Source organism: Halomonas sp. 18071143, from assembly GCF_019211725.1.
Lineage (GTDB): Bacteria > Pseudomonadota > Gammaproteobacteria > Pseudomonadales > Halomonadaceae > Vreelandella > Vreelandella stevensii.
The window spans coordinates 682,387-739,149 of the sequence record NZ_CP078120.1; the positions used below are offsets into that span (position 1 = coordinate 682,387).

Sequence of the window (56,763 nt, forward strand, 5' to 3'; positions counted from 1 at the left end):
GACGATGGGTTTGTATTGGGTCGCGCCTGCGAGTCTTGTAGAATAGCCGCTGCTCCTTCACCCATCGGCAGTACAACGACCATGTTATCACCTGACTTTTTCGACCCCTCCTCGGCGACGCGTGCCACCAATGCGGCGTCTGAACAGCAGCCTGAACTTCAGGATGCCAAACAGAAGCGCGAATTCAACAAGTTGCAGAAGCGTCTTCGTCGTGAAGTGGGCAACGCCATCATCGATTACAACATGATCGATGAGGGTGATCGGGTCATGGTATGCCTGTCGGGTGGCAAGGACAGCTACACCATGCTGGAAATCCTGCGCAATCTGCAGCGCAATGCGCCGGTCAACTTTTCCCTGGTGGCGGTCAACCTCGACCAGAAACAGCCGGGCTTTCCCGAGCACGTGCTGCCCCGTTACCTGGATCAGCTGGGTGTGGAGTACCACATTCTGGAGCGGGATACCTATTCGGTGGTGAAGGAGAAAACCCCGGAAGGCAAGACCACCTGCGCGCTCTGCTCGCGACTGCGTCGCGGGTCGCTCTACGGGTTTGCCGAGGAGATCGGCGCCAACAAGATTGCCCTGGGCCACCACCGGGAAGATATCCTCGAGACGCTGTTTCTCAACATGTTCTTTGGCGGAACCCTGAAGGCCATGCCGCCCAAGCTGCTGTCCGACGACGGCAAGAACATCGTGATCCGCCCCTTGGCCTACTGCAAGGAGGCGGACATTGCCGAATTCTCACGGCTGATGGAGTTTCCGATCATTCCCTGCAACCTGTGCGGGTCGCAGCCCAATATGCAGCGTCAGATCGTCAAGGACATGCTGGCCGAATGGGACAAGAAGCACCCGGGGCGGCTGGAGAGCATGTTCAAGGCCGTCACCAATGTAGCGCCTTCCCAGTTGGCCGACCGGGCGCTGTTCGACTTCGTCGGGCTGGAAGCCAAACAGGCGGCGCTGATGGAAGGGCGCATTCAGGCGTTCAACGTGAGCTGATCGCCTGCTCCTCTTCTTCGGCCAGGGTGATGAGCCGCTGCAGGTCGAGAATATTGACCTCTCGGCCCGAGACGGCCACCACGTTCTGTTGCTGAAAGCGGCTCAGGATACGGCTGACGGTTTCGACGGCCAGCCCCAGGTAGTTCCCCATGTCGGCGCGAGACATGGAGAGCCGGAAGCTGTAGGGCGAGTAGCCGCGTCGCCGGAAGCGATCAGAGAGGGTAATCAGGAAGCTGGCCAGCCGCTGGTCGGCGGTCTTGCGCGATAGCAGGCGCATCATGCGCCGATCATCACGCAGCTCTTTGCTCATGCTGCGGTAAAGCTGGCCGCGCAGCTCCGGGAGCTCTTCCGATAGTGTGTCCAGGCGGTCGAAAGGAATCTCGCACACCGTGGTGGTTTCCAGGGCGATCACGCTGCCGGGATACTGCTCTTCATCGATACCATCCAACCCCACCAGCTCGCTGGGCAGATAGAAGTTGGTCAACTGATCGTTGCCGTTGCCTTCGCTGGTCACCTGTTTCAGGCTGCCGGAACGTACCGCATAGACGCTGGTGAACGCATCGCCCTGGCGAAACAGCGGTTCGCCCTTCTTGAGCGGTGCGCGGCGGCGGATGATGGCGTCGAACTGGCTCATATCCTCCAGCTCCAGGGCGAGCGGTAGGCACAGCGAGCTGAGGCTGCAGGTCTGGCAGCGCGCCTCTTGCAGCAGTGAACGTCGTTGGCTGGCAGGATATGGCATGTTGTTCTCCCTTTTCATTAGCCATCATAGGGTCAGGGGGTGGATGTCTCAAGGTGCCGTTTATACGATCTTCGAGTAACGCTGGGAGGGTTGCCCCGGCAGGCGCGCATCGAACGCCATGGCCAAGTGGCGAATCAGCAGCCGCCCGGTCGGCGTCGCCCGCAGGCGGTTCCCTTCGCGCTGCAGCAGGCCATCCCGCTCGGCGGGCTGCAGGCGCTCCAGCGTGCTGGCGAAGTAGGCAGGCGCGTCGATGTGCCAACGTTGGCCAACGCTGGCCAGGTCAATTTCCATATCGCACATCAGGCGCTCGATGACGTCTCTCCGCATTAGGTCGTCCTTATTTAAACGTACTCCTTTGACGGTTGCCAGCCGACCTTCATCCAATGCCGCTTCATACGCGGCCAGCTGGGTGGGGTTCTGGGCATACAGATCATCGATACGGGAAATGGCCGAAACGCCCAAGCCAATCAGGTCGCACTGGGCGTGGCTGGAGTAGCCCTGGAAGTTACGCTGCAGAGTGCCTTGGCGCTGGGCCTGGGCGAGGCTGTCGTCCGGGCGGGCAAAGTGGTCCATGCCGATATGCACATAGCCTGCCTGAGTGAGCATCTCGATGGTGGTGCGCAGGATCGCCAGCTTCTCGTCGGCGCTGGGCAGGTCTGTCTCGCTGATGCGCCGCTGGGGGGCAAAGCGGCTGGGCATGTGGGCGTAATTGAACACCGACAAGCGGGCCGGGTTGAGGTCGATGACCTGGCCAAGCGTGTCGGCAAAGCTCTGCTCGGTCTGAAACGGTAGCCCGTAAATCAGATCCAGATTGAGGGAGCGAAAGCCCAGCCGATGTGCTTCGTCCATCAGGGTTTCGGTCATGACCTTGGGCTGCACGCGGTTGATGGCCGCCTGTACCCTAGGGTTCAGGTCCTGGACGCCCAGGCTGAGGCGATTGAAACCCAGCGACTGCAGGTGGCGCAGGGTAAAGACATCTGCTTCACGGGGGTCGATCTCGATGGCGTAATCGCGGTCAGGAGCGTTGGAGAGCCCAAACCTCGCGTCCAACCTGTCTACCAGGTCGCTCATTTGCGCCAGGGTCAGGAACGTTGGGGTGCCACCGCCCCAGTGCAGCTGCTGCACGGGCCGCCGAGTATCCAGATGGCGCGAGGTCAGCACCATTTCACGATCGAGGCGCGATAGGTAGGGTTCGGCCAGCTGGGTGTTCTTGGTGGCGATCTTGTTGCAGGCGCAGTAAAAGCAGATCTTGCGGCAAAAGGGCACGTGCACGTACAGGGAGAGCGGCCGTTGGCTGGCATTGCTGCGCGCCAGGGCTTCAGTGACGTCGTCGGCACCGATGTCTGCGTCAAAGGAGAGTGCCGTAGGGTAGGACGTATAGCGTGGGCCGCTGGTGTCGTAACGGCGCAGCAGGGCCTCGTCCCAGGCAGGGGTCTCGGCCGCTGCGAGGTGAGGAGGTACGGTGGCAGCAGAGGCAAGGGGCATGAAGAGACGCTCCGTGGTAACAGGGCAAAGTAGCCAGGTGGTGGGCCACCGGCCGACATATGCCTGCATGCTAAGGCATCGAAGCGGGCAAAGCGTTGAGCTATATCAAGCTATGGGTGGAGGGCCGTCGGCAGCAGCGACCACAGTTGCCACAGGGCAAAGCCGATGATGGTCAAGGCGGCCACGGTACGCGTGGCGGGGTGGCGAATGAGCTGGCCCATCTGGCGAGCCGCCAGGCCGGTGGCCAGCAGGGCTGGCAGGGTGCCCAGTCCGAAGGCACCCATCAGCAACGCGCCCTGCTGCGGGTCGGCCGTGGCCAGACTCCAGGCCAGCATGGAGTACACCAGCCCACAGGGTAGCCAGCCCCAGATTGCACCCAGGGCAAAAGCCTGGGGCAGGTGCACGACAGGCATCAACCGTCGGCCCAGGGGTTCGAGATAGCGCCACAGGTAGCGTCCGGCGGCCTCGACCCGGAGCAGACCTTTCCACCAGTTGGCGATGTACAGCGCCATCAGAATCAGCATGACCGCCGCCACCACCTGCAGGCTCACTCCGGCGGCCGGGGAGAGCGAGACCAGTGTGCCCAGCGCAGCCACTAGCGCTCCGGCCACCATGTAGCTGAGAATACGCCCCAGGTTGTAGCTCATCAGCAGCCCGCCCAGGCGAGCAGGGTGGCGCATGCTGGGCGGCACGGCGAAGGTGAGGGCGCTCATGATGCCACCGCACATGCCGATGCAGTGCGCCCCGCCCATGAGGCCAAATACCCAGGCCGCCAGCAGCGGCGGCAGGTCCAGCCCGGTCGGGTTCATGGCGGGGGCTCTTGGTCGCGAGGCGGCCTGGCCCTGTTTTTTCGCTCGGCGCGCTGTTCAGGCGTCAGGTCGTTTTCGTCGTCATCGAACAGGATGCGGTGGGCAGGGCCTTCCAGGTCTTCGAACTGGTCGTGCTTCACCGCCCAGAAGAAGGCCCAGACCGCGAGGCCGAGCAGGATCAGCGATAGCGGAATCAACAGGTACAGAATGCTCATGCAGTCACCGGTTTGGTGGGGGCGATGCTGGGGGTTGGAGCACTGCGCCAACGCGATAGACGCAAGGCGTTGCCCACCACCACCAGCGAGCTCAGCGACATGCCGATGGCGGCCAGCCAGGGCGGAATGAGCCCCATGGCGGCCAGCGGCAAGGCCGAGAAGTTGTAGCACACCGACCAGATCATGTTTTGCCGCATGATGCGGCGGGTGGCCTGGGCAATATCCACGGCATCGTGGATGCGCATCAGGCGTGGGCTCATCAGTACCGCATCGGCGCGGGTACGCGCCAGGTCGGTGGCACTGTTCATGGCAATCGCGACATCGGCCCCCGCCAGCACGGGCACATCGTTGATGCCATCGCCAATCATTACCACCCGTTCGCCCTGGGCCTGCAGCTCGCGCAGCCGGTTCAGCTTGTCCTCGGGGGACTGGCCCGCGTGCCAGGTCTCGATATTGAGCTGATCGGCCAGGCTTTCCACGGCTTCCCGGGTATCCCCGGAGAGCAGCTCCACCGCCAGACCGCGTGCTTGCAGGGCCGCCACGGTTTGCGCGGCGTCTTCCCGAATGCCGTCATGCAGCTTGAACCAGGCGCGCGGCTGGTGATCTTCGCTCAGCAGCAGCCACTGCCCGCTGCCCGGCACCGCGATGCTTTGCTGGCTGGCGAAGTCGGGCTTGCCCAACCGCCAGACGGCTCCATCGAGGGTGCCCTCCAGGCCGCTACCGGTATGGCTCTTGACATGGCGTGCCTGAAGCGTGGCATCGCGGAAGGGGCGGAAGGCGCGGGCGATAGGATGCTCGGAGTGGGCCTCCAGCGCGGCGGCAATGGCGCGTAGATGCTCGCTATCGTGATGCCCCAGCGGTTGGGTCTGGGTGAGCTGCATTTCACCGCGGGTCAGCGTGCCGGTCTTGTCGAAGATGACGCGGGTAACGTTGGACAGCGACTCGATGGCATCGGCGCGGGTAATCAGCACGCCCCGCTGGCGCAGCTGGCCGTGGCCGGCGGTCAGCGCCGTGGGCGTGGCCAGAGCCAGTGCACAGGGGCAGGTGACCACCAGTACCGATATCATGATCCAGAGCACTCTCGACGGGTCGATGATCCACCAGGTGATGGTGACACAGGCCGTCACCAGCAGTAGCCGAAGGACGAACAGGTGGGCCATGCGGGCGGCCATTTGCGCCAGGCGGGGGCGGCTGGCAAAGGCGCGATCGGTCAGGTCGACGATGCCTGCTACCCGAGCCGTATTGCCAGGGTGGGTGACGCGCATGGTCAGCGGGTTTTCCATGTTCTGGCTGCCGCCCACCACGCTATCGCCGATGCGCCGGGTCACCGGCAAGTACTCGCCGGTCAGCATGGATTCGTCGAGGCTGGATTCGCCCTCTTCGATCACGCCATCGGCAGGGACGCCGTGGCCTGGCTTGATCAATACGCGGTCGCCAATCGCCAGTTCGCTGGCAGGCAGAATACGCTCACTGCCATCCGCCTCCAGACGAATGGCCGAGACCGGCAGTACGCCGCTCAGCGCATTGCCGCTGTGGCCGCTACGGCGCCGCGCGCGGCCTTCCACGTAGCGGCCAAACAGCAGAAAGAAGGTGAACATGGCCACGGAGTCGAAATACACCTCGCCGACATCGAACAGTACCGCGTAGCTGCTGGCCAGGTAAGCGCCGCCAATGGCCAACGAGACCGGCACGTCCATGCCCAGCACGCCGCTTTTCAGGTCGCGCAGGGCATTGCGGAAAAAGGGCTGTGCCGAAAACAGCACCACTGGCGTTGCCAGCGCAAACGAAAGCCAGTGGAACAGGGCATAGAAGTCGGCGCTCAGCTCCCCTGGGTCCGACACATAGATCGGTATCGAGAACATCATCACCTGCATCATGCCCACGGCGGCTACGATCAGACGGCGCACGTTCATGCGCTCTTCGTGTTGCAGGCGTGCCTGGGCCTGATCGGGCTCGTAGGGTTGGGCGTCGTAGCCAATGCTGGCCAGCTCGGCAAACAGCTGGGAGAGCTTGATACGTGTCGGGTCCCAGCATACGCGCAGGCGGTGGTGCGACAGGTTGACTGCGCTGGAGCTGACGCCCTCCAGGGCGTTCAGGCGGTGTTCGATGAGCCAGGCGCAGGCGGCGCAGGTAATCCCCTCTACGGCCAGGGTTGCCCGCAGGTGGCCTTCATCCCCTTCCGGGTGGGTGAACTGGGCCTGCAGCGCGGGGTCGTCGAACACCGACCAGGTGTCTGATTTGCTGGCCTGACGCTCGTCGGGGCGCTCCGGTAGCTCGGTGCGGTAGCGGTAGTAGCTCTCCAGGCCGCCTTCCACAATGGCGTGGGCGACCGCTTCGCAGCCGGGGCAGCAAAGCGGCTGGGGCGCTTCGTCAATGATGATCTTCCATGGTGCCCCATCAGGCACCGCGCTGCCGCAGTGGTAACAGCTGGCTAGAGATGCATTACTCATTCGCTCTGCGTGCGGCCTCCGGGTAGAAGGGCGACACTCTCTTCATTGGGGAAGCGCGCCTCACCGATCAGCCGCCAGTCGGCTTCGGTTTGCTGGGGCTGCAGCTGAATGTACCAGCGGTAGCGCAGGTTGTCGGGGCCCTGGGTGATGTAGCGGCCTTCGCGCACGTGCTGCAGCACGAACTCCTGATCACGGTCATCCTGGGTCGGGAAGATCAGCGTCAGGTAGAGGGTCTCCGGGCGGTCGTCGCCGGTCAGGTCCAGCACGATATCGCTGGTGAGCGGATCGATGCGCAGCTCGGCGGAAAGCCCCAGCTCGTTGGCACGCTCCTGCTTGGCCAAAATCATGTTGATGGCCTTGCCGTGTTCGTAGTAATCCTCCTGGACCACCATGCCGTCGGCAGTCTTGACCGACAGTACGGCAAAGGTAGTGCTGACCACGATGGACGAGGAGAGCAGTGCCAGCAGGAACCATGGCCAGAACTGCTTGTACCAGGGCTGAATCGGGGTGTCGGACATGGGGGCTTATCTCCTAACGTCGCCCAGGAAACGTGTCTCACGCTCCGAGCGAATGGTGTTGTCTTGCTGAGACTGCAAGATAAAGGTAATCGATTGGCTGGGCTCTCGCAGCTCAGCGGGGTCGGCCAGGACGGTCACGATCTGGGTGCGTGTCTCACCGGCAGGCACTTCGATCGATGTGCGGTCCAGGGAGAGCGTCTCGAGCCCGGTCACGCTCAGCTGATAGGTGTGGGCCCTATTGTCCAGATTGCGAATCGTCAGGTTGTAGACGTTGCTGACCTGACCTTCTCGCGTGATCTGGTAAAGCTGGGTGCGCTCCCGCTCGGCCTCGAAGCCCAGCGGCATGCGGTCGTTCACCGCCCAGGCAAACGTGGCGATCATGACCAGCAGCGCGGCCAGATAGCCCAGCAGGCGGGGGCGCAGCACATGGCTCTTCTTGCCTTCCAGCGCATTTTCCGTGGTATAGCGAACCAGCCCGCGCGGGTAGCCCATGCGATCCATGACGCTGTCGCAGGCATCGATACAGGCGGCGCAGGTGATGCATTCGTACTGAAGGCCGTCGCGAATATCGATCCCCGTGGGGCACACCTGCACGCACAGCTCGCAGTCGATACAGTCACCGTATCCTGCCGCCTGAGCCTGGGAATGGGTGAGGGTTTTCTTGCGGCTGCCGCGCGGTTCTCCCCGGGTGGCGTCGTAAGAAACGATCAGCGTATCACGGTCGAACATGACCGACTGAAAGCGGGCGTAGGGACACATGTAGATACACACCTGCTCACGCAACCAGCCCGCATTCAGGTAAGTGAACACCAGGAAGAAGCCGACCCAGAAGTAGGACCAGCCGTGGGCCTCCAGTGTGGGCAGTTCGACCACCAGTGAACGAATGGGCGTGAAATAGCCCACGAAGGTCACGCCGGTGGCCAGAGCGATCAGCAGCCAGGCGCTGTGCTTGGCGGTCTTGCGCCACGCCTTGCTGGCGTCCATGGCCTGTTGGTCCAGCTTGATGCGCTGATGGCGGCTGCCTTCGATACGGTGTTCCAGCCAGATGTACAGGAAGGTCCAGACGCTCTGTGGGCAGGTATAGCCGCACCAGACACGACCGGCAAACACCGTGATGAAAAACAGCCCAAAGGCACAGATGATCAATAGCCACGAGAGCAGCACGAACTCTTGCGGGTAGAAAGTGGCCGCAAAGATATGAAACTCACGCCCGGGCAGGTCGAACCATATGGCCGGTCGCTCTCCCCAGTTCAACCAGGGAAGTAGAAAAAAGGCCATCATCAGCGCCCAGTTGGCGCTGCGCCGAACCTTTTGAAACAGACCTTTGATTTCACGCACGTAGATATGCCGCCGCTTGGCGTACAGCTCTTGGGTCTCGTTCTGGCCAGGCGTGTGGTGCCCAACGGTGGGCGGCGTAATATCGTGGCTAGGTATTTTTTCCATGGCGGTGATCGCAGCTCAGTGAGGCAGACGTGGGCGGCAGCCGAGTGGTGGTTGCGGGCGTTGTAGCGTTATGCCGTGTCGCTAAACCTGTTTCGATAAATCTGTGTCGATAAACAATAGTGTAACGGATCGCCGAACGGCTGAGCGGTTGCTGGATGTAGAAAGGGTGCGGTATGAAACCGCACCCTTCGTGCACGCTGGCGTCAAACGCCTGATAACGGGATCAGTCGCGGAAGCGCAGGCTGTACACGTACGCGGCCACCAGGTGGACGCGCTCTTCACCAATGTACGCCGCTTGAGCAGGCATGTGGCCGTTACGACCATTGCGCAGCGTTTGGCGAATGGAGTCGGCAACGCTCTGACCCGGTGCCTGATACAGCCAGATATCGTTGGTCAGGTTGGGCGCGCCGAGTGCCGTGTTGCCGGTGCCGCTAGGTGCGTGACAGGCAGCACAGGCGGCCAGATACGTGCTTTCACCGCTGGCGGCGCGCTCTTCGTCGTGCTCCAGGTTGGAGAGCGACAGCACGTACTGGGTCAGGTTCTCGATGTTGTTTTCACCAAGCTGCTGCCAGGAGGGCATCAGGCCGTTACGACCATTGTTCAGGGTCGCGAGAATGTTCTCGGGCTCGCCGCCATACAGCCAGTCGTCGTTGGTCAGGTTCGGGAAGCCGTAGCCGCCCTGGGCGTTGGAGCCGTGACACACCGCGCAGTTGTTCAGGTAAATGCGCTCGGCTACCTGCATGGCCTCGGCATCCTGTGCCAGCTCGGGGATCGGCACTTCCTGGTACTGAGCAAAGATCGGTGTGAAGCGCTCGTTGGCCTGCGCCACTTCCTCTTCCCACTGACCTTCCTGGGTCCAGCCCAGCACGCCCGCATAGTTGCCCAGGCCTGGATAGAGCACCAGATAGCCCAGCGCAAAGACCACGGTCAGGATGAAGAGCTTGAACCACCACTGGGGCAGGGGATTGTCGTACTCTTCGATGCCGTCAGCCGCGTGGCCAGTGGTCTCTACATTGCCATCAGCATCCGGGGTCTTGTCGGTGCGGCGGTTGGTCATGAGGATCCAAACGCTCAGCGCAATCGTGCCCAGAGTGATGACGATGATCCAGGCGCTCCAGAAGCTGGATAGGGAGTCACCCCATAAGTTATTCATCTATTCTTATCTCCCCTGTCGTGGCGGGAATCCGCTTCGCCCTCTGGCGAAGCATGCTTGTCACGGGTCGGTTGCTTATCGTTTTCATCGTCGGCAAAGGGCAGGTTGGCCGCTTCATCGAAGTCGGGTTTACGCCGCTTGGAGTAGGCCCAGAAGAAGATGCCTACGAAAGCGACAATGAGAATGAACGTGATAAGTCCGCGGAAAGTTCCCGTATCCATAACTTAACGAGTGCCCTCGAGCACGGTTCCTAGCTGTTGTAGATAGGCCACCAGTGCAGTGATTTCCTGCTGGCCGCGTACTTCGGCGGTAGCGTTGGCGATATCTTCATCGGTGTAGGGAACGCCCAGCTGACGCAGCACGCGCATCTTGCGCGGCGTTGCTTCGCCATCCAGGGTGCGCTCGAACAGCCAGGGGTAAGCCGGCATGATGGACTCGGGCACGACATCGCGTGGGTTGTACATATGGGCGCGGTGCCAGTCATCGCTGTAGCGGCCGCCTACGCGCGCCAGGTCTGGCCCCGTACGCTTGGACCCCCACAAGAAGTTGTGCTCGTACACCTGCTCACCGGCCACGTTGTAGTGACCGTAGCGCTCGGTTTCGGCGCGGAACGGGCGAATCATCTGTGAGTGGCAGCCCACGCAGCCTTCGCGGCGGTAGATGTCTCGACCTTCCAGCTCCAGAGCGCTAAGCGGGCGCAGCCCTTCCACGGGCTCCGTCGTATCCTTTTGAAAGAACAGTGGCACGACTTCGGCCAGGCCGCCAAAGCTGATCGCAACCAGGATCAAGACGGCGAGTAGGCCAACGTTCTTTTCGACAATCTCATGTTTCATTGGTCTGAACTTCCCCGATTTAAGCGGCTTGTGGTGCCGAGTAGCTGATGGCTTCACGACGCTTGACGGTCATGTACACGTTGAATGCCATGATCAGCATGCCGACGATCCAGAACAGGCCGCCTATCAGGCGAACGAAGTAGCCTGGCCCGCTGGCCTCGACAGACTCAACGAAGGTGTACATCAGCGTGCCGTCGGCGTTGATGGCGCGCCACATCAAGCCCTGCATGATGCCGTTGACCCACATGGCGGCGATGTACAGTACGGTACCGATGGTGGCCAGCCAGAAGTGCACGGCGATCAGGCTGGTGGAGTACATTTCGGTGCGACCGAAGACCCGCGGGATCAGGTGGTACATGGAGCCAATGGTGATCATCGCTACCCAGCCCAGCGCCCCGGAGTGCACGTGGCCGATGGTCCAGTCGGTGTAGTGAGACAGCGCGTTGACGGTCTTGATGGCCATCATCGGGCCTTCGAAGGTCGACATGCCGTAGAACGACAGGGCCACGACCAGAAAGCGCAGGGTCGGGTCGGTGCGCAGCTTATGCCAGGCGCCCGATAGGGTCATCATGCCGTTGATCATGCCGCCCCAGGAGGGAGCCAGCAGGATGATCGACATGATCATGCCCAGCGACTGCGCCCAGTTGGGCAGGGCCGTATAGTGAAGGTGGTGTGGCCCTGCCCACATGTAGATCATGATCAGCGACCAGAAGTGAACGATGGACAGACGGTAGGAGTAGATTGGACGCTCGGCCTGTTTCGGCACGAAGTAGTACATCATGCCCAAAAAGCCTGCCGTCAGGAAGAAGCCCACCGCGTTGTGGCCGTACCACCACTGCACCATGGCGTCCACGGCGCCCGCATAGATCGAGGTGGAGTACATCATGGTGACGGGAATGGCGGCGTTATTGACGATGTGCAGCACGGCAACGGTCAGGATGAACGCAGCAAAGAACCAGTTGGCCACATAGATGTGAGACGTGGCGCGCTTCTTGATCGTCATTAGGAACACGATGGCATAGCTGATCCAGACAACGGCAATCAGAATATTGATCGGCCATTCCAGCTCTGCGTACTCTTTCGTGGTGGTGTAACCCAGTGGCAGAGTCACCACGGCGGAAAGAATCACCGCCTGCCAGCCCCAGAAGGTGAACGCGGCGAGCTTGTCAGAGAACAGTCGCGTCTGACAGGTACGCTGAACGACGTAATAGGACGTCGCGAACAGCGCCGAGCCACCGAAGGCAAAGATGACGGCGTTAGTGTGTAACGGACGAAGACGCCCGAAGCTAGTCCAAGGTAAGCCGAGGTTCAGTTGCGGCCAAACCAGCTGTGCGGCGAGGATGACGCCAATCGTCATGCCTACGATGCCCCACACAACGGTCATGATCGCGAACTGCCGAACTACCTTGTAATTGTAGGTCGGGTGTTCCAGTGCTGTGCTCATTTCATGTTCCCATCGAACGCGGTTAGGGGGTAACCCGTAGCAGTGTGCATGCGCATTTTGCCCGGGTGCGGCCACTCGCTTGATGATGCAGGTCAAGATCCGGCCTAGATTCTAGCGCAGCCGAGGCATAAGCTGAACACGCCAATGGATGTAACGCTGAATTAACAGGAGTTGCCGTTGTCTCACTACGCTGGTTTGGGGTTCGAATGCCTGACTCCAGAGGCATTATCGGAAAAGGTTGCCAGCCCCGCTGTTCAGCGCTTTAACGTGGAAGGTTATGGGCCGGTGAGCGTTTATGGCCTGCCCATGCAGGGCCGTGTGCTGCTGATGCACGGCGCTGGCGCCGGGCACTTATCCGACTTCATGCGTCAATTTGCCGCGACGCTGTCGCAGAATGAGGTGCAGGTATGGGCCATCGATCTGCCCTACATGCAGCAAATGAACGAGCAGGGCAAGCGCCGCCCGCCACCGCCCGTGCTGAAAAGCGTGGCCTGTGTCACTCGTTGGTATTCTCTAATCGCGCCGCTGAATCCGCTTCCTTTGTGGGTGGGCGGCAAGTCCATGGGCGGACGCCTGGCGTCGTTGTTTGCCAGTGAGCAGCCGTGCCCGGGCGTGATTGCCGTGGGGTACCCGTTTCATCCGCCGAAAAAACCGGACATGCTGCGTACAGAGCACTTTGCGTCGTTGAGCTGTCCAATGCTGGTCATTCAGGGGGAGCGAGATCCTTTTGGCACCCGTACGGAGGTGGAAAGCTACTCTCTGCCCGCTAGTGTACGGGTCGAATGGCTGGCCGAGGGGGACCATGATTTCACACCACGCAAATTATCCGGCCTCGAACAAAAGGTTTTGATTGACGAGGCGGCCCGGATTGCGGCATCCTTCGTCCGCGCTCAGGGAGTGGAAGTCGGTGATACGTGCAGCACACTGGTTTAAATGCAAAATTTAAACGTCTTGTGTTGACATTTGAACAGGCTTCTGTAGAATGCAGCGCCACGTGACCAGCGGGTGGTTAGCTCAGTTGGGAGAGCACCAGCCTTACAAGCTGGGGGTCACTGGTTCGAACCCAGTACCACCCACCATTGACATGGTGCCCTGGAAACGTAAGCAGCAAGTGATGCATTTGTGGACCGGTAGTTCAGTCGGTTAGAATGCCGGCCTGTCACGCCGGAGGTCGCGAGTTCGAGTCTCGTCCGGTCCGCCATCATCGCTCAATGCTGCAAACCTGTTATCGTAATTCGGACCGGTAGTTCAGTCGGTTAGAATGCCGGCCTGTCACGCCGGAGGTCGCGAGTTCGAGTCTCGTCCGGTCCGCCACGATAACTTGAAGTAGTCGATTGATCAGCCAACGGCTATCAATGATCGGGTGGTTAGCTCAGTTGGGAGAGCACCAGCCTTACAAGCTGGGGGTCACTGGTTCGAACCCAGTACCACCCACCATTCAAGCAGCGTGCATAGCGACTGAACCGCTTTGACAACGCCCTTGCACTGGCCTTGAAGTGCCTTAACGTGGACCGGTAGTTCAGTCGGTTAGAATGCCGGCCTGTCACGCCGGAGGTCGCGAGTTCGAGTCTCGTCCGGTCCGCCATTAAGCACTTATCGGTTATTCATGTGCATGCAAGCACGTCGATAAAACCGAACACATTCCAAAAGCCCGGATCCTTGATCCGGGCTTTTTTGTCGTTTCTATTTCCAGATGCCTATGTTCAGGCGCGCATGACGCCGTTTGTCACGGCGTCATGCGGTGCTCAGTGGTCAGGCGATAGCGCTGACACCGGCTTTGGCGATCTGGACGTCCTGGTCCGGCTTGACGCCAGAAATCCCCACGGCACCCACGACCTGGCCATCCACGATGATCGGTACGCCGCCGGACAGCAGCCCCTGCAGCGGTGCCGAGACAAACGCCGTACGGCCACCGTTAATCATCTCCTCGAAGATTTGCGTCTCTTTGCGGCCGAGCGCTGCGCTGCGCGCTTTTTGGGTCGCTACTTCGGCGCTGAACGGGGCAGCGCCATCCAGACGGCGCAGGGCCAGCAGGTGGCCGCCATCGTCGGTGACGGCAATGGTCACGGGCCAGCTGTTGTTGTCGGCTTCTTGCTGTGCGGCGTCCAGTACTTGAATAACGTCGGCTTGGCCCAGAACGGCTTTGGTTTGCATCAAAGTATCCTTCTTATCATGGGGGGTGAGGCGCGGCGCCTGACGGGCAAGGCGTGATGCCAGGGGCCGCGAGTATCGAGGTTATACCAGGGCAGCGTCGACGACTTCTACCCAGTGGCGGACTGGCGTGCGATTGGCACTGGCCAGATGCGTCTGACAGCCGATATTGGCGGTCACGATCACTTCGGGGTTGCCTGCTTCCAGAGCATTGAGTTTGTTGTCGCGCAGCTGGGTGGCGAGCTCCGGCTGCGTCACCGAGTAGGTGCCTGCCGAACCGCAGCACAGGTGGGCATCCTTGACCGGGGCCAGCGTAAAGCCGAGTTTGCCCAGCACGCTTTCCACCGCGCCGTTGAGCTTCTGGGCATGCTGCAACGTACAGGGGCAGTGGAATGCCAGACGCTGATGCTCCTTGAGCTGCAGGGCCTCCAAAGGCTCGTCGCGCAGAATCTCGACGATATCCCTGGCCAGTGCGCTGACGCGCTGGGCCTTTGCCGCGTAGGCAGGGTCGTCCTTGAGCATGTCGGCATACTCTTTGACGAAGGCGCCGCAGCCGCTGGCGGTTTGCACGATGGCTTCGGCCCCTTGCTCGATGTGAGGCCACCAAGCGTCGATATTGGCGCGCATGCGCTGGCGACCGGCTTCCTGTGCATTGAGGTGGAAATCGATGGCACCGCAGCAGCCCGCTTCGCTGATCGGTGTGACGCTGATGCCCAGGCGGTCGAGCAAGCGAGCCGTCGCCGCATTGGTGTTGGGCGAGAGACCAGGCTGCACACAGCCTTCCAGGATCAATACCTTGCGCGTATGGCGCTGGCTGTCGGGGCGTTGACCTGCATCCACCGGAGCGGGCGGCATTTTGCTGCGCAGCTTGCCAGGCACCAGCGGTTTGAAGGTTTGCCCCAGACTCAGCAGCGCCTTGAAGCGCTTGGGGTCCACCAGCATTTTACGCAGGGCGTAGCGTTGGGCGCGTTCGGCGGCTGAGCGGGGCACGCGGCGCTCGATCTCGGCACGTCCTATATCCAGCAGCTTGTGATACTCGACGCCCGAGGGGCAGGTGGTTTCACAGTTGCGGCAGGTCAGGCAGCGGTCGAGGTGCAGGCGAGTCTCTTCGGTGACTTGGTCATCGTCATCGCGGCTCTCCAGCAGCTCTTTCATCAGGTAGATACGCCCGCGTGGCCCGTCTCGCTCATCGCCCAGCAGCTGGTAAGTGGGGCAGGTGGCGTTACAAAAGCCGCAGTGTACGCAGGTGCGCAGAATGCGCTCGGCTTCCTGAATATGCGGTTTCTGGCGGTCGGCATCGGTAAAGTGCGTCTGCATGTCAGCTCTCCTGATTAAAATGCCGCATAAAGACGACCAGGATTGAAAATGCCGTGGGCATCCAGTTCGGCCTTCAGGTTGCGATGATACTTTTCCACGACTGAATTCAGTGGCGTGAACGGTGACTCCGCACCGCCCTGATGATGCGGGGTGTAGCAGGTGGCGTGGCCGCCTGCCTGCTGGCAGGCATCGCGCAGGGTTTGCGCGGGCAGTGGGGTTTTCACCCAGCGCTGGCTGCCGCCCCAGTCGTAGAAGATATCGCTTTCATCGACGGCCAGTGCCAACGGCGGTGTATGGGGGGGTAGCGACAGGCGCCACAGAGCTTGGCCCTCGGCCAGGTTGAAAAAGGCGTGCTGCAGGTCGCGTAGCTGCTGCCAGAAGTCTGCCGAGAGGGCGTCGCCGCCCAGCCGCTCCCTGGTCGCCTTGACCGAGCTTTCGCCGCCTTCCAGGCGGATGAACAGCTCGCCCGCGTGCCAGGCTGCGGCGGTGATCGGCAGCGGCTGGCGGCCCAGCTCGGAGAGCTTCGCCAGGGCGTCTTCCAGACCCATGGAAAGGCGCAAGCTATGGCTGGCGGTGGGAATCGGCAGCACCTTGAAAGAGATATCGGCCAGTACGCCCAGCGTGCCCTGGGCGCCGGTCATCATGCGGGAGAGATCGTAGCCCGCCACGTTCTTCATGACTTCGCCGCCAAAGCGCAGCAGTTTGCCTTCCTGAGTGATCACCCGCGTGCCCAGCACGAAATCCCTGGCAGCCCCGGCCCAGGGGCGACGGGGGCCGGACATGCCAGTGGCGACCGCACCGCCAATGGTGCTGGCTTCGCCAAAGATCGGTGGCTCGAAAGGCAGCATCTGATGCTTCTCGGCAAGTGCTGCGTTCAGCGCGTCAAGCCGTGTGCCGGCCCGCACGGTCACCACCAGCTCCAGGGGGTCGTAGGAGACGATGCCGCGATGGGCCGCGACATTGAGCTCCACGCCTTCTACCGGGCGGCCATAGAAAGCCCGAGTGTTTCCCGCCACGATGCGTAGCGGGGTGCGCTCGGCGTAGGCGCTGCGCACCTGTTCGCACAGTTCAGCGGCGATATCCTGGTCAGCGTGTATCGCTAGTTCGGTCATGGTCGGTCCTTGTGGCATCAGAAGCGTGGCAGCTCCGGATGCGGTAACTCGTTGTTATGTACATGCATGGCGCCAAATTCAGCGCAGCGCGCCAGGGTCGGAATGTTCTTCCCCGGGTTGAGTAGCCGTTGCGGGTCGAAGGCCGCTTTCAGAGCGTGAAAGACCGTCAGTTCGTCGGGCTGAAACTGGCTGCACATCTGATTGATCTTCTCGCGCCCTACGCCGTGCTCGCCGGTAATCGAGCCTCCTGCGGCAACGCACAGCTCCAGGATCTTGCCACCAACGTCTTCCGCCAGGGACAGCTCACCCTCTTTGTTGGCATCGAACAGAATCAGCGGGTGCATATTGCCATCGCCCGCGTGAAACACGTTGGCCACGGCCAGGCCACTCTCCTCGGAAAGCGCGGCAATGCCCTTGAGTACCCGGGGCAGCTCGCGGCGGGGAATGGTGCCATCCATGCAGTAGTAGTCCGGTGACATGCGGCCTACCGCCGGGAAGGCGTTCTTGCGCCCGGCCCAGAATTTGGCGCGCTCGGCTTCGTCCCGGGCCTGTTGAATATGGGTGGCTCCGGCCGCTTCCAGTACGCGGCGCACGGTCTCACAGTCGTCGTCCACGTCTGCTTCGACGCCGTCCAACTCGCAGAGCAGAATGGCTTCGGCATCCACTGGATAGCCCGCCTTGATGAAGTCTTCTGCGGCCTGAATGGCGAGCTTGTCCATCATTTCCAGGCCACCGGGAATGATCCCTGCGGCAATGATGTCACCCACTGCGCGGCCTGCCTTTTCGATATCGTCGAAGCTGGCCATGAGGACCTTGGCGGTTTCCGGTTTGGGCAACAGCTTGACGGTAATCTCCGTGACCACCCCCAGCATGCCTTCGGAGCCATTCATCAGCGCGAGCAGATCAAAGCCTGGCGCATCCAGCGCTTCGGAGCCCAGCGTCATGTGCTCGCCTTCGATGGTCAGTACGTCCACGCGCAGTACGTTGTGCACGGTCAGGCCATACTTGAGGCAGTGCACACCACCGGCATTTTCGGCGACGTTACCGCCAATGGAGCAGGCAATCTGGGAAGACGGGTCGGGCGCGTAATACAGGCCATAGGGCGCCGCCGCCTCGGAAATCGCCAGGTTGCGAACGCCGGGTTGTACCCTGGCCAGACGGGCATCGGGGTCGACGCTGATGATCTGATTGAAGCGCGACATGACCAGCAGCACGCCTTGCTCCAGGGGCAGGGCGCCGCCGGAAAGCCCGGTGCCCGCGCCGCGGGTCACCACCGGCACGCCCAGGGCGTGACAGCGCTTGAGCAGGCCTTCCACCTGGGCCAGCGTTTCCGGCAGGGCGACCAGCATGGGCAGCACCCGATAAGCCGCCAGGCCATCGCATTCGAATGGGCGCAGGTCTTCTTCGCGGTGCAGCAGGGTCAAGGTAGGCACAGCGCTTTGCAGGTCGCTGAGCACCTCGGCTTTATCACGGTGGACGAGCTCGCCATCGAGGCGCTCGTCGAACAGGATATTCATCGCGACATCCTTCATTTTTATCGTTGAACAGAGCAGCAGGTTGCCGCCGCTTGACGCCAATCTGAGCTTTTTTCAGGCGCCTGTCCAGCCTGTGGTGCAGTGGTCTGACCAGTAATTGGTCGATAGTCGCAAGGTTCATGGCATACTCACCCCAAACAGCTACTTGGTCTTACCGCCAGGAGGCGTTATGGCTCAAGCAGAGAGGAGGGCAAGTGGTACTCAACAACGACGACATCGCCGCGGGCAAACGCACGCCCGAGCACGTGGCGGCCAGGCTGGAAGAGCTGATTCTCGAGGGAGTCTTTCGACCGGGGCAACTGCTGCCTTCCGAGCGGCGGCTATGTGAGCGTCTGGGCGTTTCTCGTGCCTCCCTGCGTGAGGGGCTGAGGATCTTGCGCAGCAAGGGCATCATCAACACTCGCCAGGGCCATGGTTCCACCGTGGCGTCCCTGTTGCCGAGCCAACACCAGAGCCCGCTGATGCATCTGTTTCGTGACCATCCGCGGACGCTGTTCGACTTGCTGGAAGTGCGCGCGCTGCTGGAAGGCGAGTCGGCCTATCTGGCGGCTCGGCGTGGCACGTCCATGGACCGCGTGCTGATCACACGCCGCTATCGTGACATGGCCGAATACGCTGCCCAGACGGATACCCTGGAAGTCGAGCAGTTGGCGCGACTGGACCACGCGTTTCATCTGGCCATCTCCCAGGCCTCCCACAACCCCGTACTGGTGCATACGCTGCAGGGGCTGACCGATCTGCTGCTCAGCTCGGTCTTTGCATCGGTCAAGCACCTCTACCACCGGCCCGGCCCCAGAGAGATGATCAATCAACAGCACGCACGCCTGCATGACTCGGTAGTCAGCGGCCACGCCGAGCAGGCGCGGCAGATTGCGCTGGAGCACCTCACCAGCATCAGTGAATTGCTGAGAGAGCTGGAGGCGGAGCACGATCGCCTGGAGCGCTCCGCCATGCGCCTGGAACAGTGGCAGTAATCGTGACACTCTTCATGAGCGAATAACCAACAAAAGGAGCGTTACGTGGCCATCTATCAATTTGGCGAGCATCGGCCCGCTATTCATGAAGACGTATACATTGCCGACACGGCGGACGTCATCGGTCAGGTTACCCTGAAGGCACGCGCCAGCGTGTGGTATCAGGCGGTACTGCGCGGCGACAGCGATCATCTGGAAATCGGTGAAGAGAGCAACATTCAGGATGGCGCCGTACTGCACGCGGACCCCGGCTACCCGCTGAAGGTGGGAAAGGGGGTGACCGTCGGGCACCAGGCGATGCTGCATGGCTGTACCGTGGGGGATGGCTGCTTGATCGGCATTCAGGCGGTCGTGCTCAACGGCGCCGTGATTGGCGAGAACAGCCTGGTAGGCGCAGGGGCCTTCATCAAGGAAGGGGCGGTCTTTCCGCCAAACTCGCTGATTGTCGGCTCACCTGCCAAAGTGGTCAGGGAGCTGTCGGCAGAGGCGGTGGAAGCGCTGAAGCTGAATGCACAAAGCTATGTGATACGAGGCCAGCAACACGCTGACTCGCTCAAGCGCATCGATTGAGTCTGACTGAAACTGAAAACGCCCGCCCCCAGGCATGGCCTGAGGGTGGGCGAGGTGGTCTGATCCGAACTGAGGTTACATCAGCGGGTCAGTGATACCCAGCACGTAGAACGCGATCAGCGCGATGATGCCGGTGAATACCAGGTAGTAGATGGTCGGAATGATCGTTTTACGAATCGTGGTGCCTTCGCGACCCAGCAGGCCAACGGTTGCCGAGGCGGCGACCACGTTGTGAATCGCGATCATGTTACCCGCTGCAGCACCCACCGCTTGAAGGGCGACCATGACGGCGGTTGAGAGTCCCAGGGTTTGCGCAATGCTGAACTGGAACTCGGCCAGCATCAGGTTGGAAACCGTATTGGAACCGGCGATGAAAGCGCCCATGGCGCCCACGGCGGGAGCAAAGAAGGGATAGACACCACCCACGCCGTTGGCGACAGCCTGGGCCATCATGACGGGCATGGAGACCAGGTCTGCGCCATTGACGCCCGAGTTGATCAGGATGCGCACCATCGGCACGGTGAAGATGAGTACGAAACCCGCACCAAAAATGGTTTTGGTGGACTCTGAAACCGCAGCGCTCATCTGACGCGGGTTCATCTTGTGCAGGAAGTAGGTGATGAACACCACGGCCAGAATGATGCCGCCCGGCAGATAGAGCGGCTGGAGGCCGCCGCTGACGCCTGCTTCACCGAAGATGTTGGCCCAGTTCAGGTTCACGGAAGTCAGTGCCACACGCAGGGGCTCGACGGTACGGGAGGCCACCAGGAAGATCGCCAGCAGTACATAGGGGATCCAGCCTTTGAGCGTCGAAATCGGCGTCTTGCCTACCACGTCATCCAGCTTGATCTGCAGATTGCCGATCCACTCGTCCGGCCAGGAGGTGGCTTCCGGGAAATCCCAGGTGTCTTTCGGCAGCAGGAACCCTTTACGCGCGGCGGGTACGACAATGGCCAGACCGACCATGGCACCGATCATCGAGGGGAACTCTGGCCCCAGGAAGACGCCTACCAGCATGTAAGGTACGACGAACGCGATGCCCGTGAAAATGGCGAACGGAGCAATGGACAGTCCCTCTTTCCAGGAGCGGTTGGCGCCAAAGAAGCGCACCATGATCAGCACTAGAATCAACGGCATGAGGATACCCACGATGCCGTGAGTGATCGCCGTGGTGCTGGTGACCTGTTGGAAGAAGGCTTCCCAGGTGGAGCCGTTGGCTTCCAGCTGCGCCGTGATACCGGCACGGTCCAGGCCGCTGCCTACGCCCACTACAATCGGGGTGCCCACTGCGCCAAACGATACCGGGGTCGACTGAATCATCATGCCTACCACGACGGCTGCCAGCGCCGGGAAGCCCAGGGCGACCATCAGCGGTGCAGCCACGGCGGCAGGAGTACCAAAGCCTGAAGCACCTTCGATAAAGCAGCCAAACAGCCACGCGACGATCAGCGCCTGCACACGACGGTCCGGGCTGATGCCTGAAAAGCCGTTACGAATGGCCGTGATGCCACCGGAGTGCTTGAGGGTGTTCAGCAGCAGGATGGCGCCAAAGATGATCCACAGCAGGCCAGCGGTCTGGATCAACCCTTGAACGGTGGATGCCGCGACACGGCTGAACGACATGTCCCATGCGGTCAGGCCGATAATGGCGGCGGTGAAGAAAACGATCGGCATCGCTATCTTGGCGGGGATTTTAAAGCCTATGAGCAATATCCCTGCCAGCAACAGCGGCAGAAATGCCAGAAGAGCTAATATATTTTCATTCATGGGAGGAACGGCCCCTTGTTATTGATTTGGTATGCTCCGCGAAAGCCAACGCATCATTTTCAATGATAGTTGGGACAGCGTGAAAGATACGGTCAGGCGCCCGGAATGACTATGTTGGAAAATTGGTCTTACCAGTGAAGAGGGCTTTTTTTATCCTGGTTCATGGCATTTTTTTAGTATCAAGTAGTTGTTATTCATTGCTTTTTTAATGCTTTTAGAAAGCCCCGTGACGATATTGTTATTAGACTAATAGACAGTTCAGTGACAGCGGAAAAAGGCAGTACACAGAGAAGGGCACTCTATGCCTATCGCAGGGACTGTGACAACGTAGCGCGTAGGCGCAATCTTTACTTCTTTTCAGGAGTCGTTCGACCATGGCCATCACGCTTTATGATTTGTGCGGTCGCGATGATCGCTTGAGATTTTCTCCCTACTGCTGGCGCGTGCGCATGGCGCTGGCCCACAAAGGGCTGGCATACACTACGGTGGCCTGGCGGTTTCAGCAGAAAGAGGCGCTGGCATTTGCCCACTACGACAAGGTGCCGGTGTTGACCGATGGCGACACGGTGGTCACCGACAGCTTCGATATCCTGCGCTACCTGGATACCACTTACCCTGAGGCGCCGGTGCTGGGCGATGGGCTGGGCTTGCAGCGTGTCACGCTATTCAAGCAACTGGTGGACCGCAGCATTACGCCCGCGCTGTTTCGTATCGTGGTGCTGGATCTGCTGGAAGCCATCCACCCGGAGGATCGGGAGTACTTCCGCACCACCCGTGAAGCGCGCTTTGGGGCCAGCCTCGAGGCGGTTCACGACCCTGAGAAAGGCCGCCAGCAACTGCATCAGGCGCTGGTGCCCGTCAGTGCACAACTCAAGGAAACCCCTTTCCTCGATGGTGACTCCCCCGCTGGGGCAGATTACCTGCTGTTCGGCAGCATGATGTGGGCCTATAGCGTCTCGACCGAAACGCTGGTGGAGGAGCGTGACCCCGTGGCCGGCTGGTTCCAGCGCATGCTGGCGGTGCACGATGGCGTGGCGGGCAAGGCCATGACCATTCGTGATCTATACTAGGCTAAGCGGTACTCGCCGCTGACACTCACAGGCAACATGAAGGGCCACACCCCTGTATGGGCACGCCCTTCATGGACAAGGAGATGGCAATGATTGACCTGTATTACTGGACAACGCCCAACGGCCACAAAATCTCCATCATGCTTGAAGAAGCGAAGCTCGCCTATCGTGTAAAGCCCATCAATATCGGGCGGGGCGATCAGTTCGACCCCGAATTCCTGGCCATTGCCCCCAATAATCGCATTCCTGCCATCGTCGACCATGCCCCGCGCGACGGGGGGCAGCCCATGGCGCTGTTCGAATCAGGGGCGATTCTGGAGTACCTGGCAGACAAGAGCGGTCAGTTCCTGCCAGCAGAAGGGCGCGAGCGCTATGTGGTACTGCAGTGGCTGCACTGGCAGATGGGTGGGCTAGGCCCCATGGCCGGGCAAAATCACCACTTCTGCCACTATGCGCCCCACAAGATCGACTACGCCATCGAGCGCTACGTGCGTGAAACCAATCGGCTTTATAGCGTACTGGATCAGCGTCTTTCCCAGCAACACTATGTGGGCGGCGACCGTTACTCGATTGCCGACATGGCTATCTACCCGTGGATCGTGCCCTGGGAAAAACAGCGCCAGACGCTGGAGGAGTTTCCCGACCTGGAGCGCTGGTTCGAAGAGCTTTCCCAGCGTCCCGCCATTCGCAAAGCCTATGCATTGGTCGAGGATGTGAACCCCCAGGCAGGTGCGCCCATGGATGACCTGGCGCGTAAGCACTTGTTCGGTAACCGCTAGTAATGATTAACCGCGAGTGAGCTATTGGCCGTGCGAGTGAGGCGTGGGTGATGGTGAAAAAAATCATGTTGCGATGCACAAAAAGCGCTGCTAGCTTTGATATTAGCAACGGCAACCGCCCATCAAGATGCGCCGTTGAGCGCATCGTACCGCTAGCTCACTCAAGGAGATTTAGTGATGAACAAGACAGCAGAAAAAACCAGCCAGCAGTTTGAGTCCGTGTTTGTTTCCCCCATGCGCTCTTACACACTGGCAGCGCTGGACTACTACGAGCAGCTGGTCGGCGCTCAAATGGATGCTGCACGCGCCTATTCCGACATGACCATCGCCCAGGCGCGCACCTGGCTCGACGTCAAGGACGCCGATAGCTTCAAGAAAGCCATGGAAAGCCAGCAGAAAGCGGCCAGCGACATGATGGAGCGCATGAAAGGTGACTCCGAAAAAGTGACCTCTATCAGCCAGGGCTTCCTGCAGGAAAGTCAGAAAATGGCGGAAGAGACCACCAAGAAAGCAGCCGATACTGCCAAATCGTAACGGTTGCTCCATGAAAATGCCGCGCCCTGAAGCGCGGCATTTTTTTATCCGAAGAGCGGGCATTAGGTGGCGTCGCCTGCACGCGCTCTCAGCCGAAACCGTGCAATCCTGATGATTTGCTCGATGGCCGTTTTTCTTTCTTGTACCGGATCGTTGTTCAACCGCTTTTCAAAGGCCTCCAGAATGGCATAGCGGTCCAGGCCCTTGACGGCAATCACGAAGGGAAAGCCAAATTTTTCCTGATAGGCGGCGTTCAACTGCTCGAAGCGGGCAAACTCTTCCGGTGAACACTGATCGAGCCCAGCACCGGCCTGTTCGCTGGTAGAGTCGTGGGTCAGCTCCCCGGCCAGCGCGGCTTTGCCGGCCAGATCAGGGTGTGCCTGAATGACGGCCGTCTGCTGCTCGGGAGATGCCTGTTGAAGCATCTTGCCCATCAGTTCGGCCAGCGCATCCGGGGCGTCGTGAGTCTCTTCCAGGCCGTGTTGCCAGGCGGCCTTGGCCACCCAGGGAGAGTGTTCATAGACATCGCCATAGTGTGCCACGAAGGTTTCCAGGCTGCTTTGGCTCGGGACAGGGGACAGTCGCAAAGGCGTTTCAGTCGGCACAAGGGTTCTCCAAGCGTGCGAAAAGGGAATTGCTGTATACAATAAATAGCATCAACGGTACTCTTTGACCAATAGGTCAAACCTGCCAACAACACCAATAACCCTGCCAATATGAGGAGTGACGATGGGACGCTTGACTACCCACGTGCTGGATACCGCCAAAGGGCAGCCCGGTCAGGGCATCATCATCGAGGTCTTTCGGTTGACCGGTGGCCAGCGCGAGCCGTTAGCGACCACCGTCACCAACAGCGACGGCCGCTGTGATGCGCCGCTGTTGGAAGGCGAGGCGCTGACCGCTGGCGAATATGAGCTAGTGTTCCATGCGGGAGACTATTTACGCCAGCAGGGGGTCGAGGCTGCCGAGCCCCGCTTCCTGGACGTCATCCCGCTGCGCTTTGGCGTGGCCGATGCCAGCCAGCACTACCACGTACCGCTGCTGCTCTCGCCGTATGGCTACTCGACCTATCGCGGTAGCTGAGGGGGCTTCACATGCAAGCGTACACTATCGAATTTGCCAACCTGCTGCTGCGCTGGCTCCACGTGATTGCCGCCATTGCCTGGATCGGAGAGTCGATCTATTTCGTCATGCTGGATAACAGCCTGCGCACGCCCAAGGCTCAGGAAGATCGTGACAAGGGCGTGTTTGGTGAGATGTGGGCGGTGCATGGCGGTGGTTTCTATCATAACCAGAAATACGCCACGGCCCCTGCCAAGCTCCCCAACGACCTGCACTGGTCGTTCTGGAAAGCCTACACCACATGGCTCTCTGGCTTTGCGCTGTTCGTCATTCTTTATATGGTCAATCCGGGCTTCTACCTGGTCAACTCCAACAGCAACTGGGCCTGGGCGGCCAACCTCACCGGTTGGCAAGCCAACCTGCTGGCATTGGGCTTCCTGCTGGGCGGCTGGGTGGTCTATAACGAGCTTTGCAAGCGTATCAGCCCGGATATGCAGCGTGACGGCCTGCTGAGCATTGCCGTGGCGGTGATGATGGTGGTCGTGGCGTATTTGAGCACCCAGATGTTCACCGGGCGGGCCGCCTTTCTGCTCACCGGGGCCGTCATGGCCACGGCCATGTCGGCCAACGTCTTCTTCTGGATCATTCCCGGCCAGCGCCGCATGGTCAAGGCCATGAAAGCCGGAGAGGCCCCCAACCCGCTAGATGGCAAGCGCGGCAAGCAGCGCTCGGTGCACAACACCTACTTCACGCTGCCGGTGGTGCTGCTGATGGTGAGTAATCACTACTCTTTTCTTTACTCCCATGAGCAGGCCTGGATCGTCATGGCCTTGTTCATCTTTGCTGGCGCGCTGATTCGTCAGTTCTTCGTGCTGATGCATGCGGGCAAGGTCCAGCCTGCCTATCCTGCGATAGGCGTAGGGCTCATTCTGCTGGCGTTCTGGGTAGCGGCCCCCAGCCCACGCGCCGCCGTGGAAAGTACCGGCGCGGCCCCCGATCAGGCTCAGGTCACCGCTCTGGTGGAGCAGCACTGCACCCTGTGTCATGCGCGTAACCCTGAGCACGCCGGGTTCTCCGCGCCACCTGCGGGCTACGCCTTCGATCACTGGGAAGAGATACTGGGCCACAAGGCGCAGATTCAGCGGGTCGTCGACACTCGCTACATGCCGCTGGGCAATATCACCAACATGAGTGACGAAGAGCGCGATATCATAGCGGCCTGGGAGGAGTAAATCGGTTCGCAGAGAGGAGACCCCATGAGCGAAGCGCAGACGGCGTTGAAACGGCGGCCCACGGAAAAAGAGGGTGACGAGCGCCACGAAGCCATTTACCGGGCAGTGAGCGATGCCATCGTGGAGCAACGCCTCAAGCCGGGTGCCCGGCTGCGCGAAGATGCCCTGGCAGAGGTGTTTGGCATCAGCCGCACGGGGATCCGTAAAATCCTGCAGCGGCTGGCGCTGGAGCAACTGGTGACCCTGACGCCGCGCCGTGGGGCCAGCGTGACGCGCCCTACCGCCGATGAAGCCAAGGACGTGTTCGATGCACGCCAGCTCATCGAGTGCGGCCTGATGCCCGACGTGGCAAGGCGCATGGATGCCAAGGCGGCTGCCGAGCTGCGAGACATGGCCAGGCAGGAGCGACAGGCCCTGCGCAGCGGCCAGCAAAGCGTGGCCATCCGTCTCTCGGCCGATTTCCACGTGCGCCTGGCGCAGCTCTCCGGCAACGCCACCCTGGCGGAATTCGTCGAGCGCCTCTGCTCGCGCTCTTCACTGATCCTCGCCGTATATGGGCATCGCGGCCACCTGGGCTGCGAGTCCCACGATCATGACGACCTGATCGGCTACCTGGAAGCAGGCAATGGCGAACGTGCCAAGGCCTTCATGAGCCGTCACCTCAAGGCCATCGAAGCGTCGCTGTCCATGGTCGAGGAGGAAGAAAATGTGCCGGACTTGCAGCAGATTTTTGGCGCATAGCGACGATAGTGCACAGCTCGATTGCCGCCAGCAGAAAAAACGCCACCGGAGACGATCCGGTGGCGTTGCTGAGACAGGCGCTCCTGCCGCGCTGGCGGACCGGCTTAATGAGCCCGCTGCTCAGCCAGCGTCGGCGCTGCCTTGAACTGCTTCATTAGCCCGTAGTAGAACACTCCCCCCAGGCCTGCACCAATCAACCACCCGAAGCCGTCGAGGCCGCTCAGGGCGGGGACGATGACGGTGGAGAGCGAGAATAGCGCGGCACCGCCAAAGGCCAGAAGGGCCCGGGTGTTCCAGCCGAACAGCGTCGCCGACACCATGCTGAGGGCACCGGCCCCAATCCAGCTCTGAAAGCCATACCACACGATGGCAGGCACGGCGCGCCCCAGCCCGGGGATACGCGTTCCGGTGAACCCAAAGGCGCTGCGCGCCTGCACCATGAACGGAATGCCGTGCTTGTATCCGGCGGCGCCATTGATGGCCAGCGCCACGCCGATCACAAAGCAGCCGATGGCGATGGCCAGCGTGGCTTGCAGCAAGTTGAGCGTGCCCACCACGCTGGAGCCCATGGCGAAGGTGTCAATCGACACGCAGCCACCAAACCAGACAAGAAGTTTCCGTCATGGCCGCCGTGGTATTGGGGTTGATCAGACGTATATGCACGTTTGGATGCTCTTGTGTGAACAATATTTTCTATCTTGTATACAAAAATAGGGCGGTTGTTAGCCAAGTGCAAGGGGCTAATGCACTTGATGCTCTCGATATGGGTTGACCAATCGTTCAGGTTTCAATAGCCTGGCTCAGCAGGGGCCGTCAAAGCGTCGAGAACTCAAATGATTAGCCCTGCGCTGCATTGCAGGCGCTGGTTAAAATGACTATTTTGTATACAAACTAAAATGCGCTGCCTCGCTAAAGGAGCCCGACCATGTCTTCCCATTACCCGCGTGACCTGATTGGCTACGGCCAAACGCCCCCTCATGCCCAGTGGCCCAACGGCGCCAAAATAGCCGTGCAGTTCGTACTCAACTACGAAGAGGGCGCGGAGAATTGCGTGCTTCACGGGGATGCGGGGTCCGAGCAGTTCCTTTCCGAGATCATCGGGGCAGCCAGCTATCCCGACCGCCACCTGAGCATGGAGTCCATCTACGAGTACGGCTCGCGAGCTGGCGTGTGGCGCATTCTGCGCGAATTTGAGCGTCGTGGGCTGCCGCTCACCGTGTTTGGGGTGGCCATGGCGCTGGAGCGCCACCCGGAGGTGGCGCAGGCGTTCAAGGAGCTGGGCCATGAAGTGGCCTGTCACGGCTACCGCTGGATTCACTATCAGGAAACGCCCGAGCACGTAGAGCGCGAGCACCTGCAAAAAGCCATGGAGATTTTCCAGCGTCTGTACGGTGAGAAGCCACAAGGCTGGTACACCGGCCGCGATAGTCCCAATACGCGGCGCCTGATATTGGATGAAGGCGGGTTTCTCTACGACAGCGATTACTACGGCGACGACCTGCCCTTCTGGACCCGCGTGAGCGACAGCCAGGGCGCCGAGCACCAGCATCTGGTGGTGCCCTACACCCTGGATACCAATGACATGCGTTTTGCGGCGCCGCAGGGGTTCAATACCGCCGACCACTTCTTTACCTACCTGCGCGACGCCTTTGATGTACTGTATGCCGAAGGGGAGGAGGCGCCGAAAATGCTTTCGATTGGCATGCACTGCCGGTTGCTGGGCCGCCCGGGCCGTTTCCGTGCGCTTCAGCGCTTTCTGGACCATATCGAAGCGCATGATCGAGTATGGGTCGCCCGCCGGGTCGATATCGCTCGTCACTGGGCCGAACACCACCCCGCACCGACTCAGTAACCCAAGGATGCGATAGGACACCATGACGCCCCACATAGGACAACGGATTGCCGCCCAATTCGATGCGCTGACGGCTGCCCAGCAGATCGTGGTCATGGGGTTTCGCAACAGCTATCCGCTGGCGTTACATCTGCGCCAGCAGTTGATTCAGGCGCGTGGGCGAGTACGCCTGGCGCCTCAGCTTCTGGGATATTTTGCGCAACCTGCTGCTGGCGGCCCGCTGGACCGTGGTGCTGTCGTTGATCGCCTTTATCGGAGGGGCCACGGCGGCGCTGGGGTACCCCGTGTCTGCCTGGCTCGGTATAAGCTTCCGGTCAGTGCCCTATTCTCGTATACAAAAAATGTCAGGGAGGCCCCCATGCCAGCCAATTACTATGCGCCCACCGGCGGACACCCGCCGCAAACTCAGTTGACCGCCGACCGTGCCGTTTTCACGGAAGCCTATGCGCTGATCCCCAAAGGGGTGATGCGCGATATCGTGACCAGCAACCTGCCTTTCTGGGAAGGCACGCGGCTGTGGGTATTGGCGCGTCCGCTGTCCGGGTTTGCAGAGACGTTCTCTCAATACATCATGGAAGTGCAGCCCGAGGGCGGCAGCGACAAGCCTGAGCTGGACCTTCAGGCAGAAGGGGTGCTGTTCATCGTGGAAGGAGAGCTGACGCTGACATTGGCTGGCGAGCGTCATCTCATGGGCCCTGGCGGCTACGCCTTCATTCCCCCCGGCAGCCACTGGCAGGTTCGAAACGAGTCCCGCGAGCCGGTGCGCTTCCATTGGGTGCGCAAGGCCTATGAGTTCGTCGAGGGGCTGGACGTACCGCCGGCCTTCGTCACCAACGAGCAGGAGATCGCACCGATCGAGATGCCGGGCACGGAAGGGCGCTGGGCAACGACGCGCTTTGTCGAACCTGGCGATGTGCGCCACGACATGCACGTCAACATCGTGACGTTCCAGCCCGGTGGCGTGATTCCGTTCGACGAAACCCACGTGATGGAGCACGGGCTCTACGTGCTGGAAGGCAAGGCGGTCTATCACCTCAACCAGCAGTGGGTAGAAGTGGAAGCGGGGGACTTCATGTGGCTACGGGCGTTCTGCCCTCAAGCCTGTTATGCGGGTGGGCCTGGCCCGTTCCGTTATCTGCTGTACAAGGATGTGAATCGTCACGCGGCGTTGCGCCTTGGCGCTCGCTAACGCTGGCGCACAAGCACACTGAACTCCAGGAGCCATCATGCTGACACTCGAAGCAACACCCCTGACACAAGCCGCATTTGAACCATTTGGCGAGGTGCTCGATGCGCGTACCTCGCCATCGTTTCCGATCAACGCAGGGCGTACCCAGCGGCATCACGATCTGGCGCGGGTCGAGACGCTGGGCGACAACCCGCGCACCCTGGTGAGCATCTTTGTCAGCCAGCCGGTGTCGCTGCCGTTGACGCTGACGTTTCTGGAACGCCACCCGCTGGGCAGCCAGGCTTTCATGCCGCTGCACGAAGAGCGTTTCATCGTGGTGGTCGCCCCGCCCGGCGACACCATCGCGCCCCAGGACGTTCGGGCCTTCGTGACGGATGGCCGCCAGGGGGTGAACTACCGAGCAGGCACCTGGCACGCCATTCAGTCGGTGCTGGAGCGTGAAGGCGAGTTTCTCGTGGTGGACCGCGGTGGAGATGGCAACAACTGTGACGAGTACCCGCTGTCCTTGTGCGTGCACGTGGCGCCGTAATCGCCGACATTGGCCGTTGCAACAAGTACATGCGAGTGTCATCTTGCTTGGGGTATGCTGATACGCGAACATTTCCTCTTTTACTGGTCAGGACTTTTATGAGCACAAACACCCATATCCCCCTTCGTCGTACCAAGATCGTCGCTACCCTTGGCCCTGCCAGTGACCGCGAGGGTGTACTGGAGGCCATGCTGAAGGCAGGGGTGGATGTGGTGCGCTTGAACTTTTCGCACGGCACGGCCGACGACCATCGACGTCGCTTGGCCCGGGTGCGTGAGATTGCTGCCCAGCTGGGCCGCAGCGTGGCGGCGCTGGGCGACCTGCAAGGCCCCAAGATCCGCGTTGCCCGTTTCAAGGAGGGCGCCGTGTATCTGGAAGAGGGCCAGGACTTCGTGCTCGACATGGCCATGGACAGCGATGCCGGTACTCAGCAGGGCGTCGGTTGCGACTACAAGACCCTGGCCGATGACGTCACGACCGGCGACCGCCTGCTGCTGGACGATGGCCGCGTGGTGCTGGACGTGACCCGTGTCGAAGGCAAGCAGGTACACACCCAGGTGGTCGTGGGGGGCAAGCTCTCCAACCACAAGGGGATCAACAAGCAGGGGGGAGGCCTCTCCGCGCCGGCCTTGACCGAAAAAGACAAGGCCGACCTGAAAACGGCGGTGGAGATCGGCGTCGATTACCTGGCGATTTCGTTTCCGCGCTCGGCAGAAGACATGCGCGAAGCACGCCGACTGCTGGGCGAGGAAGGCAAGGCGATTGGCCTGGTGGCCAAGGTCGAGCGTGCCGAGGCCGTGGCCGACGAAGCGACGCTGGATGGCATCATTGAAGCCTCCGAAGCCGTCATGGTGGCGCGGGGTGACCTGGGCGTGGAAATTGGCGATGCCAAGCTGGTCGGCGTGCAGAAACGCATGATCAAGCGCGCCCGTTCGCTCAACCGGGCCGTGATCACGGCGACCCAAATGATGGAAAGCATGATTTCTGCGCCGCTGCCCACCCGAGCAGAAGTGTTCGACGTGGCCAACGCCGTGCTGGATGGCAGCGATGCCGTGATGCTGTCGGCAGAAACGGCGGCGGGCGACTACCCGCTGGAAACCGTCGAGGCCATGGCGCGCGTGTGCCTGGGAGCCGAGCGGGAGCGGGTGGCGCAAGAGTCCGGGCACCGTATTCATGAAGGCTTTACCCGGCCGGATGAAACCATTGCCCTGTCGGCCATGTACGCCGCCAACCACATGAAAGGGGTAGCGGCGATTGCCTGCATGACGGCGTCTGGCTATACGCCGCTCATCGCATCGCGGATTCGCTCCGGTCTGCCCATCGTGGGCCTGGCACACAACCCCATCGCTCAGCGTCGCATGGCACTTTATCGCGGCGTGGTATCGCTGCCTTTCGATACCTCCGAGATGAGCGCCACCGAGCTGAATGACCAGGCGTTGACCCTGCTGGTCAAGCAAGGGGTCGCCAAGCTGGGTGACCACGTCATCCTCACCCGTGGCGACCACATGAATGCTCACGGCGGCACCAACACCATGAAGGTGATGGTGATTAACGAGCAGCATGTGGAAAGTGCCCAGGCCTAAGCGCGTGCGTTGGCTGCTGTGCCTCGGTTGCCTGCTGCTGGGTGCGCCTGCCATGGCAGGCGCACCCATCGTAGCGGCGGCCTCCAGTCTGCACTTCTTTTTGGAAGAGGCTTCTGAGCGGTTTACCCAGCAAACCGGGCATCGGCTGCGCCTCAACCTGGGCTCTTCCGGTAACTTCCGCCGTCAGATCGCCCAGGGGGCGCCCTTCGAGCTGTTTCTTTCCGCCGATGAGGGCTTCGTGCAAGCGCTCTACCGGGAAGGGCACGTCGTGGATGAAGGCGTGATCTATGCACGTGGGCGGCTGGCCTGGGTACAGCCTGCCGGCCGCTATCCTCCGCCCGATGAACAGGCGCCCTTGGCCGGCGTGGAAGACGCCGTGGCCGCGTTGCAGAATGGCCAGCGCCTGCGGATTGCCATGGCCAGCCCCGAGCATGCACCGTATGGCGTGGCCGCTCAGCAAGTGCTGGAAAGGGCAGGGCTCTGGGAGGCCAGTCGCCCGCTGCGCATACAGGGGGAAAACGTTTCCCAGGCGATGCAGTTTGCGCTGTCCGACGACGCAAGGGGCGGGCTGGTGGCCTATTCGCTGGTGCTGGCGCCTGGGCTGGCGGCCCGTAGCGAGAGCGTGCTGGTCCCCGAAGCGTGGCACACGCCGCTGACTCAGCGCATGGTGCTGACCCCTCACGCCGGAGAAGCCGCCCAGGCCTTCTATGGCTGGCTGCAACAGCCCGAGGCCCAGGCACTCTTTCGCGCCTACGGCTTCAGTACCGAGTGATGGACTGGACGGCGCTGGGAGTCTCGCTGCGGCTGGCGGCGTTGACGAGCCTGCTGCTGGTGCCACTGGGCATCTGGTGCGGGCGGTGGCTGGCCACGGCTCGGTTTCGTGGCAAGGGCGTCTGCGAAGCGCTGATTGCCCTACCTCTGGTGCTGCCGCCCACGGTGCTGGGCTTCTATCTACTGCAGCAGTTTGGACGCGATGCGCCGCTGGGCAGCGCCTGGGCGGCGCTCACTGGCAGCGGCCTCAACTTTACCTTCACCGGGATTCTGCTGGCCTCTTTGATTGCCAACCTGCCGTTTGCCATTCAGCCCATTCAGCGGGCCTTCGAGCATGTGCCCGTGCATTTGCGCGAAGCGGCCTGGTGTAGCGGGCTCAGTCCATGGCAGACCCTGTGGCGTATCGAACTGCCGCTGGTGTGGCCAGGCATCCTGTCGGCGACCGCGCTGACCTTTGCCCATACGCTGGGGGAGTTTGGCGTGATTCTGCTGGTGGGCGGCGCCATCGATGGCGAAACCCGAACGCTCTCCATTGCCATTTATGACCGAGTACAGGCCTTCGACGAGCAGGGCGCGGCCACCATGTCGGCGCTGCTGCTGGCCATCTCGCTGGCGACGTTGGGGCTGGTCTATGGGTTGGCGGGTAGACGCAGGTGGGCACGTGGCTGAGTTGACGGTGTCCTTGCATCAGGCGGGCCCCATCCCCTTGAACGCCACCTTCCACTGCGCGCCGGGGGAGCTGCTGGCGCTGGTGGGGCCATCGGGCAGCGGCAAGACCACCCTGCTACGCGCCATTGCCGGGCTCTACCATCCTGCCCAGGGCCACATCAGCTGTGCCGGTGAGCGGTGGCTTTCGGCCGGGCAGGGGCCGCGCCAGGCACTGACACCCCAGCAGCGCAAGGTGGGCATGGTCTTTCAGGACTATGCGCTGTTCCCGCACCTGACCGCGCAGCAGAACGTCCAGATTGCCATGGGTCACCTCCCCTCAGTGGCAAGACCCGCACGTGCCGCGCAATGGCTGGCCCAGGTGCGCCTGGAAGGGCTGGAGAACCGCTACCCCAGCCAGCTTTCGGGAGGGCAGCGTCAGCGGGTTGCCCTGGCGCGGGCACTGGCACGAGAGCCCCGCGTGCTGCTGCTGGACGAACCCTTTTCTGCGGTCGATCAGGTCACTCGGCGCCGCTTGCAGCGGGAGCTTGCGCTGTTGCGTCAGCAAATTGCCATCCCCATCGTGCTGGTCACCCACGACCTCGAAGAAGCGACGGCCTTGGCCGACCAGATCTGTGTGCTGCACAACGGCACCAGCTTGCAGCAGGGCGGCCCGGAGCGGTTGTTTCGCCAGCCTGACACGCCCCTGGTGGCGCGTTTGCTCGACCGCCACAATGTTTTTCAGGGGCAGGTGGTCAACACGGCCAGCGGGCCACGGCTGCAGTGGGGCGAGTGGTGGCTGGAAGTCGCTCGCGGCCTCGAACACTGCTCGGCGGGGGAGACCGTGACCTGGTATCTGCCGCCGTCGGATATCGTCTTGCACCGACGCGGGCGGCCCTCCCAGGGGGAGCGCGAAAACCCGGTGACGGCCACGGTGAGTGAAATGGTGATGCTGGGCAGCATGACTTCGGTTTCGCTGCGCGTTTCGCATGGGGATATGCTACGTTTCGATATCGCTACCCACGCGGCCAAACGCAACCAGCTGGCGTTGGGGGAGCCTGTGACCGTCTCGCTGCTGGCCGAGGGAATCCATCTCATGACCTCGCCGCAGGCCACTGTATAGGAAGAAGGAATCTGTCATGACCCTGTCCCGCCGCCAACTGCTGAAAACCACCCTGGGGGTCTCCCTGGCGAGCTGCCTGCCGCTGTCGCTCGTGACCGCCATGGCCGCCGAGTCGGCCATGGTCGATACCCTGCCGCTGGCGATTCACAGCGAGGGCGGGCCGCATCGTCTGGAAGTGGAAGTGGCCGAAACGGTCGCCCAGCGTCAGCGTGGGCTGATGGGACGTGAGCACTTGCCAACCTCACGCGGCATGCTGTTCCGCTTCGAGAGCGAACAGCCTGCAGGCAATGCGTTCTGGATGTATCGCACGCTGATCCCGCTGGATATCGCTTACATCGATGACGAAGGCCGCATCGTGGCGATCAATACCATGCAGCCCTGTGAGTCCAGCACCCCGCGTGAGTGCCCCTCCTATCCTGCAGGCGTGGCCTACCATGCCGCCCTTGAGGTAAACGCGGGATACTTTGCCGAGCGTGGCATCCAAGTGGGCGACTGCGTGTCCGTGCCTGCGCTGGCCGGCTTCTGCCGCCCGGAGTAACTCCGCATACCAGTCAGCAGTGAGTGAAGACGCTGCGGCGAAAGTCGATGGCCAAAAGCAGCGGCCAGCGCTTCCCTTCACTCGGTGAGCGCCTACAATGGGGTGTCGCTGACGGGGCTTTCCCGTATGGCGCGGAGCGCCCGCCAGATCACGGCGTTCTTCACGACTCATAAAAATGAAAAAAGGATCGATAACAATGACGCTGACACGCTCCATGGCTCGTTTGACCGCTGGCTTGGCCGGTGCTGCACTCCTTTCGGCTGCTTTTTCTGCACAGGCGCGTGAACTCTCTGTCTCCACGGTGTTGTCCGATGCCTTCCCCTGGGGCCAGGCCGCCGAAAAATGGGCAGAACTGGTGGAAGAGCGCAGTGACGGCGAACTGACGCTGCGGGTATACCCCAACTCCCAGCTGGTCTCCGGTGACCAGACCCGCGAGTTTTCCGCCATGCGCTCCGGGCTGATCGATGCGGCCGTCGGTTCGACCATCAACTGGTCGCCGCAAGTGCCGGAGCTCAATCTGTTCTCCTTGCCGTTCCTGATTCCTGACGAAGCCGCCGTGGACGCGGTGACCGGCGGCGAAGCGGGTGACATGGTCTTCGAGGCCATCGAGTCGCGTGGCGTCATGCCGTTGGCCTGGGGGGAAAACGGCTTTCGCCAGGTGTCCAACTCCCGCGGCCCCATCAGCCAGCCGGAAGATCTGGACGGCCTGAAAATTCGCGTGGTGGGCTCGCCCCTGTTCCAGGACACGTTCTCGGCACTGGGCGCAGACCCGACCCAAATGAGCTGGACCGACGCTCAGCCCGCCCTGACCACCGGCGCGGTCGATGGCCAGGAAAATCCGCTGTCGGTGTTCGACGTGGCGCGCATCGACCAGGTGGGCCAAGCGCATTTGACGCTGTGGAACTACATGAACGACCCGCTGATTTTTGCGGTGAACCAGCAAGTGTGGCGTACGCTCAGTGAAGAGCAGCAGACGATGCTGCGTGAAACCGCGCAGGAAGCCGGAGCGTGGGAAATCGCCATGACCCGCGAGCAGGAGCATGAGCGGCTGGCCGCCATTCAGGAACGCGGGGTGACCGTGACCGAGCTGACCGATGAGCAGTACCAGGCGTTCGTGGAGGCGACCCAGTCCGTCCATGAAAAGTGGGTGCCCCGCATCGGCGAAGCCTTGGTAGAGGCTGCGCAAGCGGCAATCGACGCACGCTGATATTTCGCTAGCCGCTGCCGCCGCTCCCGAGCGGCGGCTATTTGTGTGAGGTTGCCATGAAAGGCCTTCCTGATGCCCGGCCCGAACGCTGGCTGGGCGCCCTAGCGTTGATCATCATCTCGCTGATCAGCCTGGGGAACGTCATCACGCGTTACATTACCGGCGGTTCTTTCTCGTTTACCGAAGAGTTCTCGGTGTTTCTGCTGGTGGTGCTGACCTTTGCGGGCGCCTCCGTCGCCTTACGCCACGACCGGCATATTCGCCTGGGCTTTCTGGAGCGCGCCTTGCCTCCAAAGTGGCGGGGTGTCCTGATCCTGTTTCAGGCGCTGTGTGGCTTGACGGTGTTGGCCCTGATTACCTGGTATGGCGGCAAGCTGGCCTGGCAGGAGCGGGAGTGGCAATCGCTTTCTCCCGGGTTGGGGTTGCCTCAATGGTGGTACTTGGCCTGGTTGCCAGTACTGACGCTGGCCATGAGCTGGCGATTGGTGCAACAGACCCGGGCGCGCTTGAAAGGGGAGTTTCCTCATGACGCCTGATATCTGGATGATTCTGGCGTTCGCGGGCCTGCTGATTGCCGGTGTGCCGGTGGCCTTCTCACTGGCGCTGGCCGGTTCTGTGGGCATTGTCGCGGGGCTCTCGCCCGACATGCTGGCGACCCTGGGCACCAACACCTATAACAGCATCGCCAAGTACCCGCTGATCGCCATTCCGCTGTTCATATTGACCGGGCTTATTTTTGAGCGGGCAGGGGTCGCGCTGCGTCTGGTGCGCTTTGCTCAGGCCTTGATTGGCCCGCGCCATGGCGGCCTGGCGCTGGTGGCCGTGCTGGTGTGCATGATCATGGGCGGCATGAGCGGCTCGGGCCCGGCCGATGCTGCCGCCGTGGCCATGGTCATGCTGCCCAGCATGACCAAAGCGGGCTACCCGAAGCCGTTTTCTGCCACGCTGATTGCGGCCTCTGCGTCGACCGCGATTCTGATCCCGCCCTCGGTGGCACTGATTCTTTACTCCATCGTCGTGCCGGGAGTGGACCTGCGGGCACTCTTTGCCGCTGGCCTTTTTCCTGGTGTACTGGCCGGGTTGGCGCTGCTGGTACCCGCCATGCTGGTGGCCAAGCGTTACGGCTGGGAAGGCACCCCGGTGGAGGGGGCCGAGCGGCTGACCGTGCGCGGCACCTTTCGTGATGCCTTGCCTGCCCTGTTTGCGCCGATCTTGATACTTGGTGGCCTGCGTTCAGGCTTGTTCACGCCTACCGAGGCCGCCGTCGTGGCCGTGGCCTACGGGGCGCTGGTGGGGCTGTTGCTGACCCGTGAGCTGACGCTGCGTGATTTATGGGAGCTGCTGGGCGAAGCCGCGATCATTTCAGGGGTCGTGATGCTGATCATTGCTCTGGCCGGTATTTTCGCCTGGGCAGGCACCATGCTGGGCACGTTCCGGCACATGGCCGAGTGGATCATTGGTTTGACGGATAACGGCGTACTGCTGCTGATACTGGTGATGCTGGCCGTATTGGTGGCGGGCATGTTGCTGGATGCGATCTCCATTTATCTGATCATGATGCCGATTCTGATTCCGGTGATGCAGCATTTTGAGTGGAATCCGGTATGGTTCGGCATTCTACTGGCCATGAACATTGCCATTGGTCAGTTCACCCCGCCTGTGGCGGTCAACCTCATGGTGACCACCGAGGTCGCCAAAATTCGTCTGGAGCATACGATAGGCTGGGCCATGCTGTTCGTGCTGGCCATGGGCTGTGCGCTGGCGCTGGTGGCCATGTTCCCGAGCATTGCACTGTGGTTGCCGGGCGTGCTGGGCTATAACGTTTGATGCCTGGTGACAACACGCACAGCCCGTCGAGGATACCCTATGCAAAAATGGTATGGCCCAGGCGGGCATGTTTAACGCTGACTAAACGTTATAGATGCGCAAACCCCGCTAAACTTATTCCCAATGGCGTACCGAGGCAATCCGCCGCTGCCCTCAGCAATGAGGCGTTCACCGTTGGTTGCCCTCGACATCCAGGAGGGTGGTGGTGTTGCCCGGTGGGTAGCTAGTGAACGGTAAAAACGTCTCTCGTGGCTGCCATCGCAAGCGTGAAATGGCTGTGCGCTTCGCCAAGTGGTTTTTTTTTCGCTAAAGTAGTCACTGTCGGCAGTAATTGCCGAGGTTGATAACAGACTGTCTTGACAACGTTTTGGAACCGTAGCACCTGAAGGGAACCGTTCTGCAGGTGGTTGCAAAGCGCATAACGCTCACAACATCAAGATAAAGAGGTGTATTCATGAAACGCCATGTATTTTCTACTGCGGCCTTCTCGGGCGCGTTCATCGCTGCGGCTTCCTTCGCCTCTCCGGCGGTAGCACAGGACCGTTACATCACCATCGGTACCGGTGGCCAAACCGGCGTTTATTACGTCGTCGGTCAGTCGGTGTGCCGCATGGTCAACCGTGGCAGCGATGAGCACAACATTCGTTGTAACGCACCGTCCACCGGCGGTTCCGTGGCTAACGTCAATGGGCTGAAAAGCGGCGAGCTGGACATGGGCGTTGTCCAGTCAGACGTGCAGTACCGTGCTTACCATGGTGAAGCCAACTTTGAAGAGGACGGCGCGTGGGAAGAGATGCGTGCGCTCTTCACCATGCATGGCGAGCCGCTGACCGTAGTTGCTCGTGCCGATTCCGGTATTGAAAGCATTACCGACTTCCCCGGCAAGCGCGTCAACATCGGTAACCCCGGTTCTGGCCAGCGCAACACCATGGATGTGGTGATGAACGCATTTGGTTGGGACGAGAGCACCTTCGCTCTGGCTTCTCAACTGGACGCTGCCGAGCAGGCGGCTGCGCTGTCTGACAACAACATCGATGCCATGGTGTACGTGGTAGGCCACCCGAACGGCTCTATCCAGGAAGCCACCACCACCATCGATGCGCGTCTGGTATCGGTCACTGGCGATGAAATCGACAGCCTGATCGAAGAGTACCCCTACTACACCCGTTCCGTGATCCCGGGCGGTCTCTACCGTGGTAACGACGAAGACGTCGAAACCTTCGGTGTGGCAGCGACCTTCGTGTCTTCCACGGCGGTAGATGAAGAGGTGGCCTACGAAACGGTCAAGGCCGTGTTCGAAAACTTCGACCGCTTCAAGCGTCTGCACCCGGCGTTCGAGAACCTGAACGAAGAAGACATGATCTCTGACGGTCTGACCGCACCGCTGCACGATGGCGCTGCGCGTTACTACCGTGAGCGTGGCTGGATCGAATAAGTACGGAAAAGCGATACTGCTGGCTAGGGTGAGCAGCGTCGTGATGAGTGATAAAGCGCGGGCACCTTGGGTGTCCGCGCTTCTTGTTGAAAGCACTGATTCACAGTGCTGACCATTAGGCAGGGCAAGCGTATGCGTGATGACAAACAACCTTCGGCAGCCGCGGGAAGTGACCTGGAGGATATGGTCGCTTCCAGCGATACAGGGGCAAGGAAACCCCTGGGGGTGCCGGGTAAGCTGCTGGTAAGTATTGCAGCCGCCTGGTCGCTGTTTCAGCTATGGATTGCATCGCCACTTCCTTTCATGCTCGGGTTCGGCGTTTTCAACTCTACGGAAGCGCGCTCCATTCACCTGGCCTTTGCGCTGTTTCTGGCCTTCATGGCCTATCCTGCGTTTAAGCGCTCGCCGCGTGATCGCGTGCCGCTGCTGGATTGGGGATTTGCTGCGGTTGCTGCCTTCTGCGGCGCCTATCTGTTTTTGTTCTTTGGTGATTTGGCGCAGCGTCCGGGCAGGCCCATCACCCAGGACGTGGTGGTCGGCGTCGTCGGCATTGTGCTGCTGCTGGAAGCCGCCCGCCGTGCGTTAGGGCCACCGCTGATGATCGTGGCCGGGGTGTTTATCGCCTACTCCCTGTTTGGGCCTTATATGCCGGGTATTCTGGCGCATCGCGGAGTCAGCCTGAACGGCTTGATCAACCACCAGTGGCTGGGCACGCAAGGGGTGTTCGGCATTGCAGTCGGCGTCTCTACCAGCTTCGTTTTCCTGTTCGTACTGTTTGGCGCCTTGCTGGATAAGGCAGGGGCCGGTAACTATTTCATCAAAGTGGCCTTCTCGATGCTGGGGCACTTCAAGGGCGGTCCGGCCAAGGCAGCGGTAGTGGCCTCGGGCATGACGGGGCTGATTTCGGGCTCCTCGATTGCCAATACGGTCACCACCGGTACCTTTACCATCCCCATGATGAAACGCGTTGGCTTTAGCTCCGAAAAAGCGGGCGCGGTGGAAGTCTCCTCCTCGGTGAACGGCCAGATCATGCCGCCGGTCATGGGGGCAGCTGCCTTCCTGATGGTGGAGTATGTGGGCATTCCCTATGTGGAAGTGATCAAGCATGCGTTCCTACCGGCCGTCATTTCTTATATTGCGTTGATCTACATCGTTCACCTCGAAGCACTGAAGGCGAACATGACTGGCCTGCCGTCCAGCAACCCGGCACGCCCGTTGATCAATAAGGTGCTGGGCTTCCTGACCGGCCTGATTCTGATCATGGCCCTCTCGTTTGCTGTCTATTACGGACTGGGCTGGCTAAAACCGCTGTTGGGTGATGCGACCCCGTGGGTCGTTGCGGTGCTGCTGGCAGTGACCTATGTGGGCCTGTTGAAGATCGGTTCGGGCTACCCCGAGCTGGAGATGGACGACCCCAACTCCAAGGTCGTCACGCTGCCACAGACGCGTCCCACGGTCATGGTCGGGCTGCACTACATCCTGCCGGTGGTGGTACTGGTCTGGTGCTTGATGGTCGAACGGCTCTCGCCGGGGCTGTCTGCCTTCTGGGCAACCGTGTTCATGATCTTCATCATGGTTACCCAGCGGCCAATCACCGCTCTGTTCCGTGGCCGTAGCAAAATGGCCGCCGACATCAAGGAAGGTTTCCTTGACCTCTGGGATGGTCTGGTGGCCGGTGCCCGCAACATGATTGGGATCGGTATCGCCACGGCCACCGCCGGGATCGTGGTGGGTGCGGTATCCCAGACCGGCGTAGGCCTGGTGCTGGCCGACGTGGTCGAAGTGCTGTCCGGTGGCAACCTGATGTTGATTCTGCTGCTGACGGCACTGCTCAGCCTGATTCTGGGCATGGGGCTGCCGACCACCGCCAACTACATCGTGGTGTCAGCACTGATGGCCCCCGTCATCGTCCTGCTGGGCCAGCAGAATGGCTTGATCGTTCCGCTGATTGCCGTGCATCTGTTCGTGTTCTACTTCGGTATCATGGCCGACGTGACGCCCCCGGTGGGCCTGGCGTCGTTTGCGGCGGCTGCGGTGTCGGGGGGCGATCCTCTGCGGACGGGCTTCCAGGCGTTCTATTACAGCCTGCGCACGGCGGCTCTGCCGTTCCTGTTCATCTTCAATACCGACCTGCTGCTGATCGACGTGTCGTTCCTGCAGGGGATCGTGGTGTTCATCATCGCGACCATTGCCATGTTGATCTTCGCGGCGGGAACCCAAGGCTACATGCTGGTTCGCAGCCGCTGGTACGAGTCGCTGCTGCTGCTACTGGTTGCCTTTACCCTGTTCCGCCCCGGTTATTGGATGGACCGCATCCATGATCCGTACGAGTCGGTGCCGCCAGCACAGTTTGCAGAAGCACTTGGGCAAGTCGAAGATGGCAGTAACCTGCGCGTGCAAATCGCGGGAGAAGACAACTTCGGCGACCCCATGACCACGTATATTCTGGTGCCTGTACCGCGTGGCGATTCCGCTGAAGAACGCATGGAGCGTCTGGGCATGGAGCTGTGGGTAGACGGTGATCAGGCCACGGTCGACTTCGTGCAGTTCGGCGGCCTGGCGCAGGATCTGGGCTTCGATTTCGATCAGGAAATCATCGAAGTATTGGCGCCCATCGACCGTTGGGCGAAAGAGTGGATGTGGATTCCCGGGTTCGCCCTCTTTGCTTTCGTTGTGTTACTGCAACGCCGCCGTCGCGACAAGGAACGTGCGGCAACGGCTTCGGCGGTCACCTGAGGAGATGACAATCATGTATCAGAAAATCCTGCTACCAGTGGACCTGAACGAAGAAGCGTCGTGGAAGAAGGCCTTGCCCACGGCGATCACGCTGTGTCAGACCTTCGGGGCGTCGCTGCATATCGTGACGGTGCTGCCGGAGTTCAAGATGCCCATGGTGGGCGCCTACTTTCCGAAGAACTTTTCGGAAAAGGCTCACACGGCCATCAAGGAGGCGCAGCGCTCGTTCATCAAGGAGCATGTGCCCGAAGGGATCAAAACCCAGAGCGTGATCGTCGACGGCTCGCCCTGGGAGGCCATTATCAAGGTAGGCAAGAAAATCGATGCCGACCTGATCGTGATGGCCTCGCATACCAAGCGCAAGTTCGTCGATTACGTGCTGGGGCCCAACGCCGAGCACGTCGTGCATCATGCCAAAGTGTCGGTCATGATCGTGCGCTAGCCGCTCGCTCCGACTGCACCCACGCAACGCGCCAGGCATATTGCCTGGCGCGTTTTTTGTATATTAACCCGCGCTAACGCATCGAATTAATCGTTGGTAATCGGCCCTGTTGAGGGTTTTTTGTACGCGACTCCGTCAAAACACGTCGCTCCATGGCAACTCAACTACATTAAAAGAGCATTAAGCCATTAACGTGGAAGTAATGGTGTCATCACGCAGGGTAACGATTTGCTTGCCTGGGTGTTTGGTGCAACAACGCCATTTGGGGTAAAACACGGGAGTTACGCCATGAATGCAACAACAAAAACACAGCCAGTGGCAGGTGTGCCCAACGTCAAGATCACCATTAACAAGGTCGGGATGGACAGGCCACGGGCCTGGCTGGCCGCCGGTGTGGAAGATTTCCGTCGCGCGTCCGCCATCAGCCTAGCGTACGGGCTGTTCTGGGTGGGCTTGAGCATTGCCATTACGGCAGGTGCCTTTACACTGGGTTACTGGTATTGGCTGCTGCCGATGATTGCCGGGTTCATGTTCGTGGGCCCGCTGGTGGCGGTGGGCTCTTACGGCATCAGCCGGGCACTCGAGCAGGGGCGCGCGCCCAACCTGGGCGATGCGTTTGGCAGTTGGAAGCCCCACGCGGGGCAGCTGGCCATGATGGGCGTCATGATGATGATTTTCTTTCTCGCCTGGATTCGTCTGGCCACGCTACTGTTCGCGCTGTTTTTCGGTTTCGAAGTGCCTAGTCCGGCTACCCTGTATACCGCACTGCTCACTACGCCCGAAGGGCTAGGCATGCTGGCGGTGGGCACCGTGGCAGGTGGTGTGCTGGCCTTTGGCGCATTTGCTATCAGCGCCGTGGCCATTCCGACCCTGATGGACCAGGACTTGACCTTCATGGAGGGCATCGAGGCCAGCGTGCGCTGCGTGGCGCGTAACTTCCGCCCCATGCTGCTATGGGCTGCCATTCTGACTGGCTGTGTGCTGGTGGGTGTGATGACGTTCTACATCGGCCTGGCGCTGATTCTGCCTGTGCTTGGTCATGCCAGTTGGCACGCCTACGAAGAGCTGGTGCGCTTTGAACCCGTTGAGCAGCTGAAAAGCTGACGGTACCTTGAGGCCACTTCTTCACCTGGCTGGCAGGATATAACCGGCTCTTTACCAAAAACATCGTCATTAGCCTGACCCGGGAATCGAGATGGCGTACCCTAAGCGCCATCTCTTTTTATTTGTGCCTGTCGCAAGGTTTGGGCGAAGGGTGCGCTCAGCACAATACGATACGAGGGCTTGGTAGTGAAAGCGTTGTTATTGGGGTGCTTCATGCTGGCGTTCAGCATTCCTCATGCGGGGCTGGCAGAAATGACTGCGCCACTGGCGTCGCCAGAAGGGCATGTCATGCTCACCGTCGATGGTCGTGTTGGGGCCACTAACGTAGGGCATCAAGCGCAATTTGATCGCGAGTTGCTGCTGACATTGCCTCAGCATTCGTTTACCACGGGAACCCCGTGGACAGAGGGCAAGAGTGACTATCGCGGCCCTTTGATGCGCACCCTGCTGGAGTTTCTGGAGGCAGAGGGCGAGACAGTCAAGGTGGCCGCACTAAATGGTTACGAGGCGGAAATTCCGGTCAGTGATTTTTACGACTACGATGTCATCCTGGCGCTCGCGCGTGACGATCGTGACATTCCAATTCGTGAGTATGGCCCCTTATGGGTGCTTTATCCCTTTGATCAGGACGAAGCACTGCTGAGCGAGCGGATGCGCTTCAGGTCGGTCTGGCAGGTCATGCATATCCATGTCGGCCAGTGAGCCTACGGCGCGGGCGCCACGTTTGCTGCGTTACCCACGGCGTCTCAAGCTGCTGGCCATCGTCACGGTGCTGCTGTTCGCGGCGGCGCTGGTGGTGGCGGGTCTCTCCGCCTGGCGCCAGGACAACCTGACCCAGAGCCTGCGCGAAGATACGGCCTGGGTGGTCTACAAACTCGACCGTGACGCCGTGCAGCTATTGAACCATTTGCTGGCGGAAACACGTACGCCACTCTCTGCGGCGGCCCAGGATGCGCTGAATCTGCGTTTCGAGCTGCTTTACAGCCGTATCAACCTGCTGCAAGAGGGCGAGGTCAGCTCACTCTTGCAGAATATTGGCACGGCGCGTGAGCTGTTGGCATCGATTCAGCAGCAGTTGGATCGGTTGGATCCGATGTTCAAACCTTATGCCGAGGGGACGCCACTGCCCGTTACGGCGCTGGAAAGCGAGCTGCAGGCCCTTACCCGATTGACCGAGCGCTTCGTCATTGCCATCAATGGCTATCTCGCCGAATCGGCAACGGAAGAGCGCGCCTTGTTGAGCATGCTCTACAAGCTACTCATTACGCTGCTGTTCGGGATGAGTTTTGCCGTCCTGCTGGTGATTGCGTTTCTGGTACGCGAGATGCGTGAAAGTGCGGCTGCGCGTCGTGAGCAGGAACAGCTGAGCAAGCAGCTTCAGGTGACCGCTCGCCAGGCGCAGGCCGCCAACCATGCCAAGTCCGATTTCCTGGCGATGGTCAGCCATGAAATCCGCACGCCTCTGAACGGCGTGATCGGGATGAGCGAACTGCTTTGTGAGCCTGCCAGCCCTGCTCAGGTAGAAGATTACGCCCGCACGATCCACGAGAGCGCCAATCAGCTGCTGGCGATGATCAATGAAATTCTCGACTTCTCCAAGATCGAGGCAGGACATTTGACGCTGGAAACGACCCCCACGGCGCTCGCTCCCTTGGTGGAAGGCGTCATGGCACTGTTCGAACCCAGGGCTCAGGCCAAGGGAGTGCAGCTCACGCTGGATATCGATGCGCTGGTACCGGCCTGGGTCATGGTAGATGCAGGGCGCTTGCGTCAAATCCTGCTCAACCTGATCGCCAATGCCATCAAGTTCACCGATTACGGTAGCGTCACCATTCGGGTCAGCTCGACGGTCAACGTGCTGGTGTTTGAAATCCATGATACGGGCTGTGGGATCTATCCCGAGCAGCAGGCTGCCTTGTTCGAGCCCTTTCAGCAGGCTGACGAGAGCGTGGCCAGACGGTATGGCGGCACCGGGTTGGGGCTAGCGATTTGCAAACGCTTGTGTGAAGCCATGCAGGGCCGCATGGGGGTGACCAGCGAGCCGGGCCAGGGCAGCACGTTCTGGTGTGAGCTGCCGCTGGTCGAGGCGACCCCCGTCGATACCCCGCTACCTGCCGTGCACTCCCGAGACTTTGCCGGTTTCTCGCTGCTGTTGGTAGAAGACAACGCCGTCAATCGGAAAGTCGCAGTGGGCTTATTGTCGCGGCTGGGGTGTGAAGTGGTGTGTGCCGAAAATGGCCGTGAAGCATTGAACATGGTCACGCGGCAGTCGGTGCATCTGGTGTTCATGGATATTCAGTTGCCCGATATGAGCGGCATTGAGGTCACGCGTCGACTGCGCCAACAGGCGGGGTGGTGTCAGCAGGTGCCCATTATCGCCATGACCGCGGGCGGCGCGGACGATGATCGTCAGCGCTGCCTGGCGGCTGGCATGAACGACTACATCACCAAGCCGCTATCGCTGCTGGCATTGAGCAATGTGCTGGCACTACACCTGACAGGTCAGCAGGGCCAGCCTCTGCCCAGTATGACCGACACGCGGGAGGAGCATGATGACGCGTGCCTGTTGGACGAAGCCGCACTGCAAACGCTGTTGGCCTCGTTGGGCAGCGAGAGTGTGACGCAACTGATCGTGCTCTATCATCAGCAGATGAGTGACTATACCGCGCAGTTGGCGGGCTACTTTTCCAGCGAGGGGAGTGTGGACAGCGATCAGGCACTGCAAGTGAAGCGGCTAGCGCACCAGCTGCGTGGCGAGTCGCTAAGCGTCGGCGCCGAGCGATTGGCGGCCGAGGCCAAGCGACTGGAACTGATGGCCGATATGCCCTCGCCCGAAGGTGAGCAACTGAGCCGGGCATTCAGCAGCTTGCGCCACTGCGCAGGTCGTACTCACGCTGCGCTGGAGAAGTGGCGACGTGACCATCAGCTATACTGACAACGGTATTCTAACCGCCGCGAGCTGCGCTACCGATCCGGCTCAAGCCGCCGCAGAGCTGGCTGCCCAGCTATATCATGCCGAGGCAGGCTTTCTGCTGTTCTTCTGTAGCGCAGAGTATTCTCTGGAAGCCTTGGCGGCAGCCCTCAACGAAGCATTTGGGGCGCTGCCGATCAGCGGTTGTACCACGGCCGGCGAGCTGGCCCCACAAGGCTATGAACGAGGCTCCATTGTCGCGATCTGTCTGGATCGGCGGCTCTTCGCCGTCGAAACGGCGCTGATCGACGACCTCGAACAGTTCGACCTTGCTGTGGCTCAGTCACTGGTCGACACCCTGCTGGACGGCTGTCGACATCAGGCGGTGGCACCGGTCAATGAGCACAGTTTTGCGCTCACGCTGCTGGATGGCTTGTCGAGCCGAGAAGAGCAGGTGCTGGCCACTCTGGACGCCGCGATGGGCCGCATTCCCAGCTTCGGAGGCTCGGCCGGTGACGACAATCACCTGTCCCATACCCATGTCTACGCGAAGGGTCGTTTTCATACCCAAGCGGCCGTCGTGGTAATGATCAATACCCGGTTGCCGTTCGAGGTGTTTTCCACACACCACTTGCAGCCGCTTGAGCACAAACTGGTGGTCACGGCGGTTGACCATGCGCAGCGGCGGGTGCATGAGCTGAACGGGCTGCCAGCGGCCCAGCTCTATGCCGAGCTGGTAGGGCGTCCGGTGGCGGCGCTGGACCCCGTGGTGTTTGCCCAGCACCCGCTGGCCGTGCGATTGGGAGGCCAGCACTACATTCGCTCCATCCAGCGCGTCAATGACGACGACAGCCTGAGCTTTTACTGTGCCGTTGAAAACGGCATCGTCCTCACCGCCATGCAGCCGGCCCCCTTGTTGGAGAACCTGGCGACCATGCTGGCACGTGTGGAAGCTCGCCTGGGGGCGCCAGTGGCTATCCTTGGCTGTGACTGCTTTTTGCGGCGCATGGCGCTCGAGTCGTTGGGGCAGCTGGCTCAGGCCTCGACGCTGCTGCGCCATGCCAACGTGGTCGGTTTCAATACCTACGGTGAGCAGCATCATGGCATGCACGTCAATCAGACCTTTACGGGGGTGGCCTTTGGCGCTCTTCCAGCCGCCTGAGCAACACGGTGAACAGCCGACTCTGGCAACGCTGCAGGAGGAAAATCGCCGTTTGCGCAAAGTATGCCAGGCGTTGATGGCGCGCGTGGAGTCAGGCGGCAGCCCCAGTGGCGCCCCGTATGCCGCGTTCGAGCGCTCGGTACTGCTGTCCGAGCAGGTGCGTGAGCGCACCGATGCCCTGCACCGTGCGCTGGACGAACTGGGGCGCGTGAATGCTCGGCTGTTGGCGGCCAATGCCCAGGCCGAAGCTGCCAACCTCTCCAAGACCCGCTTTCTGGCGGCGGTCAGCCATGACTTGCTGCAGCCCTTGAACGCCGCGCGGCTGTTTGCCAGTGCGCTGGAATCTCACACCCTGCCCGATGCCTCGCAGGCGTTGGTGGGGCATATCGGCCGCTCCTTGAAGGATGTCGAAGGCTTGCTGGGCACGCTGGTGGACATTTCACGGCTGGACGCCGGGGTGCTCCACGCCGACAAGGCACCCTTTGCCGTGAGTACCCTGCTGGATGCGCTGGCCGAGGAGTATCGTCAGGTGGCTGCCGTGCGCGGCTTGTCGTTTCACTACGTGGCGTCTCGGGCCTGGGTGGACTCGGATCTGGCGCTGCTGGCGCGAGTGGTGCGCAACTTCCTGAGTAACGCCGTGCGCTACACCGAACAGGGGCACCTGTTGTTGGGATGTCGGCGGCGAACCAACGGGCTCGAGATCATGGTGGGAGATACGGGCACCGGTATTCCTGAAGCGCAGCGGCAGGCGATCTTTCTCGAATTTCGGCGTGCCAGCCAGCCTCAGGGAGACCACAGCCGCGGGCTTGGGCTGGGCCTGGCCATCGTCGACCGTATCAGCGCCATGCTGGAGCACCCGATTGCGCTTACGTCGCGCCCCGGGCGCGGCTCCCTGTTCTCCGTTCTCGTGCCCTATGCGGGATCGGCCGGTGCCGCGTCTGCAAGTGGTGTGGGCGCTGGTTGGTGGCACGAAGACCCTCTACAGGGCTGCGTGGTGTGGGTGGTGGATGATGACCCGGACATCCTCGCGGGCATGCAGGCACTGCTCGGCGGTTGGGGTTGCCGCGTGCGTGCTGCCGCCACGGTGAGTGCGCTGGAGGCGGCCAGTGACGGGGAGCGACCTGCGGTTCTGCTGGTGGATTATCACCTGGGTGAGCATCGTGAGAATGGTATCGATCTGGCCGCGCGACTGCGGCGGCGTTACCCCGGCCTGGCGACCGTCGTCATTACCGCCAACCACGAAGCTGCGGTCAAGCGCGCCTCTCGGGAAGCAGGCCTGCACTACTTGCTGAAGCCTCTGAAGCCCCTGCGGCTCAAGATGCTGCTGGGAACGCTACTGGAGAACCATCCGCCAGGATAGGGCGCGTTGGCTCAAGGGGAGGGCTTGCCCGGCAGACCGGCAGTGCGCTGGGCAATATGGCTGCTCAGATCCTCTTCGCTGGCCAGCACGATGGCATGCACACGGCTGGACGCGCCCAGTTTGCGCAGGATGGCGGAAACATGGGTCTTGACGGTGGTTTCGGCAATCGTCAGTTCCCGCGCGATCTGCTTGTTCGACATCCCCTGGCTCATGCAGCTCAATACATCCAACTGCTTGTCGGTCAAGCGCGGTAGGCGCCCGGGTCGTTCGACGTCCTGGAGGGCGGTCGACGAGGAGACACTGGCCGCGACAGGGGCGCGCTGGGCAGGAGGGCGGCGCATGATATCGGCAGGCAGATACAGCTGGCCCTGGAGTATCTGCTCCAGCGCCGACAATAGCTGCTCGCCGGGGGTGGACTTGGGGATATAGCCCACCGCGCCCTGGGTGATGGCATCCAGCACCAGTTGGCGCTCCTGATGCGCCGAGACAATGGCCACCGGCAGCCAGGGAAAGGCGCTGCGCAACGTTTTCAACCCTTCCAGGCCGTCGGCATCCGGCAGGCTCAAATCCAGTAGCAGCAAGTCCAGCGTGTCGTGTGCCTCGATATGCGCCATGGCTGCCGCCAGGCTGTCAGCCTCCAACAGCTGCGTGTCGGCCAGCCCGCCGCGGATGACCGCTTGAAGCGCGTCGCGAAACAGCGGGTGGTCATCGGCCACTAGTAGCGAATACATGGCATCTCCTACCAAGGAATGAGGGTGCATCCTGCCATTGGGCGATACCGGGATTGCCTTCGGTGACCAACACTGAATAGGCACCTTTTAATAATCATAATACTCAGGAGCAGTACCATGATCTACGCCAACCCAGGTGAATCGGGCTCAGTCGTCTCGTTCGAAAAACGCTATGGCAACTACATCGGCGGTGAGTTCGTACCTCCGGTGAAGGGCCAATACTTCGACAACATTAGCCCAGTCAATGGCAAAGTGTTCTGTGAAATTCCCCGCTCCAGCGCCGAAGACATCGAAAAAGCGCTGGATGCCGCCCATCAGGCAGCGCCTGCCTGGGGCAAGACCTCCGCGCAAGAGCGCAGCAACATTCTGCTCAAGATCGCCGACCGCATAGAGCAAAACCTCGAAATGCTGGCCGTGGCCGAAACGTGGGATAACGGCAAGGCCGTGCGGGAAACGCTCAATGCCGACATTCCGCTGGCGGTCGACCATTTCCGTTACTTCGCGGGCTGCCTGCGGTCCCAGGAGGGCACCGCGGCCGACATTGACGCCAATACCGTGGCCTATCACTTTCACGAGCCGCTGGGGGTCGTCGGGCAAATTATCCCCTGGAACTTCCCCATTCTGATGGCTGCCTGGAAGCTTGGCCCCGCGCTGGCTGCCGGGAACTGCGTGGTGCTCAAGCCCGCCGAGCAGACGCCCGCTTCCATTTTGAAAGTGGTCGAGGTGATCGGTGACCTGCTGCCGCCTGGCGTGCTCAATATCGTCAACGGTTTCGGCGCGGAAGCCGGTCAGGCGCTGGCGACCAGCAAGCGTATTGCCAAGATTGCCTTTACCGGCTCGACGCCTGTAGGGTCGCATATTCTCAAGTGTGCGGCCGAGAACATCATTCCCTCTACCGTCGAGCTGGGTGGCAAGTCGCCCAATATCTACTTCGCCGATATCATGCAGGCCGAACCGTCCTTCATCGATAAGGCGGTTGAGGGCCTAGTGCTGGCTTTCTTCAACCAGGGCGAAGTGTGTACCTGCCCGGCGCGTGCGCTGATTCAGGAGAGCATGTACGACGAGTTCATGGCCAAAGTGCTCGAACGCACCAAAACCATCAAGCGCGGCAACCCGCTGGATACCGATGTCCAGGTGGGCGCTCAGGCCTCTCAGGAGCAGTTCGACAAGATCATGTCCTACATGGACATCGCCCGTGACGAGGGCGCGGAGTTCCTCACTGGGGGTGACAAGGAGACCCTCGACGACAGCATCAACAGCGGTTACTACATTCAGCCCACGCTGCTGAAAGGCAATAACCAGATGCGCGTGTTCCAGGAAGAGATCTTTGGCCCGGTGGTGGCCGTCACGACCTTCAAGGACGAAGAGGAAGCGCTGGCCATCGCCAACGACACCGAGTTTGGCCTGGGGGCAGGCGTGTGGAGCCGCGACATCAACGTGGCCTTCCGCATGGGGCGTGGCATTCAGGCAGGCCGCGTGTGGACCAACTGCTACCACCAGTACCCGGCCCATGCGGCCTTCGGTGGCTACAAGAAGTCCGGGGTTGGCCGTGAAACCCACAAGGTCGCGCTGGAGCACTACCAGCAGACCAAAAACCTGCTGGTCAGCTACGACATCAATCCGCTGGGCTTTTTCTAGCCTGCGTCTATGTATAACGCCGCCCGGCACCTGCCGGGCGGTATTGTCAGTCCCCCCTGACGCTGACTCTATCGATAAGAGCCGTTTTCAAATGGCCGTATCGACCATCAAGAGGAGTTGCACATGGATAGCACAATGCGCGCGGCAGTGGTTCGCGAGTTTGGCCAGCCGCTGGTCATCGAAGAAGTCGATGTACCTCGTCCCAAACAGGGCGAAGTATTGATGAAAGTGGCGGCCTCCGGGGTTTGCCATACCGATTTACACGCCGCCCACGGTGATTGGCCGGTCAAGCCTTCGCCACCGTTCATTCCCGGGCATGAGGGCGTCGGCTACATCGTGGCCGTGGGAGAGGGCGTCTCTCATGTCAAAGAGGGGGACCGCATTGGTGTTCCCTGGCTCTACTCCGCCTGTGGCTACTGCGAGCACTGCCTGGGCGGGTGGGAGACGCTGTGCGAATCTCAGCAAAACACCGGCTATAGCGTCAACGGCGGCTTTGCCGACTATACATTGGCAGATGCAGGCTATGTGGGGCGCCTGCCGGAGTCGGTGGATTTCATCGACATCGCTCCGGTGCTGTGCGCTGGGGTGACGGTCTACAAAGGCTTGAAGATGACCGACACTCGCCCGGGCCAGTGGGTGGTGATCTCCGGGATTGGTGGGCTGGGGCACATGGCCGTGCAGTATGCCAAGGCCATGGGGCTGAACGTCGCAGCGGTGGATATCGATGACGGCAAGCTGGCCCTGGCTGAACGCCTGGGAGCGACGGTGACGGTCAACGCCATGAAAACCGACCCGGCGGCCTATCTGAAGAAGACCATTGGCGGTGCTCATGGGGCATTGGTCACGGCCGTTTCACCGAAAGCCTTCGATCAGGCGCAAAACATGCTGCGTCGCGGTGGCACGCTGGTGCTGAATGGGCTGCCGCCCGGTGATTTCCCGCTGCCGATCTTCAGCACGGTACTCAACGGCATTACCATTCGCGGGTCCATCGTCGGTACACGCAGCGACCTGCAGGAAGCGTTGGACTTCGCCGCCGAAGGCAAGGTCACGGCCACGGTAGCCACCGACACGCTGGACAACATCAACGACGTTTTCCAGCGCATGATCGATGGCAAGATCGAAGGCCGTATCGTATTGGACATGGCGAGCTAATCGCCAGTGAATGGTATCACCTCAGGGGAAGGCTACTTCCCCTGTTTTAGTACTTCACACCCCCAGGTTCGCTATCGGCCACCACCTAGCCAACGCCGAGCCACTCTTTCGGCGTGAGCAAGCGTACGGACGACCGCCAGTTTGCCTGTTTCACGCTTAATGCCTGCGCGCTTTAATTTTAACGCCAGACGGGGCGGCAGCCCTACGAAGACGATCCCTACACCTTGCTCGCCCAGCTCTCGGCGCAGCGACGCCAGTGCCACGATGGCGGTGTAAAGCCCGTGTTGTGGGGGCACTCCTGTGGCTACAGCCAAAGCCATGGAGAGGGGCACCGCGACCACGCCGATGGTCAATCCCGCTAGAACATCGCGCTTCAACCGATCCAGCGTTATAGCCTTCACGCGTCTCGAACAGGCATATAGAAATCCCGGCACGGTGGCCGGGATCGGGATTGCATGGAAAACGCGCTGACGCTACATCTGGGCGTCTTCTGGCGGCTCGCCGATGGTGCCGGGCATGGCTTGCACATGGCCCATCTGCTCACCGGCCAGGGTCAGGAAGTGCAGGTGGCGTTCGTACTCGGCCACCAGGTCGCCAATCACCTGACCACGGGTATAGCCGTTGAGGTCTTTATCCTGGCCGCCTTCGGCCAGATAGACATCCAGGCGCACGTAGAAGTCATCGTCTGCCGGGATGAAGCTCGGGGTGCGCATGCGGTGCGGGCAGACCTGATAGACAAAGCTGGTGGCCTCGCCAAAGTCGACCTGCAGCGTCAAGGTGGGCAGCGACTCGCCTTCCACCTGCTCTTCGGTCACGTTGGCGGTTTGGCCACGGCTTTCGAGCTCCTGGGCAAACTGGGTCATGGCGGGACGGATCGAGTGCTCGATGGTGGCCGCTGCCCCGGCACGGTTGGAGGTATCCAGCGCACGGTCCAGGCGCTCGCGCCAATCGCCGCCAGGCGCACTACCTGCAATCATGCGGCGTGCATCGGCCTTGCTGCCTTCCAGCTTCAAGGCTTTGTAGGTGCCTACCATAATGGCAAAAATCACCACCGAGAACGGCAGGGCGGTGATCACCACGGCGCTTTGCAGCGCGTTCAGTCCGCCTGCCATCAGCAGTGCCACGGTAATCAGGCCGATCACGGCCGACCAGAAAATGCGCAGCTTCACCGGGGCATCATGGTTCACGTCGCTCAGAATCGAGGTGAAGTTGGCCAGTACCAGGGCGCCGGAGTCGGCGGAAGTAATGAAGAACACAATGCCCAGCACGGTGACCACGGCGGCGGTGATACCGACGTAGGGGTAGTACTCCAGCAGTGTGTAGAGCGTGGTTTGCGGCGAGTTCAACGCCTGTTCGCCCAGCTCGGCGACGCCTTGATTGGCGACCAGCTCGATACCGCTGTTACCGAAAATGGACATCCACACCATCATGAACGACAGCGGAATGAACAGCGCACCGGCGACGAACTGACGAATGGTGCGGCCACGAGAAATACGCGCCAGGAACAGGCCCACGAAAGGCGTCCAGGCAATCCACCAGCCCCAGAAGAAAATGGTCCACCACATTTTCCACTCCTGGGCGCCTTCGTCGGCAAACGCGTAGGTATCGAAGCTGGCAGCGACAAACCCGGAGAGATAGTCACCGGCGTTGTTCACCACCTTGTCGAGCAGGGTCAGGGTATCGCCAGAAAACAGTACGAACAGCATCAGCGCCAGCGCCAATAGCATGTTGAACTCGGAGAGGCGGCGAATGCCCTTCTCGACCCCGGTCACCACGGAAATGGTGGCCAGCACCACGACCAAGCCAATCAGGATGATCTGTACCGTCAACGTCTCGGGAACGTCGAACATGTAGTTGAGGCCGTAATTGAGCTGCAGAACGCCAATCCCAAGGCTGGTGGCGATACCAAACACGGTAGAAATGACCGCCGTGATATCCACGGCATTACCGATGGGGCCGTGGATGCGCTTGCCCAGCAGTGGGTAGAGCGCGCTGCGGATCGCCAGTGGCAAGCGGTGGCGGTAGCTGAAGTAGGCGAGTGCCATGCCCATCAGCACGTAGAGCCCCCATCCCGAAAGCCCCCAGTGCAGGTAAGTCTGAACGACAGCGTTGCGCATGGCCTCTTGGCTTTCAGGCGTCAGGTCCGGCGGGGCCAGGTAGTGGGCCACCGGCTCTGCCACGCTGAAAAACAACAGGTCAATGCCAATGCCGGCGGCAAACAGCATGGCGGACCAGGAGAGCAGCGAGAACTCCGGGCGTGAATGGTCCGGGCCCAGGCGTATGCTGCCGAAGCGCGACATGCCGATCAGTACCACGAACACCAGGTAGGCGACGATGGCGAGCATGTAGTACCAGCCGAAGGTGGTGCTGACCCAAGCCAGGCCCGCGTCGAAGAAAGCGCCTGCCTGCTCGGTAAACAGCATGGTCATCACCAGAAAGATGAGTATACCGGCGACGCTGCCGTGGAACACCACGGGGTTGAGTCGATCCCGCGAGGGGAGGGTCGAGTTGTCTTTCGCCATGGAGGCGGACTCCTGTTGTTAAGACAAGGGAAGAATTATTTTTGAATGAACGTTCAAATAAAATACGCGGTTTGCTACGTCAGTTCAAGTGACGAACCACTCACGTAAAATGAACGAAACAGGAGTATAGATAGCCCTGCGCCCAGCAGAGCTGGGCGCAGGGCGGTAGGACGAACGTTAAATCAACGCTTATTCAGCTTTGGCCTGGTCGCCGTGGCGGCCTCCGCGCTTGCCGTGCTCCTGACGGTATTCGGCGTGCACCTCGTGCATGGCATCCCGTAGTGCCTGCTGCTCTTCATCTGACAGAATTTCTGCAACGCGGGCCTGATGCTCCTCACGTAGCGCCATGACCGCTTCACGATGCTCGGCATGGGCCTGATTCAGCGCGGTTTGCTGCTCTTCGCTGAGTTCGGCGCGCTGGTAAACTTCCTGGCGGCGCTCTTCCATGCGCTCATGCATGGCTTCACGGTCCATGCCACGGTGCTCATGATGGTCGGCTTGCGCGGTGAACGCCAGGGGCATCAGGGCAATGGCCAGAAGGGCGGGAGCAAAACGTTGGCTAAGAGACATTTTCATGGCATACCTCATGGGTCATTAATGGGCTAATGTTGACCATGGCAGTATCCAGGGGCTTGGTGTAAATCGGTTGCAGGAAGTGTGCAACAACCGTGGTCTTATGCGGAGGGGCAAGGATCACGCCACAGGGTGAGGGGAACAGGAAACAGGAGAACACCATGCCAGAACTTGGATTCATTGGCCGCTATGCGCGCCTGGGCGCGCTGGTAGCGCTGCCGTTCACGGCGCTGGCCCAGCAGCGCTATACCCCGGACGACTGGCCCGAGCCGCTGGTGGCCGATGTGCTGCTCCCCCGCACCGAGGGCGCGGGCCTGCGTCCAGCCGCCCTGCTGGTGCATGGGGGAGGTTGGCGTAACCGCAGCCGTGACGACATGGCAGGCATTGCCCGGCAGCTGGCTGAACAGGGCTACGTCACCGTCAATATCGAACACCGCTTCGTACCGGAATATCGTTTCCCCGCCCAGCTGCACGACTTGCAGCAGGCCATGGCCTGGCTGCATCGCCATGCCGACGAGTGGCAAGTGGATACGAACCGCATTGTCGGCGTGGGCTTTTCCTCAGGGGCTCACCTGGTGAGCCTGTTGGCGCTGGCGGGCAGTGAAGGCCCCCTGGCACACCCCTACGGCGGCGAGCATGCTAGGCTTGCTGCGGTGCTGGCCGGCGGTTTGCCCAGCGACTTGCTGAAGTTCAACGATGGGCGGCTGGTGGTGGACTTCATTGGTGGTACGCGCGCAGAGAAGCGTGACGCGTATGCCCTGGCATCGCCCGCGCGGCAAATCACACCTCAAGCACCGCCGTTCTTCT

At 61.1% G+C, this 56,763-nt stretch carries 53 protein-coding genes, 5 tRNA genes and 2 pseudogenes (1 of these 60 only partly in view); 38 read left to right on the forward strand and 22 right to left on the reverse strand.

Features of this window, described 5'->3' with window-relative positions; genetic code table 11:
- The first annotated feature begins 81 nt into the window (after positions 1-81).
- Positions 82-993 carry a tRNA 2-thiocytidine(32) synthetase TtcA gene (ttcA, locus tag KVY02_RS03300; RefSeq protein ID WP_081136295.1) on the forward strand — a complete coding sequence of 304 codons (912 nt, stop codon included), beginning with the start codon at positions 82-84 and terminating at the stop codon, positions 991-993.
- On the opposite strand, the gene fnr is transcribed toward ttcA, so the two are convergent.
- The 11 genes from fnr to ccoN form a co-directional block, all read right to left on the reverse strand.
- Positions 980-1,732: a fumarate/nitrate reduction transcriptional regulator Fnr gene (gene fnr, locus KVY02_RS03305; protein WP_016916179.1), complete on the reverse strand. Its 753-nt coding sequence runs from the start codon at positions 1,730-1,732 to the stop codon at positions 980-982. The two genes, ttcA and fnr, sit on opposite strands and share 14 nt — an antisense overlap.
- A gap of 60 nt (positions 1,733-1,792) precedes the next feature.
- Positions 1,793-3,217 carry an oxygen-independent coproporphyrinogen III oxidase gene (gene hemN / locus KVY02_RS03310; protein WP_218314352.1) on the reverse strand — a complete coding sequence of 475 codons (1,425 nt, stop codon included), beginning with the start codon at positions 3,215-3,217 and terminating at the stop codon, positions 1,793-1,795.
- A gap of 110 nt (positions 3,218-3,327) precedes the next feature.
- A complete protein-coding gene (locus KVY02_RS03315) occupies positions 3,328-4,026 on the reverse strand; it encodes a sulfite exporter TauE/SafE family protein (RefSeq protein ID WP_081136290.1) in 699 nt (232 codons plus the stop codon).
- Positions 4,023-4,241: a cbb3-type cytochrome oxidase assembly protein CcoS gene (gene ccoS / locus KVY02_RS03320; RefSeq protein ID WP_016916182.1), complete on the reverse strand. Its 219-nt coding sequence runs from the start codon at positions 4,239-4,241 to the stop codon at positions 4,023-4,025. The genes KVY02_RS03315 and ccoS overlap by 4 nt, the downstream gene beginning before the upstream one ends.
- Positions 4,238-6,691 carry a heavy metal translocating P-type ATPase gene (locus KVY02_RS03325; protein ID WP_218314354.1) on the reverse strand — a complete coding sequence of 818 codons (2,454 nt, stop codon included), beginning with the start codon at positions 6,689-6,691 and terminating at the stop codon, positions 4,238-4,240. The genes ccoS and KVY02_RS03325 overlap by 4 nt, the downstream gene beginning before the upstream one ends.
- Positions 6,688-7,209 (reverse strand): FixH family protein, encoded by a 522-nt coding sequence (locus tag KVY02_RS03330; RefSeq protein ID WP_081136287.1) that lies wholly within the window; start codon positions 7,207-7,209, stop codon positions 6,688-6,690. Before KVY02_RS03330 ends, KVY02_RS03325 begins: the two co-directional genes overlap by 4 nt.
- A gap of 6 nt (positions 7,210-7,215) precedes the next feature.
- A complete protein-coding gene (ccoG, locus tag KVY02_RS03335) occupies positions 7,216-8,652 on the reverse strand; it encodes a cytochrome c oxidase accessory protein CcoG (protein ID WP_081192634.1) in 1,437 nt (478 codons plus the stop codon).
- Positions 8,653-8,875: 223 nt separating this feature from the next.
- Positions 8,876-9,805 (reverse strand): cytochrome-c oxidase, cbb3-type subunit III, encoded by a 930-nt coding sequence (gene ccoP, locus KVY02_RS03340; RefSeq protein ID WP_081136284.1) that lies wholly within the window; start codon positions 9,803-9,805, stop codon positions 8,876-8,878.
- Positions 9,802-10,026 carry a CcoQ/FixQ family Cbb3-type cytochrome c oxidase assembly chaperone gene (locus tag KVY02_RS03345; RefSeq protein ID WP_039181513.1) on the reverse strand — a complete coding sequence of 75 codons (225 nt, stop codon included), beginning with the start codon at positions 10,024-10,026 and terminating at the stop codon, positions 9,802-9,804. The genes ccoP and KVY02_RS03345 overlap by 4 nt, the downstream gene beginning before the upstream one ends.
- A gap of 3 nt (positions 10,027-10,029) precedes the next feature.
- On the reverse strand, positions 10,030-10,638 hold the full coding sequence (gene ccoO, locus KVY02_RS03350; RefSeq protein ID WP_016916188.1) for a cytochrome-c oxidase, cbb3-type subunit II: 609 nt from the start codon (positions 10,636-10,638) through the stop codon (positions 10,030-10,032).
- Positions 10,639-10,657: 19 nt separating this feature from the next.
- On the reverse strand, positions 10,658-12,082 hold the full coding sequence (gene ccoN, locus KVY02_RS03355) for a cytochrome-c oxidase, cbb3-type subunit I (RefSeq protein WP_218314356.1): 1,425 nt from the start codon (positions 12,080-12,082) through the stop codon (positions 10,658-10,660).
- A gap of 177 nt (positions 12,083-12,259) precedes the next feature.
- Here ccoN and KVY02_RS03360 point away from each other — a divergent pair, with 177 nt between their 5' ends.
- From KVY02_RS03360 to KVY02_RS03385, 6 genes are all read left to right on the forward strand, one after another.
- Positions 12,260-13,015, forward strand: a complete 756-nt coding sequence (locus KVY02_RS03360) for an alpha/beta fold hydrolase (RefSeq protein WP_218314357.1) — start codon at positions 12,260-12,262, stop codon at positions 13,013-13,015.
- Between the two features lie 70 nt (positions 13,016-13,085).
- Positions 13,086-13,161 (forward strand) — tRNA-Val (locus KVY02_RS03365).
- A 45-nt stretch (positions 13,162-13,206) separates the two neighbouring features.
- Positions 13,207-13,283 (forward strand) — tRNA-Asp (locus KVY02_RS03370).
- A gap of 36 nt (positions 13,284-13,319) precedes the next feature.
- Positions 13,320-13,396: transfer RNA gene (locus KVY02_RS03375), tRNA-Asp, on the forward strand.
- A 47-nt stretch (positions 13,397-13,443) separates the two neighbouring features.
- A tRNA-Val gene (locus KVY02_RS03380) sits at positions 13,444-13,519 on the forward strand.
- A 71-nt stretch (positions 13,520-13,590) separates the two neighbouring features.
- Positions 13,591-13,667 (forward strand) — tRNA-Asp (locus KVY02_RS03385).
- A gap of 167 nt (positions 13,668-13,834) precedes the next feature.
- Here the strand turns inward: KVY02_RS03385 and KVY02_RS03390 are convergent.
- The 4 genes from KVY02_RS03390 to glcD all read right to left on the reverse strand — a co-directional run bounded on the left by KVY02_RS03390 (position 13,835) and on the right by glcD (position 18,179).
- A complete protein-coding gene (locus KVY02_RS03390) occupies positions 13,835-14,236 on the reverse strand; it encodes a heme-binding protein (protein ID WP_039175367.1) in 402 nt (133 codons plus the stop codon).
- An 81-nt stretch (positions 14,237-14,317) separates the two neighbouring features.
- Positions 14,318-15,550 (reverse strand): glycolate oxidase subunit GlcF, encoded by a 1,233-nt coding sequence (glcF, locus tag KVY02_RS03395; protein ID WP_081136278.1) that lies wholly within the window; start codon positions 15,548-15,550, stop codon positions 14,318-14,320.
- A 14-nt stretch (positions 15,551-15,564) separates the two neighbouring features.
- Positions 15,565-16,662, reverse strand: a complete 1,098-nt coding sequence (gene glcE, locus KVY02_RS03400) for a glycolate oxidase subunit GlcE (protein WP_218314359.1) — start codon at positions 16,660-16,662, stop codon at positions 15,565-15,567.
- A gap of 17 nt (positions 16,663-16,679) precedes the next feature.
- A complete protein-coding gene (gene glcD, locus KVY02_RS03405) occupies positions 16,680-18,179 on the reverse strand; it encodes a glycolate oxidase subunit GlcD (protein WP_218314370.1) in 1,500 nt (499 codons plus the stop codon).
- Between the two features lie 212 nt (positions 18,180-18,391).
- On the opposite strand from glcD, the gene glcC reads away from it, so the two are divergent.
- Both glcC and KVY02_RS03415 read left to right on the forward strand, forming a co-directional pair.
- The gene (gene glcC, locus KVY02_RS03410; protein WP_081136273.1) at positions 18,392-19,171 is read left to right on the forward strand and encodes a transcriptional regulator GlcC; all 780 of its coding nucleotides are present in this window, start codon (positions 18,392-18,394) and stop codon (positions 19,169-19,171) included.
- Positions 19,172-19,216: 45 nt separating this feature from the next.
- Entirely contained in the window at positions 19,217-19,741 is a 525-nt protein-coding gene (locus KVY02_RS03415) for a gamma carbonic anhydrase family protein (RefSeq protein WP_016916196.1), read from the forward strand.
- Positions 19,742-19,816: 75 nt separating this feature from the next.
- Here the strand turns inward: KVY02_RS03415 and KVY02_RS03420 are convergent, their stop codons facing one another.
- On the reverse strand, positions 19,817-21,508 hold the full coding sequence (locus tag KVY02_RS03420) for an L-lactate permease (protein WP_218314371.1): 1,692 nt from the start codon (positions 21,506-21,508) through the stop codon (positions 19,817-19,819).
- 374 nt (positions 21,509-21,882) lie between these two features.
- On the opposite strand from KVY02_RS03420, the gene KVY02_RS03425 reads away from it, so the two are divergent.
- The 3 genes from KVY02_RS03425 (at position 21,883) to KVY02_RS03435 (ending at position 23,891) form a co-directional block, all read left to right on the forward strand.
- Complete coding sequence (locus KVY02_RS03425; protein WP_039175399.1) at positions 21,883-22,578, forward strand: glutathione S-transferase N-terminal domain-containing protein; 696 nt, start codon at positions 21,883-21,885, stop codon at positions 22,576-22,578.
- A gap of 89 nt (positions 22,579-22,667) precedes the next feature.
- Positions 22,668-23,357: a glutathione binding-like protein gene (locus KVY02_RS03430; RefSeq protein ID WP_081192624.1), complete on the forward strand. Its 690-nt coding sequence runs from the start codon at positions 22,668-22,670 to the stop codon at positions 23,355-23,357.
- Positions 23,358-23,534: 177 nt separating this feature from the next.
- The gene (locus KVY02_RS03435) at positions 23,535-23,891 is read left to right on the forward strand and encodes a phasin family protein (RefSeq protein WP_016916200.1); all 357 of its coding nucleotides are present in this window, start codon (positions 23,535-23,537) and stop codon (positions 23,889-23,891) included.
- 62 nt (positions 23,892-23,953) lie between these two features.
- Here the strand turns inward: KVY02_RS03435 and uraD are convergent, their stop codons facing one another.
- Positions 23,954-24,496 (reverse strand): 2-oxo-4-hydroxy-4-carboxy-5-ureidoimidazoline decarboxylase, encoded by a 543-nt coding sequence (uraD, locus tag KVY02_RS03440; RefSeq protein WP_081136267.1) that lies wholly within the window; start codon positions 24,494-24,496, stop codon positions 23,954-23,956.
- 124 nt (positions 24,497-24,620) lie between these two features.
- Here uraD and uraH point away from each other — a divergent pair, with 124 nt between their 5' ends.
- The 3 genes from uraH to KVY02_RS03455 are packed head-to-tail and all read left to right on the forward strand — an operon-like array spanning position 24,621 to position 26,926.
- A complete protein-coding gene (gene uraH, locus KVY02_RS03445) occupies positions 24,621-24,974 on the forward strand; it encodes a hydroxyisourate hydrolase (protein WP_081136265.1) in 354 nt (117 codons plus the stop codon).
- A gap of 11 nt (positions 24,975-24,985) precedes the next feature.
- Entirely contained in the window at positions 24,986-26,185 is a 1,200-nt protein-coding gene (locus tag KVY02_RS03450) for a urate hydroxylase PuuD (protein WP_081136262.1), read from the forward strand.
- A gap of 24 nt (positions 26,186-26,209) precedes the next feature.
- A complete protein-coding gene (locus KVY02_RS03455; protein ID WP_016916204.1) occupies positions 26,210-26,926 on the forward strand; it encodes a GntR family transcriptional regulator in 717 nt (238 codons plus the stop codon).
- A gap of 290 nt (positions 26,927-27,216) precedes the next feature.
- Here KVY02_RS03455 and KVY02_RS03460 read toward each other — a convergent pair.
- Positions 27,217-27,516 (reverse strand): annotated as a pseudogene (locus KVY02_RS03460) (cytosine permease); the annotation flags it as partial.
- Between the two features lie 335 nt (positions 27,517-27,851).
- Between KVY02_RS03460 and puuE the strand changes: the two are divergent.
- From puuE to KVY02_RS03560, 20 genes and pseudogenes are all read left to right on the forward strand, one after another.
- The gene (puuE, locus tag KVY02_RS03465) at positions 27,852-28,778 is read left to right on the forward strand and encodes an allantoinase PuuE (protein ID WP_039175422.1); all 927 of its coding nucleotides are present in this window, start codon (positions 27,852-27,854) and stop codon (positions 28,776-28,778) included.
- An 82-nt stretch (positions 28,779-28,860) separates the two neighbouring features.
- Positions 28,861-28,959 (forward strand): annotated as a pseudogene (locus tag KVY02_RS03470) (MurR/RpiR family transcriptional regulator); the annotation flags it as partial.
- Between the two features lie 177 nt (positions 28,960-29,136).
- Positions 29,137-29,967, forward strand: coding sequence for a bifunctional allantoicase/(S)-ureidoglycine aminohydrolase (locus tag KVY02_RS03475; protein ID WP_218315035.1), 831 nt, complete (start codon positions 29,137-29,139; stop codon positions 29,965-29,967).
- Positions 29,968-30,004: 37 nt separating this feature from the next.
- On the forward strand, positions 30,005-30,496 hold the full coding sequence (locus KVY02_RS03480) for an ureidoglycolate lyase (RefSeq protein WP_218314373.1): 492 nt from the start codon (positions 30,005-30,007) through the stop codon (positions 30,494-30,496).
- Positions 30,497-30,594: 98 nt separating this feature from the next.
- Positions 30,595-32,079, forward strand: a complete 1,485-nt coding sequence (pyk, locus tag KVY02_RS03485; RefSeq protein WP_218314374.1) for a pyruvate kinase — start codon at positions 30,595-30,597, stop codon at positions 32,077-32,079.
- Complete coding sequence (gene modA / locus KVY02_RS03490; protein ID WP_218314376.1) at positions 32,057-32,851, forward strand: molybdate ABC transporter substrate-binding protein; 795 nt, start codon at positions 32,057-32,059, stop codon at positions 32,849-32,851. The genes pyk and modA overlap by 23 nt, the downstream gene beginning before the upstream one ends.
- Complete coding sequence (modB, locus tag KVY02_RS03495; protein ID WP_016916218.1) at positions 32,851-33,519, forward strand: molybdate ABC transporter permease subunit; 669 nt, start codon at positions 32,851-32,853, stop codon at positions 33,517-33,519. Before modA ends, modB begins: the two co-directional genes overlap by 1 nt.
- Positions 33,482-34,618, forward strand: coding sequence for an ABC transporter ATP-binding protein (locus tag KVY02_RS03500; protein ID WP_218314377.1), 1,137 nt, complete (start codon positions 33,482-33,484; stop codon positions 34,616-34,618). Before modB ends, KVY02_RS03500 begins: the two co-directional genes overlap by 38 nt.
- A 16-nt stretch (positions 34,619-34,634) precedes the next feature.
- Positions 34,635-35,156, forward strand: a complete 522-nt coding sequence (locus KVY02_RS03505; protein ID WP_016916220.1) for a DUF192 domain-containing protein — start codon at positions 34,635-34,637, stop codon at positions 35,154-35,156.
- A 196-nt stretch (positions 35,157-35,352) separates the two neighbouring features.
- Entirely contained in the window at positions 35,353-36,363 is a 1,011-nt protein-coding gene (locus tag KVY02_RS03510; protein WP_218314378.1) for a DctP family TRAP transporter solute-binding subunit, read from the forward strand.
- Between the two features lie 56 nt (positions 36,364-36,419).
- Positions 36,420-36,899, forward strand: coding sequence for a TRAP transporter small permease (locus KVY02_RS03515; RefSeq protein WP_218314379.1), 480 nt, complete (start codon positions 36,420-36,422; stop codon positions 36,897-36,899).
- On the forward strand, positions 36,889-38,190 hold the full coding sequence (locus KVY02_RS03520; protein WP_100731936.1) for a TRAP transporter large permease: 1,302 nt from the start codon (positions 36,889-36,891) through the stop codon (positions 38,188-38,190). Before KVY02_RS03515 ends, KVY02_RS03520 begins: the two co-directional genes overlap by 11 nt.
- Positions 38,191-38,644: 454 nt before the next feature.
- Complete coding sequence (locus KVY02_RS03525) at positions 38,645-39,625, forward strand: TAXI family TRAP transporter solute-binding subunit (protein WP_016916224.1); 981 nt, start codon at positions 38,645-38,647, stop codon at positions 39,623-39,625.
- A gap of 132 nt (positions 39,626-39,757) precedes the next feature.
- Positions 39,758-42,361: a TRAP transporter permease gene (locus KVY02_RS03530; protein WP_218314380.1), complete on the forward strand. Its 2,604-nt coding sequence runs from the start codon at positions 39,758-39,760 to the stop codon at positions 42,359-42,361.
- Positions 42,362-42,374: 13 nt separating this feature from the next.
- Positions 42,375-42,803 (forward strand): universal stress protein, encoded by a 429-nt coding sequence (locus KVY02_RS03535; RefSeq protein WP_081136436.1) that lies wholly within the window; start codon positions 42,375-42,377, stop codon positions 42,801-42,803.
- A 288-nt stretch (positions 42,804-43,091) separates the two neighbouring features.
- Complete coding sequence (locus tag KVY02_RS03540; protein ID WP_081136236.1) at positions 43,092-43,907, forward strand: DUF2189 domain-containing protein; 816 nt, start codon at positions 43,092-43,094, stop codon at positions 43,905-43,907.
- Between the two features lie 213 nt (positions 43,908-44,120).
- Positions 44,121-44,609, forward strand: a complete 489-nt coding sequence (locus KVY02_RS03545) for an oxidoreductase (RefSeq protein WP_081192602.1) — start codon at positions 44,121-44,123, stop codon at positions 44,607-44,609.
- A complete protein-coding gene (locus tag KVY02_RS03550; protein ID WP_218314382.1) occupies positions 44,596-46,842 on the forward strand; it encodes an ATP-binding protein in 2,247 nt (748 codons plus the stop codon). Before KVY02_RS03545 ends, KVY02_RS03550 begins: the two co-directional genes overlap by 14 nt.
- A complete protein-coding gene (gene nosP, locus KVY02_RS03555; RefSeq protein ID WP_218314384.1) occupies positions 46,823-47,980 on the forward strand; it encodes a nitric oxide-sensing protein NosP in 1,158 nt (385 codons plus the stop codon). Before KVY02_RS03550 ends, nosP begins: the two co-directional genes overlap by 20 nt.
- Positions 47,958-49,340: a hybrid sensor histidine kinase/response regulator gene (locus KVY02_RS03560; RefSeq protein ID WP_218314385.1), complete on the forward strand. Its 1,383-nt coding sequence runs from the start codon at positions 47,958-47,960 to the stop codon at positions 49,338-49,340. Before nosP ends, KVY02_RS03560 begins: the two co-directional genes overlap by 23 nt.
- Positions 49,341-49,351: 11 nt before the next feature.
- Here KVY02_RS03560 and KVY02_RS03565 read toward each other — a convergent pair whose 3' ends face one another.
- A complete protein-coding gene (locus tag KVY02_RS03565) occupies positions 49,352-50,071 on the reverse strand; it encodes a response regulator (RefSeq protein ID WP_218314386.1) in 720 nt (239 codons plus the stop codon).
- Positions 50,072-50,188: 117 nt separating this feature from the next.
- Here KVY02_RS03565 and KVY02_RS03570 point away from each other — a divergent pair, with 117 nt between their 5' ends.
- Together KVY02_RS03570 and adhP are read left to right on the forward strand one after the other, a co-directional pair.
- On the forward strand, positions 50,189-51,709 hold the full coding sequence (locus KVY02_RS03570; RefSeq protein WP_218314387.1) for an acetaldehyde dehydrogenase ExaC: 1,521 nt from the start codon (positions 50,189-50,191) through the stop codon (positions 51,707-51,709).
- Positions 51,710-51,832: 123 nt separating this feature from the next.
- Positions 51,833-52,861 (forward strand): alcohol dehydrogenase AdhP, encoded by a 1,029-nt coding sequence (gene adhP, locus KVY02_RS03575; protein WP_026001993.1) that lies wholly within the window; start codon positions 51,833-51,835, stop codon positions 52,859-52,861.
- A 71-nt stretch (positions 52,862-52,932) separates the two neighbouring features.
- On the opposite strand, the gene KVY02_RS03580 is transcribed toward adhP, so the two are convergent.
- The 3 genes from KVY02_RS03580 to KVY02_RS03590 all read right to left on the reverse strand — a co-directional run bounded on the left by KVY02_RS03580 (position 52,933) and on the right by KVY02_RS03590 (position 55,959).
- Positions 52,933-53,262 (reverse strand): SulP family inorganic anion transporter, encoded by a 330-nt coding sequence (locus KVY02_RS03580; RefSeq protein ID WP_249273176.1) that lies wholly within the window; start codon positions 53,260-53,262, stop codon positions 52,933-52,935.
- 72 nt (positions 53,263-53,334) lie between these two features.
- A complete protein-coding gene (betT, locus tag KVY02_RS03585; protein ID WP_218314389.1) occupies positions 53,335-55,383 on the reverse strand; it encodes a choline BCCT transporter BetT in 2,049 nt (682 codons plus the stop codon).
- Between the two features lie 189 nt (positions 55,384-55,572).
- Positions 55,573-55,959: a hypothetical protein gene (locus tag KVY02_RS03590; RefSeq protein WP_218314391.1), complete on the reverse strand. Its 387-nt coding sequence runs from the start codon at positions 55,957-55,959 to the stop codon at positions 55,573-55,575.
- 158 nt (positions 55,960-56,117) lie between these two features.
- Between KVY02_RS03590 and KVY02_RS03595 the strand changes: the two genes are divergently transcribed.
- Positions 56,118-56,763 carry the 5' portion of an alpha/beta hydrolase gene (locus tag KVY02_RS03595; RefSeq protein ID WP_218314394.1) on the forward strand. 209 nt of this gene lie beyond the right edge of the window, so 646 of the gene's 855 nt are visible here — the first part of the coding sequence; the start codon lies at positions 56,118-56,120; its stop codon lies beyond the right edge, outside the window.

Coding starts and splice junctions, on each gene's coding strand:
- ttcA (WP_081136295.1), top strand. CDS start 82: ATGTTATCACCTGACTTTTTCGACCCCTCCTCGGCGACGCGTGCCACC.
- fnr (WP_016916179.1), bottom strand. CDS start 1,732: ATGCCATATCCTGCCAGCCAACGACGTTCACTGCTGCAAGAGGCGCGC.
- hemN (WP_218314352.1), bottom strand. CDS start 3,217: ATGCCCCTTGCCTCTGCTGCCACCGTACCTCCTCACCTCGCAGCGGCC.
- KVY02_RS03315 (WP_081136290.1), bottom strand. CDS start 4,026: ATGAACCCGACCGGGCTGGACCTGCCGCCGCTGCTGGCGGCCTGGGTA.
- ccoS (WP_016916182.1), bottom strand. CDS start 4,241: ATGAGCATTCTGTACCTGTTGATTCCGCTATCGCTGATCCTGCTCGGC.
- KVY02_RS03325 (WP_218314354.1), bottom strand. CDS start 6,691: ATGAGTAATGCATCTCTAGCCAGCTGTTACCACTGCGGCAGCGCGGTG.
- KVY02_RS03330 (WP_081136287.1), bottom strand. CDS start 7,209: ATGTCCGACACCCCGATTCAGCCCTGGTACAAGCAGTTCTGGCCATGG.
- ccoG (WP_081192634.1), bottom strand. CDS start 8,652: ATGGAAAAAATACCTAGCCACGATATTACGCCGCCCACCGTTGGGCAC.
- ccoP (WP_081136284.1), bottom strand. CDS start 9,805: ATGAATAACTTATGGGGTGACTCCCTATCCAGCTTCTGGAGCGCCTGG.
- KVY02_RS03345 (WP_039181513.1), bottom strand. CDS start 10,026: ATGGATACGGGAACTTTCCGCGGACTTATCACGTTCATTCTCATTGTC.
- ccoO (WP_016916188.1), bottom strand. CDS start 10,638: ATGAAACATGAGATTGTCGAAAAGAACGTTGGCCTACTCGCCGTCTTG.
- ccoN (WP_218314356.1), bottom strand. CDS start 12,082: ATGAGCACAGCACTGGAACACCCGACCTACAATTACAAGGTAGTTCGG.
- KVY02_RS03390 (WP_039175367.1), bottom strand. CDS start 14,236: ATGCAAACCAAAGCCGTTCTGGGCCAAGCCGACGTTATTCAAGTACTG.
- glcF (WP_081136278.1), bottom strand. CDS start 15,550: ATGCAGACGCACTTTACCGATGCCGACCGCCAGAAACCGCATATTCAG.
- glcE (WP_218314359.1), bottom strand. CDS start 16,662: ATGACCGAACTAGCGATACACGCTGACCAGGATATCGCCGCTGAACTG.
- glcD (WP_218314370.1), bottom strand. CDS start 18,179: ATGAATATCCTGTTCGACGAGCGCCTCGATGGCGAGCTCGTCCACCGT.
- KVY02_RS03420 (WP_218314371.1), bottom strand. CDS start 21,508: ATGAATGAAAATATATTAGCTCTTCTGGCATTTCTGCCGCTGTTGCTG.
- KVY02_RS03425 (WP_039175399.1), top strand. CDS start 21,883: ATGGCCATCACGCTTTATGATTTGTGCGGTCGCGATGATCGCTTGAGA.
- KVY02_RS03430 (WP_081192624.1), top strand. CDS start 22,668: ATGATTGACCTGTATTACTGGACAACGCCCAACGGCCACAAAATCTCC.
- KVY02_RS03435 (WP_016916200.1), top strand. CDS start 23,535: ATGAACAAGACAGCAGAAAAAACCAGCCAGCAGTTTGAGTCCGTGTTT.
- uraH (WP_081136265.1), top strand. CDS start 24,621: ATGGGACGCTTGACTACCCACGTGCTGGATACCGCCAAAGGGCAGCCC.
- KVY02_RS03450 (WP_081136262.1), top strand. CDS start 24,986: ATGCAAGCGTACACTATCGAATTTGCCAACCTGCTGCTGCGCTGGCTC.
- KVY02_RS03455 (WP_016916204.1), top strand. CDS start 26,210: ATGAGCGAAGCGCAGACGGCGTTGAAACGGCGGCCCACGGAAAAAGAG.
- puuE (WP_039175422.1), top strand. CDS start 27,852: ATGTCTTCCCATTACCCGCGTGACCTGATTGGCTACGGCCAAACGCCC.
- KVY02_RS03475 (WP_218315035.1), top strand. CDS start 29,137: ATGCCAGCCAATTACTATGCGCCCACCGGCGGACACCCGCCGCAAACT.
- KVY02_RS03480 (WP_218314373.1), top strand. CDS start 30,005: ATGCTGACACTCGAAGCAACACCCCTGACACAAGCCGCATTTGAACCA.
- pyk (WP_218314374.1), top strand. CDS start 30,595: ATGAGCACAAACACCCATATCCCCCTTCGTCGTACCAAGATCGTCGCT.
- modA (WP_218314376.1), top strand. CDS start 32,057: ATGTGGAAAGTGCCCAGGCCTAAGCGCGTGCGTTGGCTGCTGTGCCTC.
- modB (WP_016916218.1), top strand. CDS start 32,851: ATGGACTGGACGGCGCTGGGAGTCTCGCTGCGGCTGGCGGCGTTGACG.
- KVY02_RS03500 (WP_218314377.1), top strand. CDS start 33,482: ATGGGTTGGCGGGTAGACGCAGGTGGGCACGTGGCTGAGTTGACGGTG.
- KVY02_RS03505 (WP_016916220.1), top strand. CDS start 34,635: ATGACCCTGTCCCGCCGCCAACTGCTGAAAACCACCCTGGGGGTCTCC.
- KVY02_RS03510 (WP_218314378.1), top strand. CDS start 35,353: ATGACGCTGACACGCTCCATGGCTCGTTTGACCGCTGGCTTGGCCGGT.
- KVY02_RS03515 (WP_218314379.1), top strand. CDS start 36,420: ATGAAAGGCCTTCCTGATGCCCGGCCCGAACGCTGGCTGGGCGCCCTA.
- KVY02_RS03520 (WP_100731936.1), top strand. CDS start 36,889: ATGACGCCTGATATCTGGATGATTCTGGCGTTCGCGGGCCTGCTGATT.
- KVY02_RS03525 (WP_016916224.1), top strand. CDS start 38,645: ATGAAACGCCATGTATTTTCTACTGCGGCCTTCTCGGGCGCGTTCATC.
- KVY02_RS03530 (WP_218314380.1), top strand. CDS start 39,758: ATGCGTGATGACAAACAACCTTCGGCAGCCGCGGGAAGTGACCTGGAG.
- KVY02_RS03535 (WP_081136436.1), top strand. CDS start 42,375: ATGTATCAGAAAATCCTGCTACCAGTGGACCTGAACGAAGAAGCGTCG.
- KVY02_RS03540 (WP_081136236.1), top strand. CDS start 43,092: ATGAATGCAACAACAAAAACACAGCCAGTGGCAGGTGTGCCCAACGTC.
- KVY02_RS03545 (WP_081192602.1), top strand. CDS start 44,121: ATGCTGGCGTTCAGCATTCCTCATGCGGGGCTGGCAGAAATGACTGCG.
- KVY02_RS03550 (WP_218314382.1), top strand. CDS start 44,596: ATGTCGGCCAGTGAGCCTACGGCGCGGGCGCCACGTTTGCTGCGTTAC.
- KVY02_RS03565 (WP_218314386.1), bottom strand. CDS start 50,071: ATGTATTCGCTACTAGTGGCCGATGACCACCCGCTGTTTCGCGACGCG.
- KVY02_RS03570 (WP_218314387.1), top strand. CDS start 50,189: ATGATCTACGCCAACCCAGGTGAATCGGGCTCAGTCGTCTCGTTCGAA.
- adhP (WP_026001993.1), top strand. CDS start 51,833: ATGGATAGCACAATGCGCGCGGCAGTGGTTCGCGAGTTTGGCCAGCCG.
- betT (WP_218314389.1), bottom strand. CDS start 55,383: ATGGCGAAAGACAACTCGACCCTCCCCTCGCGGGATCGACTCAACCCC.
- KVY02_RS03590 (WP_218314391.1), bottom strand. CDS start 55,959: ATGAAAATGTCTCTTAGCCAACGTTTTGCTCCCGCCCTTCTGGCCATT.